Origin of the sequence: Streptosporangium sp. NPDC023615 (assembly GCF_040640155.1) — a bacterium.
Classification (GTDB): domain Bacteria; phylum Actinomycetota; class Actinomycetes; order Streptosporangiales; family Streptosporangiaceae; genus Streptosporangium.
Genome location: NZ_JBFABE010000019.1, coordinates 57,672 through 115,218, shown reverse-complemented (window position 1 = coordinate 115,218; position 57,547 = coordinate 57,672). Strand labels below are relative to the sequence as shown.

Annotated in this window: 47 protein-coding genes (2 of these 47 only partly in view); 24 read left to right on the top strand and 23 right to left on the bottom strand. The window is 71.7% G+C overall.

Features of this window, described 5'->3' with window-relative positions; all coding sequences use genetic code 11:
• A protein-coding gene (locus AB0G16_RS16655; protein WP_362805305.1) for a hydroxyacid dehydrogenase crosses the window boundary here: on the top strand, positions 1–66 show its 3' end. It extends 936 nt beyond the left edge of the window; only the last 66 of its 1,002 coding nucleotides appear in the window; its start codon lies off the left edge, out of view; it ends in the stop codon at positions 64–66.
• Positions 67–196: 130 nt separating this feature from the next.
• Here AB0G16_RS16655 and AB0G16_RS16650 read toward each other — a convergent pair whose 3' ends face one another.
• The gene (locus tag AB0G16_RS16650; RefSeq protein ID WP_362805303.1) at positions 197–1,456 is read right to left on the bottom strand and encodes an Nramp family divalent metal transporter; all 1,260 of its coding nucleotides are present in this window, start codon (positions 1,454–1,456) and stop codon (positions 197–199) included.
• A gap of 637 nt (positions 1,457–2,093) precedes the next feature.
• Between AB0G16_RS16650 and AB0G16_RS16645 the strand changes: the two genes are divergently transcribed.
• Positions 2,094–5,039: a glycosyl hydrolase gene (locus tag AB0G16_RS16645; RefSeq protein ID WP_362805301.1), complete on the top strand. Its 2,946-nt coding sequence runs from the start codon at positions 2,094–2,096 to the stop codon at positions 5,037–5,039.
• Between the two features lie 63 nt (positions 5,040–5,102).
• On the opposite strand, the gene AB0G16_RS16640 is transcribed toward AB0G16_RS16645, so the two are convergent.
• Positions 5,103–6,050, bottom strand: a complete 948-nt coding sequence (locus AB0G16_RS16640) for a hypothetical protein (protein WP_362805299.1) — start codon at positions 6,048–6,050, stop codon at positions 5,103–5,105.
• A 319-nt stretch (positions 6,051–6,369) separates the two neighbouring features.
• Here AB0G16_RS16640 and AB0G16_RS16635 point away from each other — a divergent pair, with 319 nt between their 5' ends.
• The 12 genes from AB0G16_RS16635 to AB0G16_RS16580 all read left to right on the top strand — a co-directional run bounded on the left by AB0G16_RS16635 (position 6,370) and on the right by AB0G16_RS16580 (position 25,456).
• Complete coding sequence (locus tag AB0G16_RS16635; RefSeq protein WP_362805297.1) at positions 6,370–7,437, top strand: hypothetical protein; 1,068 nt, start codon at positions 6,370–6,372, stop codon at positions 7,435–7,437.
• Between the two features lie 299 nt (positions 7,438–7,736).
• Complete coding sequence (locus AB0G16_RS16630) at positions 7,737–8,804, top strand: hypothetical protein (protein WP_362805295.1); 1,068 nt, start codon at positions 7,737–7,739, stop codon at positions 8,802–8,804.
• 120 nt (positions 8,805–8,924) lie between these two features.
• Complete coding sequence (locus AB0G16_RS16625; RefSeq protein ID WP_362805293.1) at positions 8,925–9,881, top strand: TIGR03885 family FMN-dependent LLM class oxidoreductase; 957 nt, start codon at positions 8,925–8,927, stop codon at positions 9,879–9,881.
• Positions 9,882–10,237: 356 nt separating this feature from the next.
• Entirely contained in the window at positions 10,238–10,708 is a 471-nt protein-coding gene (locus tag AB0G16_RS16620) for an ATP-binding protein (protein ID WP_362805291.1), read from the top strand.
• A 343-nt stretch (positions 10,709–11,051) separates the two neighbouring features.
• Positions 11,052–12,326: an MFS transporter gene (locus AB0G16_RS16615; protein ID WP_362805289.1), complete on the top strand. Its 1,275-nt coding sequence runs from the start codon at positions 11,052–11,054 to the stop codon at positions 12,324–12,326.
• Between the two features lie 1,491 nt (positions 12,327–13,817).
• Positions 13,818–14,726, top strand: coding sequence for a DUF1702 family protein (locus AB0G16_RS16610; protein ID WP_362805287.1), 909 nt, complete (start codon positions 13,818–13,820; stop codon positions 14,724–14,726).
• Between the two features lie 20 nt (positions 14,727–14,746).
• Positions 14,747–16,621, top strand: a complete 1,875-nt coding sequence (locus AB0G16_RS16605; RefSeq protein WP_362805285.1) for a VCBS repeat-containing protein — start codon at positions 14,747–14,749, stop codon at positions 16,619–16,621.
• A complete protein-coding gene (locus tag AB0G16_RS16600; protein WP_362805283.1) occupies positions 16,618–17,559 on the top strand; it encodes an enediyne biosynthesis protein UnbU in 942 nt (313 codons plus the stop codon). The genes AB0G16_RS16605 and AB0G16_RS16600 overlap by 4 nt, the downstream gene beginning before the upstream one ends.
• 74 nt (positions 17,560–17,633) lie before the next feature.
• Positions 17,634–23,729 carry an SDR family NAD(P)-dependent oxidoreductase gene (locus AB0G16_RS16595; protein WP_362805281.1) on the top strand — a complete coding sequence of 2,032 codons (6,096 nt, stop codon included), beginning with the start codon at positions 17,634–17,636 and terminating at the stop codon, positions 23,727–23,729.
• Entirely contained in the window at positions 23,729–24,139 is a 411-nt protein-coding gene (locus AB0G16_RS16590; RefSeq protein ID WP_362805279.1) for an acyl-CoA thioesterase, read from the top strand. The genes AB0G16_RS16595 and AB0G16_RS16590 overlap by 1 nt, the downstream gene beginning before the upstream one ends.
• A 116-nt stretch (positions 24,140–24,255) precedes the next feature.
• A complete protein-coding gene (locus AB0G16_RS16585; RefSeq protein ID WP_362805277.1) occupies positions 24,256–24,801 on the top strand; it encodes a hypothetical protein in 546 nt (181 codons plus the stop codon).
• Between the two features lie 184 nt (positions 24,802–24,985).
• Entirely contained in the window at positions 24,986–25,456 is a 471-nt protein-coding gene (locus AB0G16_RS16580; protein WP_362805275.1) for a hypothetical protein, read from the top strand.
• Positions 25,457–25,789: 333 nt separating this feature from the next.
• On the opposite strand, the gene AB0G16_RS16575 is transcribed toward AB0G16_RS16580, so the two are convergent.
• On the bottom strand, positions 25,790–26,476 hold the full coding sequence (locus AB0G16_RS16575; protein ID WP_362805272.1) for a winged helix-turn-helix transcriptional regulator: 687 nt from the start codon (positions 26,474–26,476) through the stop codon (positions 25,790–25,792).
• Between the two features lie 71 nt (positions 26,477–26,547).
• A complete protein-coding gene (locus AB0G16_RS16570) occupies positions 26,548–26,814 on the bottom strand; it encodes a hypothetical protein (RefSeq protein ID WP_362805270.1) in 267 nt (88 codons plus the stop codon).
• A gap of 432 nt (positions 26,815–27,246) precedes the next feature.
• On the opposite strand from AB0G16_RS16570, the gene AB0G16_RS16565 reads away from it, so the two are divergent.
• Entirely contained in the window at positions 27,247–28,413 is a 1,167-nt protein-coding gene (locus tag AB0G16_RS16565; protein WP_362805268.1) for a M20 family metallopeptidase, read from the top strand.
• 41 nt (positions 28,414–28,454) lie between these two features.
• Here the strand turns inward: AB0G16_RS16565 and AB0G16_RS16560 are convergent, their stop codons facing one another.
• Positions 28,455–29,420, bottom strand: coding sequence for a D-isomer specific 2-hydroxyacid dehydrogenase family protein (locus AB0G16_RS16560; protein WP_362805266.1), 966 nt, complete (start codon positions 29,418–29,420; stop codon positions 28,455–28,457).
• Between the two features lie 294 nt (positions 29,421–29,714).
• On the opposite strand from AB0G16_RS16560, the gene AB0G16_RS16555 reads away from it, so the two are divergent.
• Positions 29,715–31,271 carry a serine/threonine-protein kinase gene (locus AB0G16_RS16555; RefSeq protein WP_362805264.1) on the top strand — a complete coding sequence of 519 codons (1,557 nt, stop codon included), beginning with the start codon at positions 29,715–29,717 and terminating at the stop codon, positions 31,269–31,271.
• A 488-nt stretch (positions 31,272–31,759) separates the two neighbouring features.
• Here the strand turns inward: AB0G16_RS16555 and AB0G16_RS16550 are convergent, their stop codons facing one another.
• The 7 genes from AB0G16_RS16550 to AB0G16_RS16520 all read right to left on the bottom strand — a co-directional run bounded on the left by AB0G16_RS16550 (position 31,760) and on the right by AB0G16_RS16520 (position 38,696).
• Positions 31,760–32,308 (bottom strand): hypothetical protein, encoded by a 549-nt coding sequence (locus AB0G16_RS16550; RefSeq protein WP_362805262.1) that lies wholly within the window; start codon positions 32,306–32,308, stop codon positions 31,760–31,762.
• Complete coding sequence (locus AB0G16_RS16545) at positions 32,305–32,781, bottom strand: hypothetical protein (RefSeq protein WP_362805260.1); 477 nt, start codon at positions 32,779–32,781, stop codon at positions 32,305–32,307. The genes AB0G16_RS16550 and AB0G16_RS16545 overlap by 4 nt, the downstream gene beginning before the upstream one ends.
• Positions 32,782–32,821: 40 nt before the next feature.
• Positions 32,822–33,604, bottom strand: coding sequence for a hypothetical protein (locus AB0G16_RS16540; protein WP_362805258.1), 783 nt, complete (start codon positions 33,602–33,604; stop codon positions 32,822–32,824).
• Positions 33,605–33,629: 25 nt separating this feature from the next.
• Positions 33,630–34,139 carry a hypothetical protein gene (locus AB0G16_RS16535; protein WP_362805256.1) on the bottom strand — a complete coding sequence of 170 codons (510 nt, stop codon included), beginning with the start codon at positions 34,137–34,139 and terminating at the stop codon, positions 33,630–33,632.
• A 48-nt stretch (positions 34,140–34,187) separates the two neighbouring features.
• Positions 34,188–35,729: a hypothetical protein gene (locus tag AB0G16_RS16530; RefSeq protein ID WP_362805254.1), complete on the bottom strand. Its 1,542-nt coding sequence runs from the start codon at positions 35,727–35,729 to the stop codon at positions 34,188–34,190.
• Complete coding sequence (locus AB0G16_RS16525; RefSeq protein WP_362805252.1) at positions 35,726–37,228, bottom strand: pyridoxal-dependent decarboxylase; 1,503 nt, start codon at positions 37,226–37,228, stop codon at positions 35,726–35,728. Before AB0G16_RS16525 ends, AB0G16_RS16530 begins: the two co-directional genes overlap by 4 nt.
• A 1,123-nt stretch (positions 37,229–38,351) precedes the next feature.
• A complete protein-coding gene (locus tag AB0G16_RS16520; protein WP_362805250.1) occupies positions 38,352–38,696 on the bottom strand; it encodes a hypothetical protein in 345 nt (114 codons plus the stop codon).
• Between the two features lie 358 nt (positions 38,697–39,054).
• On the opposite strand from AB0G16_RS16520, the gene AB0G16_RS16515 reads away from it, so the two are divergent.
• Positions 39,055–39,405, top strand: coding sequence for a serine hydrolase domain-containing protein (locus AB0G16_RS16515; protein ID WP_362805248.1), 351 nt, complete (start codon positions 39,055–39,057; stop codon positions 39,403–39,405).
• Here AB0G16_RS16515 and AB0G16_RS16510 read toward each other — a convergent pair.
• Both AB0G16_RS16510 and AB0G16_RS16505 read right to left on the bottom strand, forming a co-directional pair.
• Positions 39,375–40,034: a response regulator transcription factor gene (locus AB0G16_RS16510; protein WP_362805246.1), complete on the bottom strand. Its 660-nt coding sequence runs from the start codon at positions 40,032–40,034 to the stop codon at positions 39,375–39,377. The two genes, AB0G16_RS16515 and AB0G16_RS16510, sit on opposite strands and share 31 nt — an antisense overlap.
• A complete protein-coding gene (locus AB0G16_RS16505) occupies positions 40,022–41,413 on the bottom strand; it encodes a sensor domain-containing protein (protein WP_362805244.1) in 1,392 nt (463 codons plus the stop codon). Before AB0G16_RS16505 ends, AB0G16_RS16510 begins: the two co-directional genes overlap by 13 nt.
• 176 nt (positions 41,414–41,589) lie before the next feature.
• Here AB0G16_RS16505 and AB0G16_RS16500 point away from each other — a divergent pair, with 176 nt between their 5' ends.
• Both AB0G16_RS16500 and AB0G16_RS16495 read left to right on the top strand, forming a co-directional pair.
• Positions 41,590–41,829 (top strand): hypothetical protein, encoded by a 240-nt coding sequence (locus AB0G16_RS16500; RefSeq protein ID WP_362805242.1) that lies wholly within the window; start codon positions 41,590–41,592, stop codon positions 41,827–41,829.
• An 80-nt stretch (positions 41,830–41,909) separates the two neighbouring features.
• Entirely contained in the window at positions 41,910–42,812 is a 903-nt protein-coding gene (locus AB0G16_RS16495; RefSeq protein WP_362805240.1) for a hypothetical protein, read from the top strand.
• 53 nt (positions 42,813–42,865) lie between these two features.
• Here AB0G16_RS16495 and AB0G16_RS16490 read toward each other — a convergent pair whose 3' ends face one another.
• The 5 genes from AB0G16_RS16490 to AB0G16_RS16470 all read right to left on the bottom strand — a co-directional run bounded on the left by AB0G16_RS16490 (position 42,866) and on the right by AB0G16_RS16470 (position 48,111).
• Entirely contained in the window at positions 42,866–45,151 is a 2,286-nt protein-coding gene (locus AB0G16_RS16490; protein WP_362805238.1) for an N-6 DNA methylase, read from the bottom strand.
• 358 nt (positions 45,152–45,509) lie between these two features.
• Positions 45,510–46,817 (bottom strand): MFS transporter, encoded by a 1,308-nt coding sequence (locus tag AB0G16_RS16485; RefSeq protein WP_362805236.1) that lies wholly within the window; start codon positions 46,815–46,817, stop codon positions 45,510–45,512.
• Between the two features lie 286 nt (positions 46,818–47,103).
• A complete protein-coding gene (locus AB0G16_RS16480) occupies positions 47,104–47,346 on the bottom strand; it encodes a hypothetical protein (protein WP_362805234.1) in 243 nt (80 codons plus the stop codon).
• Between the two features lie 55 nt (positions 47,347–47,401).
• On the bottom strand, positions 47,402–47,812 hold the full coding sequence (locus tag AB0G16_RS16475; protein WP_362805232.1) for an ATP-binding protein: 411 nt from the start codon (positions 47,810–47,812) through the stop codon (positions 47,402–47,404).
• On the bottom strand, positions 47,809–48,111 hold the full coding sequence (locus tag AB0G16_RS16470) for a hypothetical protein (protein ID WP_362805230.1): 303 nt from the start codon (positions 48,109–48,111) through the stop codon (positions 47,809–47,811). The genes AB0G16_RS16475 and AB0G16_RS16470 overlap by 4 nt, the downstream gene beginning before the upstream one ends.
• A 205-nt stretch (positions 48,112–48,316) precedes the next feature.
• Between AB0G16_RS16470 and AB0G16_RS16465 the strand changes: the two genes are divergently transcribed.
• Both AB0G16_RS16465 and AB0G16_RS16460 read left to right on the top strand, forming a co-directional pair.
• Entirely contained in the window at positions 48,317–49,171 is an 855-nt protein-coding gene (locus AB0G16_RS16465; RefSeq protein WP_362805228.1) for a helix-turn-helix transcriptional regulator, read from the top strand.
• Positions 49,172–49,192: 21 nt separating this feature from the next.
• Entirely contained in the window at positions 49,193–49,504 is a 312-nt protein-coding gene (locus AB0G16_RS16460; RefSeq protein WP_362805226.1) for a DUF397 domain-containing protein, read from the top strand.
• 49 nt (positions 49,505–49,553) lie between these two features.
• Here AB0G16_RS16460 and AB0G16_RS16455 read toward each other — a convergent pair whose 3' ends face one another.
• Positions 49,554–49,799 (bottom strand): hypothetical protein, encoded by a 246-nt coding sequence (locus AB0G16_RS16455; RefSeq protein ID WP_362805224.1) that lies wholly within the window; start codon positions 49,797–49,799, stop codon positions 49,554–49,556.
• Between the two features lie 129 nt (positions 49,800–49,928).
• Between AB0G16_RS16455 and AB0G16_RS16450 the strand changes: the two genes are divergently transcribed.
• On the top strand, positions 49,929–50,372 hold the full coding sequence (locus tag AB0G16_RS16450) for a hypothetical protein (RefSeq protein ID WP_362805222.1): 444 nt from the start codon (positions 49,929–49,931) through the stop codon (positions 50,370–50,372).
• Between the two features lies 1 nt (position 50,373).
• On the opposite strand, the gene AB0G16_RS16445 is transcribed toward AB0G16_RS16450, so the two are convergent.
• The 3 genes from AB0G16_RS16445 to AB0G16_RS16435 form a co-directional block, all read right to left on the bottom strand.
• Positions 50,374–52,404 (bottom strand): hypothetical protein, encoded by a 2,031-nt coding sequence (locus AB0G16_RS16445; RefSeq protein WP_362805220.1) that lies wholly within the window; start codon positions 52,402–52,404, stop codon positions 50,374–50,376.
• Between the two features lie 114 nt (positions 52,405–52,518).
• Positions 52,519–52,920 carry an RDD family protein gene (locus AB0G16_RS16440; RefSeq protein ID WP_362805218.1) on the bottom strand — a complete coding sequence of 134 codons (402 nt, stop codon included), beginning with the start codon at positions 52,918–52,920 and terminating at the stop codon, positions 52,519–52,521.
• Between the two features lie 17 nt (positions 52,921–52,937).
• Complete coding sequence (locus AB0G16_RS16435; RefSeq protein WP_362805216.1) at positions 52,938–53,327, bottom strand: hypothetical protein; 390 nt, start codon at positions 53,325–53,327, stop codon at positions 52,938–52,940.
• 531 nt (positions 53,328–53,858) lie between these two features.
• Between AB0G16_RS16435 and AB0G16_RS16430 the strand changes: the two genes are divergently transcribed.
• The gene (locus tag AB0G16_RS16430) at positions 53,859–54,875 is read left to right on the top strand and encodes a serine/threonine-protein kinase (protein ID WP_362805323.1); all 1,017 of its coding nucleotides are present in this window, start codon (positions 53,859–53,861) and stop codon (positions 54,873–54,875) included.
• A gap of 10 nt (positions 54,876–54,885) precedes the next feature.
• Positions 54,886–57,547 carry the 5' portion of a helicase-related protein gene (locus tag AB0G16_RS16425; RefSeq protein WP_362805214.1) on the top strand. The gene runs 140 nt beyond the window's last position, so 2,662 of the gene's 2,802 nt are visible here — the first part of the coding sequence; it begins with the start codon at positions 54,886–54,888; its stop codon lies off the right edge, out of view.

Here is a 57,547-nt window from a genome sequence, read left to right as displayed (position 1 = left end):
CGGCTGGCGCGCGGCGGCCCGCTGCGCGGCGCCGTCCGGCCGGCGGACCTGGACCGGATCGCCTGAACCGCCCCCCGGGGCACCCCCGTCCGGGGGCGCCGCGGCAGGACGGTCGCCGACCCCCGTCCGGGGGCGTCGCGGCGGACGCTCCCCGGCGGCCCCCGCCCCCGCCCCCGTCTCCTCCGCCGCCGTCGCGTCACAGGGACGGGACGACGAGGGCGATCAGCACGAGGTTGAGGACGACGATGACGGTGGTGGCGCAACCGGCGGCCACCGTGGTCGCCCGCCGGTTGACCCAGGCGCCCATCACGTCGGCGCGACGGGTGAGCAGCAGCAGCGGGACGAGCGCGAACGGGATGCCGAACGAGAGCACCACCTGGCTCAGCACCAGGGCGTGCGTGGGGTCGACGCCGAACGCCAGCACCGCCAGGGCCGGGACCACCGCGATCAGCCTGCGCAGCGAGAGCGGGATGCGGCGCCGCAGGAAGCCCTGCATGACGACCTGGCCCGCGTACACGCCGACGCTGGAGGAGGCCAGCCCCGAGGCCAGCAGGGCGACGGCGAAGAGCGTCGCGGTGAGCGCCCCCGACCCCTCGGAGAACTGCTCGTAGGCCCCGTGCAGGGTCGGTTCGGCGCCGGTGCCGCGCAGCATCGACGCCGCCGAGACCAGCATCGCCATGTTGACCAGGCCGGCCACCCCCATCGCCAGGACCACGTCGATCCGCTGGGCGCGGATCAGCACCTGGCGGTGCGACTCCCGGTCGCCGGTGAACCGCTCCTGGGTGAGGGCCGAGTGCAGGTAGACCGCGTGCGGCATCACCGTGGCGCCGATGATGCCGGCCGCCAGCAGCACGCTGGCCGACCCGTCGAAGCCGGGGACCAGCCCCCTGGCCATCTCCCCGTAGGGGATCTCGGCGTTCAGCAGGTGGTAGAGGAAGGCTCCCACCACGACGGCGAGGAGCGCGGTGACGACCGCCTCGAACCTGCGCTGCCGGGCCGTGCGGATGGCCAGGACGACGAAGGAGGCGACCGCGATCAGCACGCCGCCCTGGAGCATGGGAATGCCGAAGAGCAGGTTGAGGGCGACCGCGCCACCGATGAACTCGGCGAGGTCCGTCATGATCACGACGATCTCGGCCTGGAACCACAACCCCCACACCACCGGTCTCGGGTAGTGGTCGCGGCAGAGTTCCGGCAGGTTGCGCCCGGTGGCGATGCCGAGCTTGGCCGACAGGTACTGCAGCAGCATCGCGACGACGTTCGCGCTCAGCACCACCCAGAGCAGCAGGAAGCCGAAGCGGGCGCCGCTCTCCACGTTGGTGGCGAAGTTCCCCGGATCGACGTACGCGACGGCCGCCACGAACGCGGGCCCCATCAGCCCCACCATCCGCTGCCGCATCCGCCCCAGCGGGCGGGCGGGGAGCCTGCCCGGCCGGGGGGCCTCACCAGAGATCACGGGCTCCGGGCTCGAAGCGTGTGGAACGGAATCCACGGCACCCACCTTCGGAGTTCGACGGACGAGGACGACACGGGCTCGGTCGTGGATCGGGGCCGCATCCCTCTCCCGCGTGGGATCCGGCCCCGGAACCGGCGCCACCGGGGTGGCCCATCTCTTGTTGTACTGCGCCGGGGCGCCCCCGTAACTGTATGGGCACGTTATGTAACGCTAACTTTTTGATTATCATCTGTGACGTTCCGTCACCGGACGGGCTCAACGGTCCGGAGCGGGAGGGGGTGGGCGCCGGCCGGGGCGAGGGTCGCGCGAGCGGGGCCGCGGGCGGGCGTCAGGGAGAGCCGGCCGACGCCTGGGGCCGACCGGCTTTGAGAGCGCTCTCAGATCAGGATAGATCGATCTCCGCCTCCTTGGCCAGGAGGCGGATCGGAGACGTGTGTGCCGGGAGCGGTATGCGTTGCGATAGAACGCCCGATTTTCTGTGCCCTTCCGCTTCCCGCCTGCACCTCGGCACTTTACCTATTCGTTACCAACGCGAAACATTGACTGCCGTGTCGCGGCCCGTTACTTTTCGGTCAGAGAGCGCTCTCTCAGATCGGTCCGCTCTCGGTCCACCCCCTCTCCCCGGAGGCACCCCCCAATGGATCTCACGATCCGGACCACCGGTCCGGACAGCGCGCACCCCCGCGGAGGACGGCCCGGCCTCCTCCGTACCGGCCTCGGAAGCGGCTCCGGCCGGAGGCGGCTCGCCGCCGGCGTCGTCGTCGCGATGGTCGCCGGGATGCTCGGCCTCGGCGCCGCCCGCTCCGCCGAGGCCGCCACGGTCGGCGCCGGCAGCTACGCCGACACCCTCCCGGCCGGTCGCTCACTGCCGGCCGGCTGCGGCTCCCTGTCCACCAACCCCCGCCAGTGGGTGACGTCCAACGCCCCCGGCGGAGCCGTGCCCACCAACGACTGGTGGTCGTCGCTCCTGTTCAAGAAGACCGACTGCGCGTACGGCGAGCCGCTGCACGCCCACCCGCTCTCCTACGACACCTTCGGCAACGGCCTGGGCCTGTCCTACACCACCACCCCGGCGATCAGCGGCACCGCGACCGGGGTGGGGGAGTACCACTACCCCTACACGGAGAACATCCGCGTCGGCGTGTCCGGCCTGAACTCGCCGGACGTCAAGGTCGACGGCTGGAGCGACTGGACGGTCACCCCGTACTGGAGCGGCAACGGCCGGACCATGAAGGCCACCATCGGCCACGGCCTGCCGTTCTCGTACTACCAGGTCACCGGCGGCGACGCGCAGATCACCACCGCGGGCGCCCCGTCGGTCTGGTCCAACAACGGCGCGACCATCGGGTTCACCGCGGGCGGCCGCGACTACGTCGCCTACGCCCCGACCGGCGCCACCTGGTCGGTGAGCGGCACGACGATCAGCTCCTCGCTGGCGGGCAGGGGCTTCTTCTCCGTGGCGGTGCTCCCCGCGGGCGGCGACCGCGCCGCGCTGGCGAACACCTACGGCCAGTACGCGCACGCCCACGTCACCGGCACCCGTGTCTCGTACTCCTACAACCAGGGGACGAGCAGGCTGGAGACCACGTACGCCTTCACCACCACGGCCAGGCAGGGGAGCCAGAGCGGCACGGTCATCGCGCTCTACCCGCACCAGTGGAACCACCTGACCGGCTCGACGCCGCTGGCGCAGACCTACGTCTCCGCGCGCGGCCAGATGAAGATCGTCACCGGTACGCAGTTCAGGACGTCGATGAAGTACACCGGCGTGCTGCCCGAGGTCCCGGCGGTGGCCGACAGCTCCGGCGCCGATCTCACCACGATCACCAACCAGCTCAACGCCGAGCTCGGCAACCCCATGGACATCCGCGGTGACGACACCTACTGGACCGGCAAGGGCCTGGGCCGCGCCGCCCGCATCGCGGAGATCGCCGACCAGCTCAACCTGACGTCGGTGCGCGACGCGGCGCTGAACGCCATCCGCGGACGCCTCAACGACTGGTTCACCGCCTCGCCCGGCAAGACCACCCGGGTCTTCTACTACAACCCCTCCTGGGGGACGCTGCTCGGCTACCCGGCCTCCTACGGGTCCGACCTGGAGCTCAACGACCACCACTTCCACTACGGCTACTACATCGCCGCCGCCGCCACGCTCGCCAAGTTCGACCCGAACTGGGCCAAGCCCGGCCAGTACGGCGGCATGGTGGACCTGCTGATCCGCGACGCCAACAACTACGACCGCTCCGACACCCGCTTCCCGTACCTGCGTGACTTCGACATCTACGCCGGCCACGACTGGGCGTCCGGGCACGGCGGGTTCGGGTCGGGCAACAACCAGGAGTCCTCCTCGGAGGGCATGAACTTCGCCAACGCCCTCATCCAGTGGGGTCAGGCCACCGGCAACACCGCCGTCCGCGACGCGGGCGTCTTCATCTACACCACCCAGGCCGCGGCGATCCAGGAGTACTGGTTCGACTCCCGCGACCAGAACTTCCCCGCCGCCTTCGGCCACAGCACGGTCGGCATGGTCTGGGGCAGCGGCGGCGCGTACGCCACCTGGTTCAGCGCCGAGCCGGAGATGATCCAGGGCATCAACATGCTCCCGGTCACCGGCGGCCACTTCTACATGGGCGAGAACCCCGGGTACGTGACCACCAACTACAACGAGCTGGTCCGCAACAACGGCGGGCCGCCCACCGTGTGGCAGGACATCATCTGGGAGTTCCTCGCCCTGGGCAACGGGGACGCGGCGCTGGCGAACCTGCGGGCCAACGGCGGCTACACCCCCGAGGAGGGGGAGAGCAGGGCGCACACCTTCCACTGGATCCGCAACCTGGCGGCCCTGGGCACGGTGGACACCTCCCTCACCGCCGACCACCCGCTGGCCAAGGTGTTCGGCAAGAACGGCGCCCGCACCTACGTCGCCTCCAACATCACCGCGAGCCCCCTGCGGGTGACCTTCTCCAACGGCACCGTGCTCAACGTGCCGGCCGGGAAGACGGCCACCTCGGGCGCCCACACCTGGAGCGGCGGCAACGCGACCGGCGGCGGCACGAACCCCGACCCGACCCCCACGCCCACCCCGACCCCGACGCCGACGCCGGACCCGAACCCGTTCGCGGCGACGCGCTACCTGCAGTCCGGCGGGGCGCTGCCGGGCACGGCCGGCACGGCCGGCAGCGTCACGCTGGCCGCGGCGAACGGCAACCACGACGGTAACCCGACCAACGCGCAGGTCTTCACGGCCACCGGCCTCACCGCCGCGCACAACGGCGGCTCCACCGCGTTCGACCTCTTCGTCGACGCGGGCACCACGATCGCCAACGGCACCCAGGTGCGGGTCTCCTACGACCTGACCGGCAACGGGAGCTGGGACCGGGTGGAGACCTACGGCTACTTCGCGACCGACCCGGTGACGGGCTGGGAGCACTACACCGCCGCCGCAGGGCCGCGGTCGGCCTCCGGGACGCTCGGCAACCTGTCCAACGGACGGGTGAGGGTCGAGGTCTGGAACGCCATCGGCAACGGCACCACCAGCCTCGGCGTCGGCAACCGGTCCACGGTACGGCTGCCGTTCGGCTGATCCCCGGGTGACCGGTCCCCGGCCGGTCACCCCACCACCGGCCGGCCCGCTCGGCCGGCCCGCTCAGCCGACCTGTGACGGGACGGCCGGGAGCCCGCGCTCCCGGCCGTCCCCGTCGCCGTTCCCGGCCCCGGCCCCGTTCCCGGGGACGGGGCCGGCGGCGTCGTCATCGAAGGACGGCCACGGCAGGCCGACGGGGCTGGAGGGGGGCAGCACGCCCGACTCCACGACGACCCGGGTGAACGGGCGGAGCAGCCGGGCGAGGGCGGCGGTGCGCTCGTCCCCGAAGGCCCGCCAGGGGCGGGCCGCCGCCTCGTCGGTCAGCCGCTCGATCCGCTCGCGCTCGCGCGCGCCCTCGGGCGTCAGGACGCCGGCGGCGTCGGCCCACCCGCGCTCGCGCAGGGCGGCGGCGCCCGCCTCCCACTCCTCGTCACCGAAACGCCGCGCCACCCGGAGCTGGGCCAGGTCCGTCTCGCCCGCCGCCACCTTGAGCAGGTGGGCCTCGACCGGAGAGACGTCGTGAGCGACGAGCGCGGCCACGTGCCCGTCGCCGCGGTGCTCGCGCAGCGTGGTCGCCGCCTGCCAGAGCACCAGGTGCGGCTCGTCGGGCGCGGGCAGCGCCTGGTTCGCCGCGCCGAGCACCCGGCCCGCGGTGTCGGCCAGGGCGGCGGCCTCCCAGGCCAGCTCCGCCGCCGCCCGCATCTCGTCCGATCCGAGGGCCTCGGCGCCCAGCAGGCTCCGCAGCGCGTTGCCCGCGCCGTCGAGCCGGGCGCGCAGCACGTCCCCGGGGGTCGCGAACGACCAGGCGTCGGGGAGGGCGCGGGCGACGTGGGCCGGGGGGAACCCGTGGAAGGCGGCCGTGACGACCCCGGGCCCGACCGGTCCGAGCGGCGCCGCCCTGGTCGCGAAGTACCCCATCCAGAAGCCGCGCATGCCGACCGCGTCGGCCGCGGCGCGTGCCTCGGCGGCGAAGTACGTGACGACGTGCAGGGGTTCCAGCAGCCCCCACATGACACGTGGAACGTTCGGGTCCGGTTCCGGCACGGTTCTCACATCCCGTCTCGTGGATCCTGGGGAATCCGCCTGCGCATGTTCATACGGTACTCGGCGGGATGTCCGCATGATCTCCTCGTGCGACCCCCGCCCGGTCGCGGCGCCGACCCGACCGGCGGGTGAGAGTCAGGGGCGCCGGTGAGGTTGGGTCTTCTCAACAGGTGATCGCCGGGTTATCAAGAGCTCAGGCCGGGTGGTGAATCCCGGCATCCCGCCCCCGACGCCACGAGCGCGTCCACCCCCACCGATGGAGAACTGCATGCCACGGTTACGGAAAGTGACATCTCGAATCCTCTGTGTTCTCGCGCTGCTCTCGGTGGGTCTCACCGCCGCGGCCACGAGCGCGCAGGCGTCCGTCCCCAACCGGTGGGGGTTCGCGCTGGTCAACATCACCTCCGGTGTCCCCGACCCCGCGCACCAGGCCGGTAGCTGGTCGGCCGGGTTCAACGTCAGCGTCACCCCCGGAGGCGTCGGGCAGACGTACGTGAGGTTCCCGCAGCTCGCGGTCAACGGTGGAGTGGTGCACGTCACGGCGATATCGGATACCGCCTACTGGTGCCAGGCGCAGAAGTGGGCCCCCTCGGGCGCCGACATGGTGGTGGCGGTGCAGTGCTACCGCTACGGGGGCGCCCCGGTCTTCACCCCGTACAGCATCGTGTTCGAGCAGAGCACCGGCACGCTGCCCGCGCCGCAGGCGTTCGGCTACGTGCACTACAACGGCGCCGGGATAACGAGCCAGTTCAACTCGGCCGGGGCCGTGAACACCGTCGCCGGCGGCGCGGGCGTCTGGACCGTCCAGCTCCCCGGCCTGGGCTCGTCCGGGTACGCGGGCAACCTCCAGGTCACCTCGGCCAACCCCGCCCAGCCCGCCCGGTGCAAGGTGGGCGCCTGGGCGCCGTCCGCCGGCACGCAGGCCGTCCAGGTGCGCTGCCACAACGCCACGAACGCGCCGCTCAACAGCGGGTGGAGCCTCACCTACCAGCGTGAGCGCGCCATCACCGGCGGCGCGCTCCCGCCGGGCAGGTTCGGCTACACCTTCGACAACACCCCGGCCAACCCCGGCCCGTACGCCCCTGTGCCCCCGGCGGTGAACTACAACTCCGCGTCGGCCGTCAACACCGTCCAGGGCGCCGGCCTCGGCCTGCGCCTGGTGACCTTCCCGGTCGTCGGTGCCCTGCAGGACAACGTCCAGGCCACCGCGTACGGGCCCGGCCCGGAGTACTGCAACCTGCAGAGCGTGTGGAACACCTTCGGCGGCTCGGTCTACGTCCGCAACGTCGTCTGCTACAACGCCGCGACCCGCGTCGACCGGCCGTCCATGGTCAGCTACACCTCCCGCTACTGAGACAGGGCGCGGGCAGGGCGGGTGCCGCGCCGGCCGGGAACGGGCCGGCGCGGCACCCACGTCCGGGCGGGCCGTCGCGGTGATCCGTCTCCCCTCGTGGGCGCGCCGGGCCGGTCGCGGTACCGACCCGGCGGGCGGGGGGAGAGCCGGGGACCCTCGCGAGGTTGGGCCTTCTCAAGGGGGGATCGCCGGGTTATCAAGAGCGCAGGTCGGACGGTGACCTCCGGCGTCCCGCCCGCCGGCGCGACCATCGCGTCCACCCCCTTCGGACGGAGAACGGCATGCCCCGATTACGGAAAGTGATCCTCGGAATCCTCTGTGTCCTCGCCCTGCTCTCGACGGGCCTGCCCGCCACGTCCGCGAGCGCGCAGGCGTCCGTCCCCAACCGGTGGGGGTTCGCGCTGGTCAACGCGACCTCGGGCACCCCCCCGCCGGCCTACCAGGCCGGTAGCTGGCCGGCCGGATTCACCGTCGGCGTCACTCCCGGCGGCGTCGGGCAGACGTACGTGAGGTTCCCGAAGATCGGGATCGCGGGCGGCGTGGTGCACGTCACGTCGGTCGCGCCGACCGCCTCCTGGTGCCAGGCGCAGAGGTGGGCGCCCTCCGGGGGCGACATGGTGGTGGCGGTGCAGTGCTACCGCTACGGGGGCACCCCGGCCTTCACCCCGTACAGCATCGTCTTCGCGCAGAGCACCGGCACGCTGCCCGCGCCGCAGGCGTTCGGCTACGTGCACCACACCGGCTCCTTCGTCGCGAGCCAGTTCAACTCGGCCGGGGGCACGAACGTCGTCGGCGGCGGCGGGGTGGGCGTCTGGACCGTCAGGCTGCCCGGCCTGGGGTCGGCCGGCCTCGCGGGCAACCTCCAGGTCACCGCGGTCGACGACGCCCGGCCGGCCCGGTGCAAGGTGGGCGCGTGGACGCCGTCCGCCGGCGCGCAGCTGGTCCAGGTGCGCTGCCACAACGCCACGGACGTGCCGCTCGACACCGGGTGGACCCTCACCTACCAGCGGGAGCGCGCCATCACCGGCGGCGCGCTCCCGCCGTACAAGTTCGGCTACACCTTCGACAACCTCCCCTACAACTCCGGGCCGTACGTGCCGGTGCCCGCGGCGGTGAACCACAACGGCCAGGGGAGCGTGAACGGCATCCAGGGCGCGGGCGTCGGCATGCGCCTGGTGACCTTCGGGGCGCTGGGCTCCCCGCCGGACCACATCCAGGTCACCGCGTACGGGCCGGGCCCCGAGTACTGCAACCTGCAGGGCGTGTGGGTCTCCGGCGGCTCGACGCAGGTCCGCAACGTCGCCTGCTACAGCGCCACGACCCGTATGAACCGGCCGTCCTTCGTCAGCCACGCCTCGCTCCACTGAGACCGGGTGCCGGGACGCGGCGCCGCTCTCCCCGGCCGGCGCCGCACGGCAGGTCAGCGGTGTGACCTGTCCGACGGGGCGTTCCCGAATGGACCCCGCCCGGGCGGGTAGCCGAGGACGATGACGACTTTCGGTTTCCACTCCTCACACGAGCAGATCCACCCGGCCGAGCTGCTGAAGGCGGTCACTCGGGCCGAGCAGGCGGGGTTCGACGCGGCGATGTCGTCGGACCACTTCTCCCCGTGGAGCAAGCGGCAGGGGCAGTCGGGATTCGCCTGGTCCTGGCTGGGGGCGGCGCTCCAGGCCACGGACCTGCCGTTCGGCGTGGTCAACGCCCCCGGCCAGCGCTACCACCCCGCGATCATCGCCCAGGCGATCGGCACCCTCGGGGCGATGTACCCCGGCCGCTTCTGGGCCGCGCTGGGCTCCGGCGAGGCGAGCAACGAGCACATCACCGGCGACCGCTGGCCGCGCAAGGAGCTGCGCATGCAGCGGCTGCGCGAGTGCGTGGACGTCATCCGCGCGATGCTGGAGGGGGAGGAGGTCAGCCACCAGGGCCTGGTGACCGTGGACCGCGCCCGGCTCTGGACCCGCCCCGAGGTCACCCCGAAGCTGGTCGGCGCGGCGGTGAGCCCGGAGACCGCCCGCTGGTGCGCCGAGTGGGCCGACGGCCTGATCACGGTGAACGCGCCCGTCGAGCGGCTGCGCGAGGTCGTCGGCGCCTACCGGGACGCCGGGGGCAGGGGCAAGGCGGCCCTGCAGGTCCACGTGAGCTGGGCCGAGAGCGACGACGAGGCCCTGGCCATCGCCCACGACCAGTGGCGCAGCAACGTCTTCTCCCCGCCGGTGCCCTGGGACCTGGAGACCGCCGAGCTCTTCGACGTGGTCTCCGAGAACGTCTCGCCCGCCCAGGTCGCCGAGTCCGTGAACGTCTCCTCCGACCTGGGCTGGCACGCCGCCCGGATCAAGGAGTACATCGACCTGGGGTTCGAGGAGATCTACCTGCACCACGTCGGCCAGGAGCAGAGCGCCTACATCGACGCGTTCGGCGCGAAGGTCCTTCCCCAGCTCCGCTGAGGGGAGGCGCCCGAGGGGGCCGGGGGGGCGTCCGCGGAGGACGTGCCCGTGGAGGGCTCGCCTCGTACGAGGGGGCGGGCTCGCCCCCTGGGGCGCCCGAGGCCTCGCGGGAAGCCGGTGACCCCCGGGGGCGATGTGCCCGAAGGAGCGGGCGACCCGCGCCCGGGAGGGCCGATGACCTTCGGGAACGCCGTGTGCCAGGGGGGTCCGGTGCCCTCCGGCAAGGCGATGGGATGGAGGGATTTTTCGTCATTTTTGCGACATCTGGAGGAAACAATTAAGGGGGATCAATTCCCAACGGGTGGGTGGATGTTCTACATTTGGTTGTGGGAGCGCTCCCACTTTAAGGAGGCGCAGTGTCTCTCCACCACGACTCATCCGCGGCGTCCCTCGGAACCGCCCACGAGTACACGGCCGAGTGCCTACTGCCCGCCACCCCCCTGAGCGTGCGCGACGCCCGCCGCATGGTCCGCCGCGAGCTCTCCCTCTGGGGCGCGGACGAGCTTCTCGACGACTGCCTGCTGGTCATCAGCGAGCTGGTCACCAACGCCGTCGAGCACGGCGGCGCCGCGTGCGCGCTGCGCATCCGCGGCGCCGGGGACTTCGTCCACGGCGAGCTCTTCGACCCGGGCGGGGGGACCCCCCGGGTGTGCGCCCGCGACATGGACGCCACCGGCGGCCGGGGTCTGCAGATCGTCGAGTCCCTCGCCGACGACTGGGGCGTGACCCACCTCCCCGCCGGAGGGAAGATCGTCTGGTTCGTCATCAGCCTTCCCGCCCCCACCCCGCCCCGCCCCGCCATCGCCCCCGTCTTCCAGCTCAGGTAGATCCCCGGGCCGGGGGCGAGCCGGCGACCGCCGTCCCCGACGTCCTCACCGCCCGCCGCGTCCGGACCGCCACCGCAGTCCCGACCGCCACGGGAGTCCCGGCCGCCCGCCGGGGTCCCGACCGCCACCGGGGTCTCGACCGCCCGCCGGGTCCTGAACGCCCGCCGGGGTCCTGAACGCCCGCCGCACCCGGGACCCCCGACGGGTCCGGGCCACCCGCCGGACCCGGAACACCCCGCGCCGGAGCCCCCGCTCCCCGAAGCAAGAGCCGGTGGAAGGCGTCCGCGGCCGCACCCGTAGTGTGCGGGACGGCCGCCTCCCATCGAAAGACACGGCACCCTTCATGATCACGTACGACCACACCCGCCGTGCCTGCTACACCGGGTACGTCACGCAGGCGATCGTCAACAACCTGGCCCCGCTGCTGTTCATCGTGTTCCAGACCCGCTACCAGCTCCCCCTGGAGATGCTCGGCCGGCTGGTGCTGCTCAACTTCGCCACCCAGCTCGTCACCGACATCGTGGCGGTGAGGTTCGTGGACCGTACCGGCTACCGCGTCCCGCTGGTGCTGGCCCACGTGCTCGCGGTGCTGGGGCTGGTGCTGCTCGCGCTGGCCCCGGCGCTGGCGCCCTCCCCCTACGCCGGGCTGTGCGTGGCGATCGTCGTGTACGCGGTCGGCGGCGGCCTGCTGGAGGTGCTGGTCAGTCCCGTGGTGGACGCGCTGCCCAGCCCGCAGGAGGGCAAGGCCGCGGCGATGAGCCTGCTGCACTCCTTCTACTGCTGGGGGCAGGTCGCGGTGGTGGCGGGCAGCACACTGCTGCTGGCCTGGATCGGCCAGGACGCCTGGCAGGTGCTGCCCGTCATCTGGGCGCTGGTCCCGCTAGTCAACATGGTGGCCTTCCTGAGGGTGCCGCTGCCGGCCACCGTGCCCGACGAGCACCGCACCTCGCTGCGCGCGCTCTTCTCCGCCCCCGCCTTCGCCGCGGCGATGGTGCTGATGCTCTGCGCCGGGGCGGCCGAGCTGACCATGTCGCAGTGGTCCTCGCTCTTCGCCGAGCAGGGGCTGGGCGTCTCCAAGGTCTGGGGCGACCTGGCGGGACCGTGCCTGTTCGCCGTCCTGATGGGCGTCGGCCGGATCGTCTACGGGCTGTGGGGGGAGAGGATCCCGCTGGTGCCGGCGATGGCCTCGTGCGGCGCGCTGGCGACGGTCTGTTACCTCGTCGCCTGCCTGGCCTCCGACCCGCTGGTGAGCCTGATCGGCTGCGCGGTCTGCGGCCTGGCGGTGAGCCTGCTCTGGCCGGGGACCTTCAGCCTCGCCGCCGCCCGTTTCCCCCTCGGGGGCGCGGCCATGTTCGGGGTGCTGGCCGTCTTCGGCGACGCCGGGGGCGCGGCCGGTCCCTGGATCGCGGGGGCCGCCGCGGACGCCTCCGCCTCCGCCACCGGTCTCCTGGGGGGCCTGGCCGGTCTGCTCCCGGACGACGGGGGTTCGGGACTGCGCGCCGGGCTCCTCGTCGCGACCGCCTTCCCGATCGCCGTCGTCGTCGTCACCCTCGCGTACGGGGCCGCGACCCGGCGCGCGGTGGCGATGTCCGAGGCGGGGAGACCTCTCGATGGATAGTCCTATTCGCTCGGTGTTTCCATCGGTGCCGCACCTTATCCCTTTTTGACTATCTTGCGCGGAAGGGGTGGGTGTCCGGTAATCCCGCCGTCTCCGGAGCGGCGCGAGGCGGCCGCGGCGGTCGCGGAGCGTTTCCGTCCCGACCGCGTTAATGACTCTGTGTAAATGCCCTGGTTGATCCGCGGGGACGTCGGGCGGACGGCCCGGGGGCGTGGCGCGCGGCGGCGTGCGCGGACGGTTCCCTGCCCCCGCACGCGTCCGGTATGCGCGTGATCACGGTCGTGACGTCGTGCGCCCGGTGCCGGGGCCGCCGAGGACCGGAACGGTCCGGACCGGCGCCGACTCCGCCGGTCCGTGTCCGGAACCGGGTGAGGGCTCGCGCCGGAAACCCGGGCGCGGTCGTTCCGGGACCGGGCGGCGGAGGAGGGCGGAACCGGGGCCGCGCGGCCCGGGTCCCCTCCCGCGCGCCTCGGAAAGGCCGTGCCGTCAGGTCGCGCCGGGTCCGGCCGAAGCGCGTGCGGGACCTGGAGAAGGCCCGGAGAAGGCCCGGAGAAGGCCCGGAGGAATCGCCGCGGGAATCGCCGTCGAAACGCCCGGGGCGCGCCGGGTGTTCGCGGCGCGGGTCGGTGAATGACGCGTCCGGTCGACGCGCCGGAATCGCGGGCGGCGGGATCGGGTGATGCGCCATTCTCGAAGCGTGACCTCTTATGGTCCGACGAATACGCGTGGATACCCGGCGTTTGCTATATCAAAAATAAGTGGTGAGGGGCTCTGTGGGATATCCCGTATCCTCGCCGTCCTCTTCGTCAGGAGTTGCTCTCGCGTCCCCTCGCGGGTGCGCCCGAGGATGGGAGCCCCGTCGCCCACGTCCGTCCGCGCACCGTCACCTTTTCGTCCCCGTGTCGTCCCCACGCCGCCCCCGGGCCGCCCTCCCGCGGCCCCCGTGCGGCCGGGCGCCCCCGTCCCCTCCCGGTCGCGGGTGCCCGGGGGGCCGCCCGGTCCCGCCGGTCCGCCGGGGGCGGCCGAACCGGGCCCCCACGTGCCTCGCGGCGCCCGCGAGGAGCACGTTTCCCCTGCTCGACGGCTGTCCCGGCCGTCTCGGCCCCGGGTGGCCCCCATCCGTTCCGCCTCCGCCGTGCCACTCCGTCCGGATGGGGCGGGCCCCTCCGCGGGAGCGGCCGCGGGACGTCGGCGGGGGCACGGGCGGGAGGCGGCGGGCGGACGGTGAGGGCCCCGGCGACGGCCACCGGACGATCCCCCGCCCCCGGCGGGGTCGCTATGGATTTCACATCGACGCCCCCGTGAGAACACCTGGCCGACCGGTGTGCAAATTTCCTGTTAACTGCGGTTTCGCCGTGCCCGACGCCTTATCGCCTCCTTTGATCGAAAGTCAAGGTCTTGCCGATCGCTATTGATGCTGATAGTCAGTCTGGAGAGACATCAAGCTGAATCGGCTCTCCGAAAATCGGTTCTCCGAGAAGGGCTGTGCAGATGCGCGCACTCCTGCCGTACGGGATGGCGAACTTCGAGCGACGTGGTTTCCGGACCGATCGCCCGGAGGCGCGGGCGGTTCTGGAGGAGCGGGCCAGAAGCTTCCTCGACGGCTTCAACCTCGCCCTCTCCCGCTGGGGGGACGTCCACGAGGCGCTCACCACGGTTCCCGAGGAGAACCGGGGCTTCGCCTACGAGGGCGCGGGCATGTACGCGGCCTACCGCGACCTGCCCGCCCGCGGGCGGGACACGGCGCTGCGCCGGCTGCTCGACGGGCCGGGACGGGCCTACGTCCACCTGATCCACGTCGGCGCGGGCTGGGGGCTGAGCCCGGCACGGCTGCCCGCCCCGTTCCGGCTCCCCGGGACGCCGCTGCTGCGGTGGCTGGCCCTGGACGGCGCCGGCTTCGGCGAGGTGTTCTTCGGGGGGCTGCGCGCCCTGGAGCGCCGCAGCCGCCGCGCCCCCACCGCCCCGGGGTCCGCCCGCCTGGCCGGGTGCGGCCGCGCGCTCTGGTTCGCCCAGTCCGCCGACGTCGCCGGCGTGGCCGGCGTCATCGGCCGCCAGCCGGACGCCGCCCGCGCCGACCTGTGGAGCGGGATCGGCCTGGCCTCCGCCTACGCGGGCGCCACCACCGAGAGCGACCTGGAGGCCCTGGTGGCGGCGGCGGGCCCGGCCGCGCCCGCCTACGCCCAGGGCGTCGTCTTCGGCACCACGGCCCGGTTCCGGTCCGGCGTCGTCCCCGACCACACCGTCCTGGCCTGCCGCGTCGTGCTCGGGGCCGACCCCGAGACCGCCGCCTCCTGGGCGGACACCACCGCCGCGGACCTCGAACACTCACCGGACGTCGCCGCCTACCAGGAATGGCGGACCCGGCTGCGCGGCATCACGGCCGCCAGGCACGCCGCCTGATGCCCCGATCGGAGAACGGAATGGTCCAGACCGTCCTGCGCAAGAGCGTCCCGGCCGCGGTCGCGGTCCTGCTCTGCGGCACGCTGGGTTTCCTCACCCTGCGCCCCGGCATCGCCGCCGGTGAGGCCGAACGGCTCGCCGCGCGCTACTCCTTCCAGAGCGTGGAGCTCAACTCCTCCCCCGCCGGGGCCCGCCTCGAGCGCGTCGTCGCGCCCGGCCTGCGGAACATCCGGAGCTGGATCTCGGCCGTCGGCGCGGCCGTCGCCCTGACCGACCTGCGCGGTCTCGGCCACGCCGGCGACGTCTGCCTGGTCGACCCCCGCGACGACGGCGTCACGCTCCGGCCCGCGCCCGAGTCCGGAGGCGCCTCCTACGCGCCGGTCGAGCTGCGCCCCTCGGGCGGCGTGCGCTACGACGCGACGATGGCGCCGATGGGATGCGTCCCCGCCGACCTCGACGAGGACGGCGACACCGACATCCTCGTCTACTACTGGGGCCGCTCGCCGGTGGTGTTCCTCAACACCCGGCCCGGCGTCCCGACCGCCGCGGGGTTCACCGCGACCGAGCTCGTCCAGCCCATGCAGGTGTGGAACAGCACCGCGCTCAACGTCGCCGACGTCGACGGCGACGGCCACCTCGACGTCCTGGTCGGCAACTACTTCCCCGACGGGTCCAAGGTGCTCGACCCGTCGGCCGCCGACGACAGCCGCATGCAGATGCAGCACTCGATGAGCATGGCGCGCAACGCCGGCGTCAACCGGATCCTGCTCGGCCGCCCCTCGGGCGCCCGCGACACCCTGCCGGCGTTCACCGACGCCAGCGACGCCTTCGGCGACGACGTGGCGCGCTCGTGGACCCTCGCGTTCGGCATGCAGGACCTCACCGGCGACCTGCTGCCCGAGATCTACGTGGCCAACGACTTCGGGCCGGACTTCCTGCTCGCCAACGAGTCCACCCCCGGCAAGGTCAGGCTGCGGGCGGTGCCCGGCACACGGAACCTGACCATGCCCAAGTCCAAGGTGCTCGGCCACGACTCGTTCAAGGGCATGGGGGTCGCGTTCACCTACCCGGGCGGCACCGGGCTGCCGATGATGATGGTCAGCAACATCACCGACGAGTTCGCGCTGCAGGAGAGCAACTTCGCCTTCGTGCCGACCGGCCCGCCCGGAGAGCTCGCCTTCCGCGACGACAGCGAGGACCTGGGCCTGGCCCGCAGCGGCTGGGCCTGGGACGTCAAGGCCGGTGACTTCGACAACGACGGCGTCGACGAGATGCTGCAGGCCACCGGCTTCCTCAAGGGCGAGCACGACCGCTGGCCCCAGCTCCAGGAACTCGCCATGGGCAACGACGACCTGCTCGACCTGGCCGGGGCGTGGCCGAACTTCAGGCCCGGCGACGACCTCTCCGGCCACCAGCACAACCCCTTCTGGGTCCGTACGGCCGAGGGCCGCTACGCCGACCTGGCCCCGGCGGTCGGCATCGACCAGCCCGACGTCACCCGGGGCCTGGCCCTCGGCGACGTGAACGGCGACGGGCGGCTGGACGCGGTGGTCGCCAACCAGTGGGAGAACTCGCGGGTGCTGCTGAACCGGTCCGCCGGGCCGCCCGGCATCGACCTGGAGCTCGCCCTGCCGGCCGCGGGCGGCGGCACCAGGGCCGCCGTGGGCGCGCAGGTCGAGCTGACCGGCGCCGTACGGCAGAAGACCCAGCTGTACCCGGCCAACGGGCACGCCGGCGCCTCGGCGTCGCGGGTCCACCTGGCGGCACCCGGCGGCACCGTCACCGGCACGGTGACCTGGCGGGACGCGGCGGGCCGCCACCAGGCGCCGGTCTCGCTGACGGCCGGCCGGCACACCCTCCTGCTCAGCCCCGACGGAACGGCGGTAACGCGATGACGACCACGCTTCCCCAGCCGGGGGTCGAGACCCCGCCCCCGCTCCCGGCCGCGCCCGAGCAGGCCGCCCCCAGGGTCGACGTCCGCCTCAAGGCGCTGCGGCGGTTCGCCCTGTCGATCACCGTGCTCACCGTCGTGGGCCACGCCTTCCTCGGCTTCGAGCAGGCGCCGATCACCCCGATCGTGGCCGTGCTGACCGCGTACGTGACCGAGCTGCTGATGGAGACGGTCACCGCCTGGTCACGCGGGCGCCGCCCCGGCTACGCCGGGGGCTGGAGCGCGCTGGTCACCTTCCTGCTGCCCGCGCACATCGTCGGCCTGGCCTGCGCCATGCTCCTGTACGGCAACGAGTCGGTCTGGCCGTACGCCTTCGCCGTGGCGGTCGGCATCAGCCTCAAGCACCTGATCAGGGTCAGGGTGAACGGTTCGCTGCGGCACTTCCTCAACCCGTCGAACACCGGCATCGTCGTCACCCTGCTGCTGTTCCCCTGGGTGGGCATCGCCCCGCCGTACCAGTTCACCGCGAGCGTCGGCGGCGCGCTGGACTGGCTCGTCCCGCTCGGCATCCTGATGCTCGGCACCATGCTGAACGCCAAGCTCACCGGGAAGATGCCGCTCATCGCCGGATGGGTGGGCGGCTTCATCGCCCAGGCGTTCCTGCGCTGGCTGATCCTCGGCCACTCCCTGCCCGGCGCTCTGCTCCCGCTGACCGGGGCGGTCTTCGTGCTCTACACGAACTACATGATCACCGACCCCGGGACGACACCGGTCAAGCCGCGCAACCAGATGATCTTCGGCGCGACCGTCGCGGCGGTCTACGGCGTGCTCGTCAGCGTGAACATCGCGTTCGGCCTGTTCTTCGCCCTGGTGATCACCTGCGTGCTGCGCGGGCTGGTGCTCGTCCTCGCGCGCCGCCGTACCCCGGAGGTGGCGCGGTGAGCCCGGCGTCATCGCCGGACACACCGGACACACCGGACGCGCCGGGCACGCGGGGTACGCGGGGTACGTCGCGCATGAACACGGGCACGCCGAACACGGGCACGGGCACGCCGGGCACGGGCAGGCCCGATCCGCGGGCGCCGCGGATCGCCGTCGTCGGGATGGCCTGCCGCTACCCCGACGCCGTGAACCCGGGCGAGCTCTGGCAGAACGTCCTGGGCGGGCGGCGGGCCTTCCGCCGCTTCCCCGAGACGCGCCTGCGGGTGGCCGACTACGGCGGCGAGGGACCGGACTCCACCTACGCCGGTCAGGCCGGTGTGCTGCGCGACTGGGAGTTCGACCGCGGCCGCTTCCACATCTCCGGCGGCCTCTACCGGGCGGCCGACCACACCCACTGGCTCGCGCTGGAGACCGCGGCCGACGCCCTCGCCGACGCGGGCTTCCCCGGCGGCGACGGCCTGGACCGCGACTCCGTGGGCGTCGTCCTGGGCAACTCGCTGACCGGCGAGTTCAGCCGGGCCGCCTCGCTGCGGCTGCGCTGGCCCTTCCTGCGCAGGGCGGCCGTGGCCGCGCTGGCCGGAAGCGGCCTGGAGGGCGACGCCGTGGCCGGCGTCCTCGGGCGGCTGGAGGACCTGGTCAAGGAGCCGTTCCCCGAACCGGGGGACGAGACGCTCGCCGGGGCGTTGAGCAACACCATCGCCGGGCGGATCTGCAACCACTTCGACTTCCACGGCACCGGCTACACCGTGGACGGCGCGTGCTCCTCCAGCCTGCTCGCGGTGATGACCGCCTGCCGGGCGCTGGCCGACGGCGACCTCTCCATGGCGCTGGCCGGGGGAGTGGACCTCAGCCTGGACCCGTTCGAGCTGGTGGGCTTCGCCCGCGTGGGCGCGCTGGCCCGCGGCGAGATGCGCGTCTACGACGCCGACCCGACCGGCTTCCTGCCGGGGGAGGGCTGCGGCGTCGTCGCGCTCATGCGCGCCGAGGAGGCCGAGCGGCGGGGGCTGCGCGTCTACGCGTACGTGACCGGCTGGGGCAGTTCCTCCGACGGCGCGGGCGGCCTCACCCGTCCCACCGCGACGGGGCAGGCCCTGGCCATGCGCCGCGCCTACCGTCTCGCCGGTCTGGACCCGGCCGGGATCGGCCTCGTCGAGGGCCACGGCACCGGCACCGCCGTCGGCGACCGCGTCGAGATCGAGGCCCTGACCGAGGTCATCGGGATCGGCGCCGCGCCCGCGGCCCTCGGCAGCGTCAAGGCCAACATCGGGCACACCAAGGCGGCGGCGGGCGTCGCCGGGCTGATCAAGGCGGCCCTGGCCGTGCACCACCGGGTGCTGCCGCCCTCGACCGGCACCCGCGAGCCGCACCCCCTGCTCGGGCGGGACGGGGTGCCGCTGCGGCTGCTCGCCGAGCCCGAGCCGTGGGACCGGCCGGTGCCCAGGGCGGCGGTCTCCTCCCTCGGCTTCGGCGGGATCAACGCGCACGTGGTCCTGGAAGGGCCTCGCCGCACCCCGGCCAGGTCGCTGTCGGCGTCCACCCGCCGCTGGTCCGCGCCGGTCCCCGAACACCACGTCGTCGTCGTCGGCGCCACCGGCCCCGCCGCGCTGGCCGAGCGGCTGCGGCGGGTGGCGGGCCTGGCGCCCGTGCTCAGCCAGGCGGAACTGTACGACCTGGCCTGCACCTCGCAGGCGGACTCCGGCGCCGCCGCCGCCCGCGCCGCCCTGGTGGCCGCGACCCCCGACGAGCTCGGCCGGGCCGCCGAGGCCGCACTGACCGGGATCGACGCGTGGGACGGCGGGCTCCTCGTCGACGCGGGACGCGGCTACGCGCTCGCGTCCGGGCCGCCCGCCCGGGTGGGCCTGATGTTCCCCGGGCAGGCCGCGCCGGTCCGCGCCGGCCTCCCGGCCTGGGCCGCCGGGCTCGACGTCCCGGACTCGCCGGTCGCGCTCCGCGACGGCGACGCCGATACCGCGGTGGCGCAACCGGCGATCATGCGCCAGTCGCTCGCCGCCCTGGCCTGGCTCGACGCGATCGGCTGCGAGCCGGTGGCCGCGATCGGGCACAGCCTCGGCGAGATCGCCGCGCTCGGCTGGGCCGAGGCCCTCACCCCGGGGGACGCCCTGCGCCTGGCCGCCGCCCGCGGGGAGATCATGGCCCGGTACGGCACGCCGGGCACCACGATGGCGAGCCTGGCCGCGCCGCCGGAAACAGTCGCGGACCTGCTCGCCGGGACCGGGGCGGTCGTCGCCGCGTTCAACGGCCCCGCCCAGACCGTCGTCGCCGGGCCGGTCGCGGACGTGCGGGCCGTGGTGGAACGCGCCCGCGCCACCGGGGCCGACGGTGTCGTCCTGGCGGTCTCGCACGGCTTCCACAGCCCGGCGATGCGCCCGGCCGAGGCACCGCTGCGCGATCTGCTCGGCACGATCGCCACGGACGCGCCGCGCCGCCGGGTCATCTCCACCGTCACCGGCCTGCCGTACGGCGACGGCACCCCCGGCACCCCCGGTGTCCCCGGCTCCGTCGTGTCCCCGGAGGCCTCCGAGGTCTCCGGGACCTCCGGGGCCTCCGTCGTTCCCGGCCCCGGCAGCTCCTCCGACGCCTCCGGCGAGGCTTCGGGCGGCGGCGCGGTGGAGGCGCTGGTCGCCCAGCTCACCCGGCCGGTCAGGTTCGCCGAGGCGCTCGCGCGCCTGGCCGGCGAGTGCGACCTGCTGGTGGAGGCGGGACCGGGGACCATCCTGTCCGGCCTGGCCGCCCACCTGCCGGTCGTCTCGCTCAGCATGGACTGCGGCGGGAACCCCCGGCGCCAGGCCATGGTCACCGCCGCCCTGGCGGTGTCGGGCAACGCCGACCTGACGGCCTGGGCCGCCGGACGCGCCTACCGCCGCCTTCCCCTCGACAGCTCGCCGACGTTCCTGGCCAACCCGTGCGAGACCGTCGCCGGGAACGGGCCGGTCGCCGAGATCCCGGCCCGGCGCCCCGCCGCCCCGGTGGCCGGGCACGCCCCGGCGGACCGCACGACCGCCGTCCCCTCGGCGGACCGGACGAGCCACGCGGGCCGTAACGGCCACGCGAACGGCACCGCCGGCTCCAACGGCACCGCCGGCTTCACCGGATTCAACGGCATCGGCGGCTCCAACGGCTCGAACGGCCTCGGTGGTCTCACCGGCTCCGGCGCGACGGCCGCGACCGGGGTGGCCGGGGTGGGCGCGACCGGGGCGGGCGGCGCGCCCGACCCCCTGGAGTGCCTGCGCGCGGAGCTCGCGGCCGGGCTGGAACTGCCGCTGGAGACCGTCCGGCCGTCCAGCTCGTTCCTGGGCGACCTGCACCTCAACTCGCTCCAGGTGGTACGGATCGTGAGCCGGACCGCGCAGGTCCTCGGCCGGCAACTGCCCGCCGTACCGCTCTCGCTCGCCGAGGCGTCGGTGGCCGAGGCCGCCGAGGTGCTCGCCGGCCTGCCGTCGGTGACGGAGGAGAGCACCGAGGAGGTCGAGGGCGTCGGCGGCTGGGTACGCGCCTTCCGGCACGAGTGGGTCCCCGCCGGCCCGGCCGGGGCGGCGCCGGTCGCCGAGACCGGGACAGCGGTGTTCTCGCTCTCCGCCGACGACGGCCCCGAGGACGTGGCGGCCCTGCTCACCGAGATCGCCGGCCGCGCCCCCGAGCGGCTGGTCCTGCGCCACGACGGCCACCCGGCGGCCGAGGCCGTCGGCCGCAGCCTCGCGGTCGAGCTCCCGCGCACGTCCGTGACGGTCCTGCTCGCCCCCGGCCCCCACCCCGGCGACGACGGCGACGACGGCGACGACGGCGCGGTGAACGTCGCCGAGCACGGGTACGCCGAGCTCCGGCGGCTGCCGGACGGTTCGGTCGAGCGCCGTCGCACGGTCCCGTACCCGCTCGGCGCGGTCACCGGGACGGCTCCCATCGGCGAAGGCGAGGTCTGCCTGGTCACCGGCGGCGCCACCGGCATCACCGCCTACAGCGCCGCGGCCCTGGCCGAGCGGACCGGATGCGTGCTCGTCCTGCTCGGCCGTACCCCCGCGGAGGACCCCGCGGTCGCCGCGGCCCTGGCGGACCTGCAGGCCCGCGCCCGCGCCGTCTACCTCCGCTGCGACGTCACCGACCCGGCCCAGGTACGCGCGGCGCTCGCCGTCGCCGCCGGGCACGGGCCGGTGCGCGGCCTGATCCACGGCGCGGGCGTCAACCTCCCCCAGCGGCTGGCCGCCGTGACCGGGGAGACGCTCCGCGCGCACCTGCGTCCCAAGGTGGACGGGCTGCGCGTGCTCCTCGACGAGGCGGGCGACGACCTGAGCGTGGCCGTGGCCTTCGGCTCGATCATCGGCAGGCGCGGTCTGGCCGGGCAGTCGGAGTACTGCCTGGCCAACGACTGGATGAGGCACCTGGTCGAGGACTGGGCGACCGCCCACCCCTCCTGCCGCACCCACCTGCTGGAGTGGTCGGTCTGGTCGGGGGTGGGGATGGGCGTCCGGCTGGACACGATCGACGCCCTCCGGCGCCAGGGCATCACCGCCATCACCCCGAAGGAGGGCGCGGACCTGATGCTCGGCGTGCTCGGCGACGCCGAGGCCCCCGTCACGCTCCTGCTCACCGCCCGCTTCCCGGCCGGTCCCACCCTCGCCGTCGAGGGACCGCCCGCCCCGCTGCTGCGCTTCACCGAGCGCGAGCTCACCCGCACCCCCCGGGTGGAGGCCGTCTACGAGGCCGACCTGGAGGCCCGCACCGACCCCTACCTCGACGACCACCGCATCTCCGGCACCCGGGTGCTGCCCGCCGTGGTCGGCATGGAGGCGATGGCGCAGGTCGCCACCGCCGTGGGGCACGGCGCGACGCCGTCCGGGGGGTGGTCCTTCGAGGACGTCCGCCTGCGCGCGCCCGTCATCGTCGACGGCGACGCCCCGCATCCGGTGCGGGTGGCCGCGCTCGCCGGGCCGGACGGCACCGCCGTCGTGCTGCGCGACTCGGCCGACGCCTTCACCACCGACCGGTTCACCGCCCGCCTGGTGCCCGCGCCGCCCGTGCCCCCGGCTGCGGCCGCTCCGCGGGGCGGCGGTCCCGGGCGGGCATCCTCCGGACGGAACGGGTCCGCGCCGGGAGACCCCGGGCCGGTGCCCGCCGCGCACGGCTTCTACGACAACGGCCTGTTCTTCCACGACGGCAGGTTCCGGCGGGTCGCCTCGTACGGGCTGCTGACCGCGTTCCGGGTGGAGGCGGTGATCGAGGCCGGGGCGGGGATCCCGGAAGGGCGCTGGTTCTCCTCCTTCCACTCGCCCGAGCTGCTGCTCGGCGACCCAGGGACGCACGACGCCACCATTCACGCGCTGCTGGCCTGTGTCCCGCACCGGGAGGCGCTCCCCGTCGGGATCGACAGGTTCACGGTCTGGCGGCGGCCGTCGGGCCGCTGCCTGGTCCGCGCCCTCGAACGCGAGCACCACGCGGGCGAGTACGTCTACGACGTCGATCTCGTCTCGGCCGGTTCAGCCGGTCCGGCGGGTCCGGCGGGTCCGGGTCTCCTGGACGTCCCCGGTGACGGTGAGGTGCTGGCCCGGTGGGAAGGGTTGCGGCTGCGCGCCACCGGCCCCCGGGCATGGCCCGCGGGGATGCCGATGTCGCTGGCCGGGCCGTGGATGTCACGGCTGCTCGGCGAGAACGGCCTGGCCCAGCGCGTCGAGCTGGCCACCGTCCCGGGGCGCCGGGAGGACGACGCCGCCGCCGGGCTCGCCGCCCTGCTCACCGGCGGTCCCGTACGGCACGACGCGCGCGGCGCGCTGCGGGTCCCCGAGGGGGGAGTGAGCGCCTCCTACACCGGCGGTCACGTCCTCGTGGGGGTGGCCGGGCACCCGCTCGGCGTCGACTGGCAGGACGTCTCCGGCATCGCCGACGGCGAGTGGCCGGACCTCGTCGGCGAGCGCGGCACCGCCGTCACCGATGCCCTCGCCGCCAAGACCGGCGAGGATCCGGGCCTGTGCGCCGCGCGGGTCTGGACCGCCAGGGAGGCGCTGGCGAAGGCCGGGGCCGCCGTCGACGAGCCGCTCCGCGTCCACGAGGTGGGCCACCACGGCCTGGTCACACTCACCGCCGGCGGCTGGTGCGTGGCGACCGCCTCCGTACCCGGGACCGCGGTCATGGTGGCGACCGCGCTCCCCGAGGAGGTCTGATGCGCGCCTACCGTCACGTCCACACCGTCACGTTCGACGAGACCAACCTGGTGGGGAACGTCTACTTCGCCCACTACCTGCACTGGCAGGGACACTGCCGGGAGCACTTCCTCGCCGAGCACGCCCCGGGCGTGCTGAAGTCCCTGGCCGACGGGACGCTCGCGCTGGTGACCCTCGGCTGCGACATGACCTACTACGAGGAGTGCTTCGCGCTCGACGAGGTCGAGGTGCTCATGACGCTCTCCGCGGTCAGCGGCAACCGGATCTCGATGGACTTCGACTTCCGCCGGGGCGGCGTCCAGGTGGCGCGCGGTTCCCAGGCGATCGCCTGCATGCGCAGGACTCCCACCGGCGTCGCCCCCGTCCCCCTGCCCGCCGAACTGGCCACGGCCCTCAACGCCTTCGCCTGATCGCCCCCCGTCCCAGCCCCCCGTCCCAGCCCTTCGTCCGAGCCCTTCGTCCGAGTCCGTGACCTGGTCCCGCCGCGGTCGTACTCGACCACCCCCCTGATCATGAGAGGTCCGACATGACATCGCTCAACACCACCTGGCACCGCCCGGCCCTCTACGCCTTCCTGGCGATCGTGCTCGCCCACTGGGCCGAGCACATCGCCCAGGCCGTCCAGATCTGGGTGCTGGGCTGGCCGCTCCCGCAGGCCCGCGGCGTGCTCGGCCTGTGGTTCCCCTGGCTGGTCACCTCCGAGGTGATGCACTACGGCTACGCGGTGATCATGCTCATCGGGTTCGTCCTGCTGCGCAGGGGCTTCACCGGCCGGTCCCGGACCTGGTGGAACATCGCCCTGGGCATCCAGGTCTGGCACCACTTCGAGCACCTGCTGCTGCTCCTGCAGGCGGTGACCGGCAACCACCTTCTCGGAAGGCCCGCGGTCACCAGCATCGCCCAGCTCGTCTTCCCCCGGGTGGAACTGCACCTGCTCTACAACACCATCGTCTTCGTCCCGATGGTCGTGGCCATGGTGCTGCACATGAGGCCGAACCGGGCAGAGCACGACGCCATGATCTGCTCCTGCGCGGTGAAGATGCCGGTGCGGCGCGAGACGGTCGCGGCTTGAGCGTCTCCCCGCCGTGCCGCGGCGGAGCCGGAACGGGCACGTCCCCGGGCGGGCCGAAGGACAGGGGTGTGTCCCCGAGCGGGGGAACCGGCGCGCGCGGGCTCCCGGACGGGATGGCGGGCACGCGCGCGTTCCGGAGCGGGAGGTCCGGCGCGCGCGGGCTTCCGGACGGAGAGGGGCCGGCATGAGCACGGCGACGACCCCGGTGGAGACCCTGCCGGTCAGGAGACCCTCGGCGTTCTTCGCGGTGCTCGCCACCGTCGTGGGACTCGGGCTGCTCGCGCTGACCGTGCCGAGCCTGGGACCCACGATCCGGGCGGCCAACGCCGACGGGGCCAGGGGCACCTTCACCGCCGCCGACCTCAGGTGCGTCAACCACGGAGCACATGAGTCGTGCTCCTGGTACGGGGGGTTCGTCCCCGCCCAGGGCGCGGCCACGGCCCAGGAGGTCTACCTCTACGGCAGCGACCGTGACATGCTCCGTCCCGGTCAGCGGACCGAGGCGGTGGACGTCGGCCGGGGCAACCGGGTCTACGGGCCGGGCGGGTCACGCGAGTGGATCTTCGTCGGCCTGCTGACGCTCATCGGTCTCGGCCTGCTCGGCCTGGGCGGACGGGCCGCCGTCCGGCTCCGCGCACGACGACCTCGGGGATGAGGCGTTCCCGGCCGCCGGACTCGACCGCCGCACCCCGGGCCGCCATGTCCCGGCCGTCACCCCCGGACCGTCATGCCCGGTTCGTCGCGCCCCGGCCGTCACTCCCGGACCGTCATGCCCGGCTCGTCGCGCCCCCGGCCGCTCCCCGCTCCCGTCCGCGTTCGCGTCGCCTTGCGCGCCGCCGCTCGCGCGACGGGGGAGGAGCGCCCGGGGGCGCGAAGAACGGTGGCCGCTGCGGGCGGCCGCCCCTCTTCCTTCTCCTTCGGGGAACGCCGGTGGGGGCGCGTCCGCCGGGAGGTGCCGGTCAGAAGGACACCGGTCGGAGGGCATCGGTCAGGAGACGCCGGTGGCGTCACGGGCCGGCTGGGCCGACAGCCCCATCAACTGCGTGCACCGCAGCACCGCGGCCGGGTCGCCGTCGAGCGACAGGCTGCCGGTGACGACGGCGTCGAACGGGCTGATCAGCTGGGCGCCGATCCGGACGAACGTCTCGGCGCTCGTCCGCACCACGATGGCCGGGTCGTCCGCGGCGCCCCGGTGGGCCACCGCCTTGCCGTCGGTCACGGTGATGTGGAACACGTCGTCGTCGATCCGGAACTCGTACGACTCCCGCACGTCGGGCACGGGCCGTCCCTGGATCATGGCCTGCAGGGCGAAGAACCCCCAGGCGCTGCTGGTCATCCCCGATCTGGCGTCCTCGTCGGTGAGGAAGCGCATGCCCCACCGGGAGAAGTGCAGCAGCGGCTCGCGGAGCTGTTCCCCGACGGGAGTGAGCCGGTACCGCTTCCCGCGCGCGTCCCCCGGGACGGGTTCGGCGTCCAGGATCCCCCTCGCGCTGAGCGCCTTGAGCCGGTCGGTGAGCAGGTTCGGCCCGATCCCCGGCAGGTGCGACTGGATCTCGTGAAACCGCGCCGGAGCGATGATCAGTTCCCTCACGATCAGCAGCGTCCAGCGCTCCCCGATGATGTCTAGCGCCGCGGCCAGCCCACAGAACTGGCCGTAGTTCCGCTTGTCGGACATAAGCACGTGCTTAAGGCCTTCCTGTGATTTTTACAGTAGTAGCGCGTCCCTTCTGCCGGGACGCGCCCCGGTCAGGTCGGAATCGCCTTGAACACGCCGCCGGCGCGACGGCCGGACCCGTCCGGAACGTCGATCTCCCCCCGGGGACCGCCGGACGGGCCGCCGATGCCGGAGGCGTTCCGCGCGGCCGGCGGCGAGGGGAGCACGACCACCGCGCGGGCCGACGGGACCGCCGTGATCCCGTTCTCGCCGGTGCCGGGGAGGACGATCGTGCCGGGGGCCGGATTCCGGGCGGGGGCCCCGCGACCGGAGGCCGGGCCGTTGCTCGCGGCCGTCATGACGGCATCACCTCGTCAGAGCCTGGGGCTGCGGCCGTTTTCGCCGAGTCACTATGCACATACAAATTATATTCCCTGCAGGACGGCCGCGAGCTGATCTTTTTTGTGAAATAGCTATATAAAAAAATAGTATGATGTGCGTCGTGGGACGTCCGCGAAGAGGAGGGCGCGCGGCCGCGGCACAGAGGCGCCGGTGGCCCGGAATCTCCGGATGCCGGTGGTTCGGAAGGGTCACATGGGTATGACCAGCCGTGTGTTCAGCTCCGCGCCCTTCTCCGCGCCTCGTCCAACGCCCTTCCCCGGGACCCGTCCGACGCCCGGCCTCGAGCTCCGTGCGACGCCCGGTCCCGGGTCCCGCGCCATGCCCGGCCCTGGACTTCGTCCGGTGCCCGGCTCCGGGCCTCGTCCCGTGCGCCTCCCCGGGGAGGGACGGTGAACGAGCTTCACGCGCGGCTTCGTGCCGCCCTGCACGCCGAGCTGCCCGCCGCCTTCGAGCTGCGACGGGAACTGCACGCCGAGCCGTACGTGTCCGGCAAGGAGGAACCGACGCTCAAGCGGATGCTCGACGCCCTGCCCGAGGGCGGCGCGATGGAGCGGGTGGCGACGACAGGCGCGCTGCTGCGCGTCGGCGGTGAGGGCCTGGCCGTCGGCGTACGGGGAGAGCTGGACGCCCTGCCCATCCTGGAGGAGACCGACGTCCCCTGGGCCTCGCGAAACGGCGCCATGCACGCCTGCGGCCACGACGTCCACCTCGCCGCCCTGGCGGCGCTGACCCGGGCGGTCGACCGGGTACGGGCTCCGGCGCCGATGGTGGCCGTGCTGCAGCCGCGTGAGGAGAGTCACCCCTCGGGCGCGCGGGACATCGTCGAGTCCGGCGCGCTGCGCAGGAACCGGGTCGGCGCGATGATCGCGGCCCACGTCCAGCCGGTGCTCGACGCCGGGGAGACGGCCTGCACCCCCGGCGCGGTCAACGCCTCCGCCGACGAGTTCACCGTCGTGGTCAGGGGCCAGGGCGGTCACGCCGCCTACCCCCACCTGTCCCGCGACCCGGTCCTGGCGCTCGCCCAGATCATCGTGGCCGCGCAGCAACTGGTCAGCCGGGACGCCGACCCGATGACACCGACCGTGGTCACCTTCGGGACCGTCTCGGCCGGGAGCGCGCCCAACGCCATCCCGGGGGAGGCCACCGCACGCGGCACCCTGCGCACCATGTCCGAACCCTGGCGCCACCAGTTGCACCACCGGTTCCGCGAGATCGCCGAAGGGGTCGCCCGCGTGCACGGCTGCCAGGCGGAGGTGCGGGTCATGCACGGGGAGCCGGTGCTCGTCAACGACGCCCGCCTCGCCGAGGAGACCGGCTGCATGCTCGTCGAGGCCGCCCACCACATGCCCGCCACGCTGCGTTCCTGCGGTGCCGACGACTTCGCCCACTTCGCGTCGGTGGTGCCGTCGCTGATGCTGTTCGTGGGCACCGACACCGTGTCGGGACTGCACAGCCCCTACTTCCTGCCCGGGGACGAGACCGTGACGGCGGTCGCCGAGAGCCTGCTGGCCGGTTATCTCGCGGCCGCGCGGGTGATCGGCGCGGGAACGGCCTGACGCCCCCCGGGCGTCGGCTCACCGGCCGTCCCGGGACGGGGTCAGTACCCCGCGGCGGAGTCGATCACCCCTTCCGGCGGCAGCCCGGCCCGCAGGTTCCGGACGTTGCGCTCGACCCGCTCGCAGAACATCCGCGCCACGTACTCGGCGGAGTCGGCGCAGTGCGAGGTGACGAGCACCCGGGGGTCGTCCCAGAGCGGGTGACCCTCGGGGAGCGGCTCGGGGTCGGTCACGTCCAGGCCGGCGGCGGAGATCGTCCCGGCGCCGAGCGCGTCGACGAGCGCGCCGGTCCGGATGTGACCGCCCCGGGCGACGTTGACGACGACGGCGTGCTCGGGCAGCAGCTCCAGCTCCGCCGAGTCGATGACGTGCCTGGTCTCCGGCGTCAGCGCCAGGGCCAGCACCAGCACGTCGGTCCCGGGCAGCACGGCGTGCAGTGCGGAGGGCGGCAGCGTCTCGTCGGCGCCCTCGACGCCGTCCGGGCGGCGCCGGATCACCCTGATCCGGCAGCGGAACGGCTCCAGCAGCCGGATGAGCTCCACGGCTATGCCGCCGCCGCCGAGGATCGTCACGCTCCGGCCGTGCAGCGACCTGGGGTCGACCGGATCCCAGCGGGGCGTCCTGGCCTGCCGGGAGACGCTGCGCAGGCAGGCGAGGATCAGCATCAGCGCGTGCTCGCCGACCTGCCCGGCGAACGACCCCTTGGCGCAGCTGAAGACCACCGGGAAGCCGAACACGCCGGACTCGATGAACCGCTCCACCCCGGCCCAGGGGAACTGCACCCACCCGATCCCGGGATTCTCCTCCAGGGTCGTCCGCAACAACTCCGGCTCGCCGGGGATGAGCCAGACCAGCCCGTCGGCCTCGGCCGGAGGGGCGACGACGCCGCCCCCGGCGGACACGGCCCGCTCGACCATGGACCTCAGGTCGACCAGACCGGGGGAATTGGGGCGGTCGTGCGCCGCCCACTCCTCCGGAGAAGGCAGGATCGCAATTCGGGCTTCCATAAACCGTATTCTGTCGCGCCTTGTCCATCGTGCGCCACGGGCCGCGCACAGCGTCCAGGAACGGGCCCGCATCGTATCGTCCTGTCCGGCCGCGTCCGAATTCGATTCATCGACCGGAAGGGAACACGGGCAGCGCCCGGCCCGCAGGCACACGGGGCATTCGGCGTGAGCGTTCACCGGGAAACGCATGAATGACACCGCCCCCGCCCGCGCGAACATTCGCGCAAGACGACGGGAGTCGGAGGGCGCTACATTTTCCTGGGGACCCGGGCATTTCTGGAGGGGCAGATCGTTTTGAGCAGAGGGACGATCATAGGCGGACGCTACGAGCTGGACCCCCTGTCCCGCCGTGCCGGGGGAATGGGCGAGGTCTGGTTCGGCTACGACAAACGTCTCGCCCGGCAGATCGCCATCAAATTCATCAAAGTCGACAGGTTTTCCGACGGCCGCCCCGACGAGGAACTCGCCCGGCGCTTCATCCGCGAGTCACGGATCACCGCCCGGCTGGAACATCCCGGGGTCCCCGTCGTCTACGACTGCGGGACGCACGGCGACGACCTCTACATGGTCATGCAGCTCGTCAGGGGATGCCCGGTCTCGGTGCTGATCGGCGAGACCGAGACGCCGATCGCCTGGGCCGTGGCCATCGCCGCCCAGGTCTGCTCGGTCCTGGGCGTCGCCCACGCGGGCGGGCTGGTCCATCGCGACCTCAAACCGAGCAACCTGATGCTCTGCCCCGACGGCACGGTCAAGGTACTGGACTTCGGTATCGCCGCCGCGCTCGCCTCCGCCGACACCACGAGCCTCACCCGGACGGGCGAGGTGCTGGGCACGCCCGCCTACATGGCGCCCGAGCAGGCCATGAACGGGACGGCGGACCCGCGCAGCGACCTGTACTCCCTCGGCGTGATCCTGGACGAGATGCTCACCGGGAAGAACCAGTTCGCCGCCCCCACGGCGCTGGCGACGATGCGCAACCACACCGACGCGTCCCCCCGCCCGCTGCGCGCCAGGCGGTACGACGTTCCCGAGGGGCTGGAACGGCTCGTCCTGTGGATGCTCGCCAAGTCGCCGGAGCAACGGCCCCCCGACGCCGGCGTCGTCTGCGAGCGGCTGCTGAACTTCTGCCACGAGCTGCCGCCCTTCCCCGGCTACGTGAACCTCGACGCCCCCCACCCGATGCAGATGTACGCCACCGTCGTCGGGCGCATCATCTCCTCGATGGAACGCAACCGCCGGTCGGCCCATCACCGGCGGCCGATGCGCATCAGGAGCACCGCGGGACTGGCCCAGATCGAGCGCGCCGACCTGGAACGTGCCCGGCGGGACGCCGAGATCCTCAAGCGCCAGAGGCGTTTCAGTCAGGCGGCGGACCTGCTGGCGGAGGTGACGGGACCGGCCGCGAGCTCGTTCGGGGCGACCGCCTCCCACGTGGTCGAACTGCGGATCGAGCTCGCCGAGCTTCTCTTCCTGGCCGGCGACTACCGCCGGGCGGCGCCGGAGTTCCACCGGCTGGCCGTCGACGTCGCCGCGGTCGAGGGACCGGACAACAACCTCGCCCTGCGCTGCCGGTTGATGGAGGCGGGCTGTCACGCGGCCATCGGCGACAGGGATCTCGCCCTGGCCCAGCTCCAGCGGCTCCTGGCCGACGAGCGGCGGTTCGGCGCGAGCGAGGAGCGGCTCTTCGAACTGCGCCGCAAGATCGGCATGATGGAACTCGACGCGGGCAACCGGGTGCGGGCCAAGAGGGTGCTGGGGGAGCTGCTGCCCGACCTCGAACGCAAGTACGGCCCGCAGCACGGCGACGTCGGCAAGGTCCGGGCGATCCTGCAGACACTCGCCGACCACTGAGCCCACCCGAGCCCACCTGAGCTCACCCGAGCCCACTGGCGTCGCTGACGCGGGGAGAGCGGCGCGGCACGTACGGGTGAGCCGCCCACCCGATGCGAGTCCCCGCATCGCCGCCGCTGCCGCCGGGGTCAAGGGAGGGCGAGTAGCGGCCCTGCTCGACGGCGATGACGGTCTGGCGGGTGACGCCGATGCGGTCGGCCGGCTCCGCGACGCTTCACCTCTCCGGAGCGACTCCGGTCGTGCGCGCGGCCGGCCCGCGGGGTTGCGCCCCGGGGGTCCTGCCGGGACGCGGGAAGGGCGGCCCATCGCCGTGACCGGCGATGGGCCGCCCTCCTTCCGTGGCTGCGCCCCCGGGTGCCGCGCCCGTCGCCCCGGAGGCCGCGCTCACGACCCCCGGGTGCCGCGCCCGTCGTCCCCGGGAGCCGCGCCCGCGACCCCGGGTGTCACGCCCGTCGCCCCCGGGATCGCGCCCGCGACCCCGGGGTGCGTCAGACGGGCAGCACCCGCAGGGCGGGATAGCGGGCCGAGTTCAGGTACAGCTTGTCGGTGCCGTGTTCCTTCTCCAGTTCCAGGACGAAGCGGTAGCGGTAGAGCCCCGCCCGCGCCTCGCTCATCACCGCCCCGGCCCAGTAGTAGTAGACGGCGGTGTACTGGTCGCGCATCCGGTCGGGAGCGCCGTAGACCTTGAGCTCGGTCATGATCCGCCGCTCGGCGACGTCGTCCTCGTCGCCCTTCTCGATGTCGAGGAAGACGATGTTGTTGATCTTCGGCATCGGGGGCCAGGTGCCGTCCGTACGGCGGTGCATGTCGATCGGGCGGATGATCCAGTTGATCACCTGGCCCTGCTTGCAGATGGTCTCCAGATGGTCGCTGCCCTGTCCGATCCCGCCGACGCTGTTGTCCATCATGTAGAGGCAACCCTCCAGGGACTTCGTCGCGGCGGCCCTCTCCATGTCGACGAGCGTCACCACGTTCAGCTGGACGGAGTTGAGCTGGCCGCGTTCGGTGAAGTCCGTGGCCGCGTACGCCTGGGTCATCGGCCTTCCTTTCCCTCGTTGGCGGGGCCGGCCAGGGCCGGCCGGGCGGTGGGGGTGAACGGCGTGGCGACGGTGCCGAGCAGGAACGAGAGCCGGTACGGGACCGGCTCGGTGAGGTCCTGCTTGACCTCGGCGGTCCAGAACACGATGTCGGTCCCCGGATACACCTTCCGGGCGGGCTCGGCGATCCGCGGGTCGATCTCGACGTCGGCGAGGGACACGTAGGTCTCGCACTCCAGCGGGATCACGTTCCACAGCAGGGTGTCGCCCTTGCGTACCCGGCTGTGCAACTCGGGGGTGCCGAAACCGGTGGACCCGGCGGGCTTGTTGGTGTCGTAGAGGTAGAGGTTGTCGTCCAGGTTCTCCGACGCCAGCGCGGCCACCGGGTCGACCACCGCGGTGATCGTCACGGGCCGGGCGGTCTGGGCGGCCTGGGCGGGCCGGCGTTCGGGCTGTCTGTTCCTCGGGGGCATGCGGTTCCTCCGCTCGAAGATGCTCCGGCTCGGATCGGGGTCAGCCGGTGACCGGGACGGGCGGCAGGGGCAGGACGCCCACTCCGGCACCGGTGAACCCGTTACGCTTCGGATCGTTGATGATCTTGAGATTGGACTCGCAGGTCAGGTCCACCGACTCCCAGACCAGCTCGTCGTTCCGCTCGACCAGTTCGTGAAGCTGGATGTGCATCGTGTACCGGTAGACCCCGGGCCGGCTCGTGTCCACGGTCGCGGCCCAGTACCAGCCGTCGTAGATCATGTCGGGTGACCCGTACTGGGCCGGATACATGATCTTCTCGGTGACGGCCGGGCCGGTGATGTCGGTGATCACCGGAGCCGGGTAGTTGTACGCGTCGGAGCTGGTCGTGGTCCTGCCGGTGACGTCCAGCAGCTTGGCCTCGGTGAGGCCGCGCCCGCTCGCCGGCTTGCGGGCGCGCTTGCCGACCCGCCGCTGCAGCCGCTTGACGTCGTCCTCCTCCACGCCGCCCGCGGCGTCGAGCCCGGCCAGCTCGTCCAGCGTGCGCCGGTCGTCGGCGCGCCCCTGCTCGGCCAGGTAGTTGCGCGGCACCGTCGGGGGGATCGACCCCAGCGCCGCGGGCAGCCAGTTCAGCACCTGCTCGGTCGCCTGCGACCCGTCGAGGTAGTGGGTGCCGGGCACGATCGTCACCAGCTGCTCGCTGCCCACCCCGGTGGAGCCGAACAGCTTCATGTTGTCGAACCAGTACGTGTTGCCGTCGAGCGAGCGCGTCCGGAGCGCGTTCTCGACGTCGAAGAGCACGATGATCCCGTGTTGCTGGGCCATGGAACCGCCTTTCGGGGAACGGGGCTCACACGCACATCAGCGCGGGCGAGTCGATGTGCAGCACGCTGTTGGGTCCTTCGTGGAGCCTGAGGGCGAGCCGGTACCTGTACGGGACGCCGGGCGTCATGCCGTGGGGCACGATGCCCTCCCACACCAGCAGGTCGTAGTTCTCGCGCCCGTTGGAACCGACGGCGTCGACCCCCGTCCCGGACGCGGCGGCGGGTGCCGGGTGGGAGGCCGCGGCGGAGTGGCCCGCCGGGCGGGGCATCGCGGCCGCCCCGGCCGGGGCCGGGGCGGCCCCGCCGGACAGGAACTCGATGGACTGGATCTCGACCGGGGTCTGCACGTCTATGTGGATGGGCGTCCACTGGACGACCTGCCCCGGGGACACCGCCGTGACGAGGTCGGGGGTGCCCTGGTGCTTGCTTCCCGCCGAGCTGTCGTCCACCAGCGAGATGTTGCCGTTGTGCAGCGTCCGGTCGGACAACGCCCCGACGGCGTCGACCATCACGACGATGCTGATCCTCTGTTTCAACGTTCCTCCCTTGTCGGATGTCGTTCGGGCGCGCGGGTCGCCCCGTGCTCAGCCCCGGTCCCTGACCAGCGGCGTCTTGCCGACGGTGGTCCGCTCGATCCGCGGCGAGGAGCGGGGGACGAACTCCAGCCGGAACCCGTATCCGGTCTGCTCGATGGCCGCCGCGTTGGCCTCCCGGTCGTTGAAGAGCGACAGCGAGCTCGGCAGCGCCTGGACGAACAACTGCCTCGTCCCGCTCGGGCCGAGGGCGTGCTCGACGGCCGCGGCCGCCCCCTCGGGGTCGTCCACCGCCGCCAGCAGGGTGAGGGTCCGGTCCTCACGGTGGTTGTGGAACTGGACCTCGTGCGCGATCAGGTCCAGGTCGACGCCGCCTGTCGAGCGAAGCCGCCCGCGCAGGGCCGCGTACGCCAGCGTCGCCGAGTACTGGCTGTCGTTGAGGTGCAGCACGTCGGCGGTGCGCCCGGCGAACTCGAACCGCTCGGTACGCGGCCCGGCCCCCTCCAGGGCGGGGCGGCGGATCATCCGGTCGCCCAGCTTGAGCCGGAGCAGCGGCGTCTCGTCGGCGTGCAGCCGGGTGACGACCAGCTCGCCCTCCTCGCCCTCGGCGACGGCACGGCCCTGCTCGTCGACGATCTCCACCAGGTGCAGCCCCGGCACGGCCGACAGCGCCGGCGAGGTGTGGTCGAGCTGCAGCCCGACGCACTCGGCCTGGGTCGCGGCGAAGTAGCTGAGGATCGACACGTTGGGGAAGAACGCCTGCAGCTCGTCGCGCTTGCGCTGCGGCAGGGAGCCGCTGCCGTACATGGCGACCCGGAAGCTCGCCCTGGCGTGCGGGGACAGGGCCGCGCCCAGCTCGGGCAGGAGCGCGACGCCGGCGGTGATGCCCATCAGCGCCTTGTGACCGGGGTAGGAGAACATGTGCTCCAGCACCGGCGCGCTCACCGGCCCCGCGCCGATGTAGTTGACCCCCGGGACGTGCGACAGGACGCCGCCGACCATGGTCCCGCTGCTCCACATCTGGTAGTCGGCCAGGGTGGTGAACAGCCAGCGCGGAGCGGGGCCGCGCAGGTAGCGGCCGAGCTGGTAGGCGCCCATGAACGCCCCGGAGATGCGGTAGGTGTCGCGCAGCTCCCGCAGGGAGTACACGATCTCCAGGGGCCTGCCGTCGCCGGTGCCGCCGCTGGCCACCACCTCGAACCCGCCGCGCTCCAGCGGCACGACCATGCCGGCCCGCGCGCCCATGAACATGTCCCGCTGCACGGTCTTGTCCGACAGGGGGATCCGCTCCCACTCGGACATGTCGGCGGGGACGTCGCGGATCCCGAAGTGGTGCAGCCGCTCGCGCCACAGCGGGTTGAGCAGGGCGATGCCGACGAGCTGCCGCAGCCGCCGGAACACCAGCGCGTTCTGCAGGTCGAGCGGGGACTCGCAGTACGGGATCCCGGTGAGCCGCCCGCACTCCTCCAGCCTCTCCGCGAACGACGGCAGCCGGAGGACGTCGTCCACCGAGCGGGGCCGCAGCTCCTCCTCGGGGATCAGCCGTTCCGCCAGCGCCGCCGAGGCGGCGACGTCCAAACCCGTCATGGTCATGAATGACTCCCGTTCGGCTGGTCGTGGCGGGTCGTGGCGCTCGCCCGCAGCACCCGTTGCCCGATGTCCCTGATCTCGGTGATGAGCATGGCCAGGTGGTCGGCGTCGATCAGGTGGTTCATCACCACCACGCGCAGCGCCGCCACCCCCTCGATGTCGACCTTGGAGATGAAGAAGCGCCCGCCGCCCCGGATCCGGTTGCGGATCTCCAGTTGCAGCCGGTGCGCGGACGCCGGCTCCAGGCCGTCCGGCAGGTACCGGAAGCACACGATGTTGGACTCCGGTTCGTGCGCCACGGCGAAGTCGGGCTCGGCGGCGAGCATCCGGTACGCCTGCCGGGCCGTCGCGCACAAGCGGTCGATCTTCTGCGCGAACAGCGCCGGGCCGTAGACCGACCAGACCGTCCAGAGCGGCATGATCATCGGGCGCTTGGTGCACTCGAGGTTCTTGCCCGCGCTGTCGTAGGCGCTGTAGAGGTCCGGTTCCTCGTCGAAGACGTAGCTGGCGCGCTGCCGGAACGCGTCGCGCGCCGCCGAGCCGTCGCGGTAGAAGAGCAGCGTGCACGGCGCCGGCATGAACAGCATCTTGTGCGCGTCCCAGGTCAGCGAGTCGGCCCGCTCGATGCCGCGCAGTCTGTCGCGGTGGCGGTCCGACAGCAGCAGGCTCGCCCCGTGTGCCCCGTCCACGTGCAGCCAGAGCCCGTACCGTGCCGCCACGGCCGCGAGCTCCTCCAGCGGGTCGAAGGCGCCCATCGACGTGGTCCCGGCCGACGCCACCAGGCAGAACGGCCGCAGGCCGCGCCGGAGCGCCTCGGCCAGCGCCGGGCCGGCCAGGTCGGGGCGGATCCGCCCGGCACGGTCGACCGGGAGCCGGATGATCTGCCGTTCCCCGATGCCGAGCACCCCGGCCGCGCGGGTCACGCTGTAGTGGGCCTCCTCGCTGACCGCGACGGCCGGAAGGCCCGACATGCCGCCGGTGCCGCGCGTCCAGATCTGCGGGAAGGCGCGGTTGCGGGCGGCCAGCAGCGCGGTCAGGTTGGCCAGGGAACCGCCCGAGGTCGTCACCATGGCGAACCGGTCGCGGTCCCAGCCGATGAAGCGGTTGAGCTCGTCGGCCATGAGCCGCTCGGCGACGCTGGGGAGCTGCCCGGCCTCGTAGAAGGAGGAGGGCTGGTTGACCACCGAGCCGACCAGGTCGATGAGGCCGGCCAGCGGCACCACGCCGGAGAACTGCCGCCCCATGTAGCCGGGTGAGTAGACCGGGATGCCGGTCCCGGTGTAGAGGTCGACGATCCGGTTCACCCGGTCGGCGTCGAAGTCGGCGACGCGCCGCCGCTCCGGGGTCATCAACTCCCGGGCGGCCTTCAGCAGCACCGCCGGGTCGAGGAGGTCGAGCCCCCGGACCGACCGGTCGCCCAGGTACGTCGTCAGGCGGCCGACGATCTCCACGGCGCCGTCGTGGAAACGTTCGGGGTCGAAGGCCGCGGTGAGGTCCGGCACGGGTGACCGGGGGCCTTCGCCGGTCGCCGGTTCGGGAAAGGAACTCTGGACATCGGAAAGTGAACTCGTCACGGAGCAGACTCCAAACGATCCGGCGTCGGGAACGCCCATATGGCCACGCCTGGACAGGAGTTCGGGCATGGTGAATCGAACTCCCGGGCGATCACATCAAGGCTCGGGGGATGAATGCGGTAACGCGGTAACGCGGTAACGCGGTAACGCGGTGATCCGGTGGTGCGGTGATTCGGTCGTGCGGTGATCCGGTGATGTCGAATGCGAAGGAGACCCTCCGTCTCCGGGGGGACACGAGAGGTGTTTCCAGCCGTGGCTGGAGCGTTCCGCTCTTCTGGAACGTTCCAAAAAACAAACGGGATATCGACGGGTGTGGTCGAAGAGCGCCGGAGGGAGTTGCCGGCACCTGCTCACATCCTGCTCGCGCGGCTCGGATCGGCCCGGTGGGAAATTCTTCCGGAGATCGGGGTCCGGGGAGACCCGTCATGATCCGATCGCGATTAATCAGGTCTGATTTCGTCCGCCGTATACGTTGGCGTGCGTGTCACGTGAGTGAGCTAACCATTGATGACGGGAGAGGCGCAAGGGTTCCCGCCCAGGTGAAGTGGCAGATTCCGGCCACGGACACCCGTGCTCCGTGGTCGGGGCAGGGACGTCCGGCGAATTTCGGACGTCCCGGGGTTCACGCGTTTTCTCACCTGTGAGACGGTCGCGGAATTCATGGCCGTCTTTCCGGGCGGAGCCGGACGGAGATCGTGCCGGGAGAGTTGCCGTATGAGGATCTATTACGAAATGTGACGAAATCTGTAAACGACCGCAGCGTGTCAGCGGAGGGTAGGGAACAGCGCTCACAGGCGGATGCTGGTGATTTCTTGCACGCCGCACGCCGCACGCCGCACGCCGCACGCCGCACGCCGCACGCCGCACGCCGGCGGTAATGCGGGGCGGTCGGCCGTCATGGAAGCGCGCGGCTCCACCGGCGGCCCCGCCGGTGAGGCGGAGCCGCAGGCTCCTCGGAGTCCGTTAGGTCACGCGCCCGGACCCGCCCGTCGAGTCCCGGGGGCGTGACCGGAAGGCGTCCGCCCGATCGGGACCCGTGAGATCGGAACGTCTACCGGAACCCGCCGGCCGTGACGCGCCCGGCCGAGCCGGACGCCTCCCGCTCCGCCTTCCTGGCCGCGTCCCGGCGCCGGCGCACGATGAGGATCCCCAGCGAGGCGAGCAACAGGCCCAGGAAGGCCGCGTAGACGAGGGCGCCCGACCAGTCGACGGAGAAGCCCCGCGACCCGGGGTCGAAGGTGTCGATCCAGGAGAGGAAGAGACGCGCCAGGATGCCCCCGACGGCACCGGCCACGAGACCGATGAGGCCCACTTTCCACAGAGGCGTTCCGTTCTCCCTCACGTCGACGAGCCCGAGAAGACCCTCCCGCCAGAAACCGCTTCGACCGTCCCGCATGTCGATGCCCCCTTTTCGCTCCCTGAACAATTCAGGCCCCGTTTGGTCGTGCTATTCGAGCAATGCCTCTACCTCGATGGAAATGTGGTAAACACTTCGGTCGCTGTCATTCTGTCGTGCCTGGTGAGCGGGCCTTCTCCCCTGGCGCCGACTTCACCTGAGGGGACGCTGCCCGTGGTGCGGGGAAGGGCGGGCCCCATGGCGAAGGGGCGGCCGGGCGCGCGCTCACGGCCGACGGAGGGGAGGAGCGCGCCCTTTCCGGTGGCCGGGTCCGGCCGTCCGGCGGGCTGTTCCGGTGGGCCGGGTCTCCTCGTCCGAGAGGTCGTTCCGGTCGGTCGTCGTGTCTCGTGCGGTGCCGGTGCGATGCCGGAGCCGGCGGGAGAGGTACCTGCCCAAGCTCGTGCGCGGCAAGGGCATCGACGGCCGGAAGATCACCACTCGCCAGATGCTGCGGCACACCTCCGGCCCGCCGAACCACACGTGGTTCATCAAGGACTACTTCGCGATTCGGCACGCCTTCTCCAAGGCGCGGGAGCTGGTGGACCTGGCCCTGTCGAAGAAGGCGTCCTTCGCGCCCGGCAAGGGCTGGGAGTGCAGCAACACCAACTTCATCCTGGCCGGCACGATCGCGGAGAAGGTCACCGGGCGCTGTGCGCGGGCGGGTAGCCGGACGGCCGTTCAGGTCCGCCGGTGGACGTCCTGCAGGTAGTGCAGGACGGCGGTGACGCGCCGGTCGGCCCGGTCGGTGGGCGGCAGGTCGAGCTTGGCGAAGATGCTGCGGATGTGCTTGTGGACGGCGCCGTCGGTGACGAAGAGCCGCTCGGCGATCGCGGCGTTGCCCAGCCCCTCGGCCATAAGGGCCAGAACGTCCCGCTCGCGGGGGCTGAGACGTTCCAGCCGCGTGTCGGGGCGGGAGCGCGTCAGGAGCTGCGCGACCACGTCCGGATCGATGGCCGTCCCCCCGGCCGCCACCCGGTGCAGCGCGGTCAGGAACTCCTCGACCCGCCCGACCCTCTCCTTGAGGAGATACCCCAGGCCGGAGCCGCCCTGGGCGAGCAGCTCGGTGGCGAACGCCTGCTCGACGTACGCCGACAGCACCAGTACGGCGAGGTCCGGCCGGCGGCGCCTGGCCTCGACGGCCGCGACGATCCCCTCGTCGGTGTGGGTAGGCGGCATCCGTACGTCGACGATGGCGACATCCGGCGCGTGCTCGTCCACGGCGGCCAGGAAGCCGTCGGGGTCCGCGGCGGTGGCCACGACGTCGAGCGCCTCGGCGCGCAGCAGCAGCGCGAGCCCCTCGCGCAGGAGCGGGTCGTCCTCGGCGATCACGATCCGCACGGCAGGCTCACGGTGAGGGTGGTGGGTCCCCCGGCGGGGCTGGTCAGCATGAACGTCCCATCGTGTGCTTCGGTACGGCGGCGGATGCCGACGAGGCCCGACCCGACGCGCTCGTCCGCCCCGCCGTCGCCGTCGTCGGTGATCTGGAGGTGGAGCCGGTCGCCGTCGCGGCGGGCCGTGACGGTGGCGTGCCGGGCCCGGCTGTGCCTGGCGATGTTGGTCAACGCCTCGGCCGCCACGAAGTAGGCCGTGGCCTCGACGGACGCGGCACATCGCAGGGGAATGTCGGCGTCGATCCTGCAGGGGACCGGACAGGCCGCGGCCAGGCCGGTGAGGGCATCGGCGAGACTGCGGTCGGTCAGCACGGGCGGCAGGATGCCGCGGATCACCCCGCGCAGCTCGGCGAGCGCCTGCTCGGCGGCGTCCTGCGCGCGCTCCAGGATCTCCCCGGCGGTGGCCGGGTCGCGTGCCAGCGCGCGGCGGGCCGCGCCGACCAGGACGCTGACGGCGACGACGCGGTTCTGCGTCCCGTCGTGCAGCGACCGCTCGATGCGCCGCAGCTCGGCGGCGTGCGCGTCGAGCGCGGCGGCCCGCGTCGCGGTGAGCCGCGCGACCCGCAGCAGGAGGTCACTGCCCGGCTCGGGCCCCAGGAGGCGCCGGCCGGGCCAGGCCTGCAGCCGCGCGATGCCCGGGGTGAGGATCATGGCGACGACGGCCCATCCCAGCCCCAGCAGGCCGACCCCGAGGGCGCCGGGCAGGTCCCGGACGGTCCACAGGCCCATGGCGGAGGTGGCGGCCTCCTCCGGCGGCAGCAACCGCCACCACAGCGGGAAGGTCAGGTTGGTGACCGCGCTGAGCGGCAGCGTGAGGCCGACCAGCGTGAGGAGCAGCCCGAGGGTGCCGTGCACGGCCACCCAGCCCACCTCCCGGCGCGTGGCCGGGTCGGCGAGGGCGGCACGCAGGCCGGACGGCACCGGCCCCGGTTCGATGATCTCCGGGCCCCAGCGGGAGAGCCGCGCGCGTTCCCGGTTCGAGACGGCGCGCAACCCGCGCAGTGCGGCGGGCACCAGCGGCAGGCCCACACCGACGAGGCAGGCCAGCGCGGTGGCGGCCGTCACGAGGAACGCGAGCAACGCCAGGAGCGTGGTGCCGAGCCCGCCGGCGAGGTGCTCGAACGCGTCCAGGGTGAGGCGGGCGCGGGCGACCACGTCCCACCGGCGAACCGGCCCGCGACCGGTCGCGCGCCCGGCCGCCTGGCCGGTCGCGTGATCGGCCGCGCGCTCGGTCGCGTGGTCGACCGTGTGATCGGTCACGGGATCGTTCGCGTGTCCGGTCACGGGATCGGTCGCGTGCCCGGCCGTGGGATCGGGGATCGGCATCCGCACCTCCTCAGCCAGACGATAGGGCACGACCAGGCTCTTCACGGGGGGTGGGCCGAGAAGTACAGCCTGCTGTACCCCGGTCGTCCCCCTGGTGGGATCGCCGCCGGCGGTGACCGTCCGTAGCGTCGAGGTACGGCAGCCGACCTGCCGATCCCACGAGCGAGGAGCACACCATGAACGATCTTCGTCACACCGCCGAGGCCTCCGGGACGCGACGTCCGGCACACCCCTCCGGCGCCCGGGGCGGGATGGTCCGTCCCGTGCTCTGGCTCCTGCTGACGGTCAGCGTGGTCCTCAACGTGGTGTTCTCCTCCACCGGGACCGACGTGCTCGCCGGTGTCGGGTTCGGGCTGGCCGCCCTCGCGTGCGTCACCGGCCTGATCGTCCACCACTACCGGTACCTGCGCCGGTGAGCGTCGTCTGTCGGTCCGCCGCACTACGATCAGACGCCTCAATGGCTTGATCGTTCTTCTCATCCCCCAGGGAAGCACCCGTGCGTCGACATCGTTTCGGACTCCTCGCCGCCCTCGTCGCGGCCGGATACCTGACCGCGGTCGTCGCGGCCGTCGTCACCGCGCTGGTGACCGGCGACGGCCGGTGGCGGACCGGCACCGTGTGGTGCGGGGTCGCGTCCCTGGTGTCCCCACTGGTCGTCGTGGCGGCGACGCTCAGCATCTCCTACGACGGCGACTTCCCTCTCACGGCGCTCCAGTCCCTGGCCGCGGTCCTCACGCCGGTGTGGCTGGCCCGGTCCGCGCACGATCTCGGCGGCTCGCCCGTGCAGATCGCGCGACGGCCGCGCGGGCCGGTCCCGGACCGGGCGCCGTCCGGACGGTGGCCGCTGCCCGTCATCGCGGTCGTGCTGCCGCTCCTGCCGGTGGCGGTCAACCTCGCCGGCGGCACGCCGTTCTGGATCGGGCAGAGGGGGGTGGTCGAGGCCGCCGTCCGCGAGTACCTGGGAGCCCTGACCCCGGTGTGGATACTGTCCGACTTCCTTGTCGGGGTCGGCGTCCTGGCCCTCCTCGTCCTGGCCGCGGTGAGACACAGGACGCGCCGCGCCACCCTGACGGCGGTGTGCGTGCTGCTCCTCGCCGCCGCCGTGGGCGTCGTGAGCGCGACCGCACAGGAGGACTACTACGCCTTCGAATCACCGGAGTTCACGTACGCGGACGGGTGGTCGTACCTGTACGGCGCACTCTCCTTCTTCCCGGAGGGCTATTCGGACGGCTTCTCGGACGGCGGCGGTGCCGTCGTCGGGATCTCGCCGCTGTGGCACGCCGCCGCCTTCGCCGCGTCCGCGATCGTCCTGATGTTCCTGTACGGCCGGAAGCCGACTCCGACCTCGCCGTACGAGACCGCGACGGGGCGGCCCGGTGGCGTGCCGGATCTTCAATGATCATTATGTCCAAGGGGGACGAAGCGCGTTCCGTCGCCTTTCGTAGCGCTCGCTCACAGCCGGTCGAGGGGCATCGCCCCGGTGGACAGGCCGTCGGTCATTCCGTCGACCAGCTCCACGCCGATCGTCCTCGCCTCCCGAAGCGACCGCTCGAAGGTCGCGATCCGCCGGAAGGCCTCGCCGTGGCGGCGCTGCTCATCGAGGGGGAGCCGCAGCACCTGCAGCCTGCGGACGTCGATGCGGGAGGAGGTCGAGGCGTGGGTCCCCGCCTGCCTCGCGTTGGCCGGGGCCCGCAGGCAGCCGGCCAGGAACCACGCGTCGAGCAGGGTGGGATCCACCCGCAGGGCGAACAACTGCGGGCCCAGCACGGTGGGGGCGCCGGCGTCGACCCAGGCGCCGAAGGCCCGGTGGGCACCGACCACGACCACCTCGCCGGGAAGGGTCACCGTGAGGGTGCCCGCCGCCTCTCCCGCCGATGCCTCGTCCGCGGGGAGCCAGCCCGACGGCCTGCCTCCGGCCGGCACGTCGCCGACGGTCAGCACGGGCACGGCGTCGTCGGGAGCGTCACCGGTGCGCACCGTGCCGTCCACCGGTTGCTGCCCGGCCCGCATCGTCACCGTGCCGGCCCGGAGCAGGTCGCCCAGGGTCACCGTGCCCTGGCCCGCCGGCCCCTCCTCGCCCGGTTCGAGCGCGGACAGGGTCGCGGTCAGATCCCGCAGCTCGTCGAGCAGGGTGCCGAACCGGTCCCACGAGCGCCGCAACCCCCGATTCGCGGAGGTCCCCCTCTTCGGGACGTGACGCGCGGGGGTGAGGTCCACCTCGTCGTCCAGCAGGTCGATCACCGGGAGCACGGCATGGTCGGTCGGCGTGTCCCCGCCCCCGCCGCCCCCGCCGCCCCCGCCGCCCCCGCCGCCCGCGTTCGGCGCGCCGACGGCCGACATCACGCGCCGGTGCAGGAGGGGCCAGTCGATCGTCGTCCTGCCCGTCCTGTGCGCTCCCCCCGCCGGCTCGTGCTGGACGTCGGCCGCGTCGACCAGGAGAACCCCGGCCCCCACGTCCGTTCCGCCCGCGTCCGGCGCCCGCAGAACCCACAGGTGCAGCGCGACGCTGTGCGGGGGAGCGGATCCCGGCGGTAGGGCGACCACCGCGCGCAGCACGCCGCTACGGAGCAGCCCGGCCCGGATCCGGCGCCCCGCCCTGCGGGAGGCGACTCCGGGGGGCATCAGCAGCACGGCCGTCCCACCGGGAACAAGGCGGCTCAGCGCGTGCTGCGTCCAGGCGAGCTCCGGTTCGGTGCGGGGAGGCAGCCCGTACGTCCAGCGGGCGTCGGTGGCGAGCTCCTCGTATCCCCAGTCGCGTTCGTTGAACGGCGGGTTGCACAGCACCACGTCGGCGCGGACATCGGGATGGGGGTCGGCGCGCAGCGTGTTCCCGGCCCGGACGCTCACCTCCCACGCGGTTCCGGGACCCGGCCGGTACCGGGCGAGCAGGAGGCGTACGGCGGCCAGCGCGGCCTGGGTCGGGTCGGCGTCCTGGCCGAGCAGCCTCAGCGGCGAACCCGGGGCGGGCGCCCAGGAGGTGCTCCTCGCGGTCCTCTCCGCGGTGCGCTCCGCCGCGTTCCCCGCGGTGCTTGCTTTCCCCGCGTTGCCTGCGTCCTCCGCGGTGCTCGCGTTCTCCGCGGTGTTCGCCCATTGCCGGGCGGCGGCGAGCAGCAGGCCGCCCGTGCCGCACGCGGGGTCCAGCACCGTGCCGACGTCATGGCTTCCGCCCTCGCGCGACAGCGCGGCGATCTCGGTCATCAGGGCCGCCAGCGGGGCCGGAGTGACGCCGATCTGCCGGACATGCGTGTCGAGCCAGCGTCCGAGCAGGAAGTCGAAGGTGTCCCGCGCCCCGTGTTTCCTCGCCAGGCCGACCGCGCGTTCCACCAGGGAGCGCTGGGCGTCGGAGAGGTCGGCATCGTCCGGAAGTCCCTCGGCCTCCTCGGCGCTCGGCGGATCCGCCGGATGCTCCACGTCCGGCGGATGCCCCGTCTCCCCGCGGAGGAGGCGGGCACCGGTCACGGCGATGGCCGTCCCCATCGCGTCGCGGTCCCCGAGCGCCTCGAACTCCGGCCACAGCCGTTCCCGGCTGCCGACCTCGTCGAGTTTCCCCTTCCGCCGCAGCCACTCCTCCACCTGCGACAGGGCGAACTGCGGGCTGGTGTCCGTACCGCCGACGGGCGCGGGAAAGCTGTCGTGGCGACGGCGCCAGTTGCTGACGGCCGCGCGCCCGACACCGGCGATCCTGGCTATCTCCGCCAGGGTGACGGACACGGTCGGGTCGGCAGGAGGAGGCATCATGTCTCCCGGGCAGGGGTCAGGACGGTGACGAACCCGCCGCGGGAAACCGCGGCCACGACGTACGCCCGGCCGGGCGGGTGTCGCGGCTTCCCGTGGGAGGCCTCTGGCAGCCTATCCGTTGACTCAGTTCACCGGTGAGGCGACCCGGCCGTGGAAGTCATGGAACGTAGACCATTTCTTTGGAAGCTTGAACTGAGCGCACACCGTTTTCTTGGGTGTACGTGAATCGAGGAAGGCGTCCTTGGGGCGATCAAGACCGATCGCCGGTCGTGCGTTCTCCCTGCGGCGACCGCGCTCAAGATCAACCCTTGGCCGGCCTCCCCTGTCTCGACCGGACCCGCGTGTGCGCCGGGTCTCGCTACCGCTTCACGGGCGGCTCATGGCCGGTTCCCCCGGCTCTCCGGCTGGACGCCGGCGTCGTCGCGGGCCGCCGCGACCGGACCGGCACCGTGGCCGCCGCCAGCAGGGGCGGGACCGCCGCGATGACGAAGCACAGAGCCAGAGGCAAGCCACCCACCAGCAGCCCGATGGTCGCCGTCCCGCTGGAGGCACCGGTGTTGAAGGCGGTGTTGACCCACGCGCCGGCCCGGGTTCGGTTGTGCGGCGCGGCGGACTCATCGGCGAGCAGGTAGGCGGTTGTCAGCGCGGGGGCGACGAACAGGCCCGCGACACCCACCATCGCGACCAGGACGTACAGGTTGGGTGACAGTCCGGTCGCGGCGAGTGTGAGGCCCAGTGCGGTGGCCAGCACCGGCAGCCGCACGTGCCCGGAGATGCGCCAGGAGACGGCGCCGTAGGCCAGACCGCCGACCGCGCTACCGGCCGCCAGCGCGGCCTCGACCCAGGCCACCGCGGCGGCCTGGTGATGCCGCTCGGCGAAGACCACCACGAGCAGGTTCAGCGCTCCCAGGCACAGGCCCACCGCGGCCGACACCGCGACCGGACGGCCCAGCCCGGCCGTGTCGCGCATCCGCCGCCATCGGGACGCGGACGCGGACGCGGCCGAGGCCGGGCCGGTGCGGGGCCCGCCGTACGGTGTGCCGGTATGGGAGGCCCACGCGGTACGAACCGCCGGGGACGATACGAACGCGAAGGTTCCGGTCAGCACCAGTACGGCGCTGAGAGCCACGCCGGCGGCGGGGGTGGCGAACACGGTCAGCAGGCCGGCCAGCAGGGGCCCGGTGACGAAGAGAAGCTCCTCGGCGACGGAGTCCAGGCTGTAGGCGCGCTGCAGGAGTCGCCGATCGGGCAGCAGGTCGCTCCACAGGGCGCGCATCACCGGGCCGAGCGGAGGTGTGCAGGCGCCGGCCGCGACGGCCAGAGCCGCCAGCAGTGTCCCGGAGGTTCCCGGCCGCCAGGTGGCAGCGGCCAAGCAGGTCAGCAGCAGTGCATAGAGGACGACCATCGGAGGCAGCGCCCGGCGCGACCCGTAGCGGTCGATCAGCCCGGCCCGCAGCGGCGACAGCAGGGAACTGGTGAGCCCGAACAGGGCCATGACCCCGCCGGCCACGGCGTAGGAGCCGGTGGCGGCGGTCAGCGCCAGCATCAGGGACAGGAAGACCGTCCCGTAGGACAACCGGCCCAGCAGCGCGGCGCCGAAGGCGCGGCAGGCCTGAGGAGTGCGAAGGACAGCGAGATACGACGGAGGCCGCGAAGGCGAAGACATGGAGGTGTTCCTTGGAAGGACAGCGCGCATCCGGGGCGCTGTGAACGTGCGGGGACGCCGAAGTGCCGCATCCGACGGATGCGGTCAGTTCGAGGTCCTAGGCACGGGGGAGGAACACGCCCGCCACTCTAACAACGGGTTCAGCCGAGATGTGGAGAAAAATCGGCCATGGTTCGATCTTGAGTGCGGTTCCGCAGGGAGAACTCACGACCGGCGATCGGCTGGACGGCGTCTTCCCTCTCCTCACCGGGGGCGGCGGCATCGGTTTCAGCGAGGTGAACCCGGCTCATCGCACCAGTCCGTGGAGCAGGGCGATCCACAGGGCGTCGGCCTCTGCGGCGGGGCGGCGGTCGCTCTCGTGGACCGACGGGGTGTTCCGTGCGCGGGTGGTGCGGCGGATGAACCTCGGCCCACCCGCCTGGCACAGTTCGTAGAGGACCGGTTCGCAGTCGCAGGTCCATCGCACGATCCGGACCTGCTCGTCTTCACGTACGGGATGCCAGGTCAGTGGCTCGGGGTGGGATCGCACGGGAAGGACGTGCGGGGCGAGGCAGCGGGGTGGGCACTCCCGGCGGATCACGGGGTCAGCCTCCGCCCAGCTGGAACCAGACGACGCGTCCGGCGAGGATCTCGTACCAGCCCCAGGCCGACGACAGCTCCCGCACCAGCCAGAGGCCACGTCCTCCGCCGCTGTCGGCGGTGACGTCCGCGCAGACCAGGGGATGGTGTCCGGCCGCCGAGCCGGCGTCGATCACGTCGATGTGGAGCGTTCCATCGTGGTGGGCGACGGCGACGGTGATCCGCCCGCTGGGGCAGCGGCCGGAGTCGGAGTGGCGTACGGAGTTGGTGACGAGTTCGGTGAGCAGGAGCAGGGCGTCGTCGGTGAGTGGGTGGTCGAGCCCTGTGAGGAGGTCGCGGACGTAGCGTCGGGCCCGGGGGACGGCGGCGATCTGCGCGGGCACCTCGATCTGGCCCAGCAGTCCGAGCGCCTTCACCGCGCCACCTCGACCAGCCGCTCGGCCGCCTCCCGCATCCTGCTGCGTCCCCGCTGCTCCTGCCCTTGCGGGGTGCGGTCGCGTGGGTCCGGCCGGTCTCGCCGCTTCTTCCAGGTGAACACCGACGTGCGGCCCCGTTGTGTCGTGGTGACCCTCGGCCGACCCAGCGGCACGAAGATCTCCATGCTCGGTTGCCGGTCCGACGAGAGCCTGACCACGGAGTCGAACCCGAGATCGTTCAACTCCCAGGCCAGCTCCAGCAACTCACCACCCCACCCTTGAAGATCATTGACCCTCATCTACCTGCCGCCCTTCGTGACTCCCGTAGTTCTCCGGTTGCGTCGCATACATCCGATGCGCACTGAGAGTCATCGGATATGTACGTAGAGCATGCATCGACGTGACCGAACGCGCCAGCAGAAATGCAAACTTGCCACTAGAAAAGCTCCGACACTCTGGGTAGGAGAGCCGCTACTGTGGGCTCCGGTCCAAGGGAGGCTGAAGATGCGACAAACGGGGAGCCCTACGGTGCGCAGGCGTCGCCTGGCCTCAGAGCTTCGTCACCTGCGTGAACGTGCTCAGTTGACGCTGGAGGAAGTCAGTCGACAACTTGGGTGGTCCACCTCGAAGGTCTCGCGGATCGAGAACTCTCGTGTGGGTGTCGTCCCCAAGGACGTGGGTCTTCTCCTCGACCTTTACGAGATCGGCAACTCCAGGCGGGAGGAACTGCTCAAACTCGCACGTGACGCCCGAAAGAGGGGCTGGTGGCACGCCTATGATGATCTTTCCAGCGAGTACAGCGCCTATATCGGCCTTGAGGCCGAAGCCGCCTCGATGCGTAGCTTCGCATCTGCTGCCGTTCCAGGTCTTCTCCAGACGGAGGACTACATACGCGCTGTTGTTCGTGCCGGACTGGTTCTCGCGCCTCCCGGTGAAGTCGAACATCGCATCGAAGTCCGTATGGCTCGGCAGGCGCTGCTCTCGCAGGCTGAGCCTCTATGTCTTTGGGCTGTTCTGGACGAAGCCGTCATCCGCCGCATCATCGGTGGTCCAGTCGTGATGCGCTCCCAGCTCAAACGACTCCTTGAAGTCATCGACCTGCCCAACGTCACCATTCAGATCTTGCCCTTCGCTGCTGGAGCCCATTCGGCCATGAGCGGCGCGTTTCAAATCCTCCAGTTTCCTGAGCCCGCCGACCCGGATGTGGTGTTTTTAGAGAATCTGACCGACAGCCTCTATGTGGAACGGGATGCAGACGTATACCGTTATACAGTGGCATTTGATCATCTTCGGGCCAAGGCGCTGGACCCGGACGACTCTCGGCGTCTCATCGCCGAGACAGCTGATCAGCTCGGTTGACCCTTGCGAAAGGGGTGTGGAATGTCAGAGGTGGGCATACCTCGCGTCGTATGGCAAAAGAGCTCCTTTTGCGGTGCTGGCCAGGACTGTATTGAGGTAGGGGTCTGGCGTAAGAGCACCCTCAGCGGCAATGGCTCCAACTGTGTCGAAGTTGCCCTTGCCGCCCCCTATCAAGCCGCACCTCACCTGGATGCGGATCTGCTCGTCCTGATTCGTGACTCCCAAGATCCCGATGGTCCGATGCTTGCTTTCGCCTCCGCCGAGTGGAGTGCCTTCCTCGACAGCATCAAGGGTGACGGCTTCGCCGCCTTGGGTGCGCGTCACGAGACGTGACGTGAGTCGGTTGCGTCGGCTCCTGGCCCGAGGCTCCGGGCCTGACGTATCACTGCCGCGCGGCAGCAGGCGGAACCTTCGCCGGGGCCGACCGAATTTCCTCTTCGAGTGCCTCGACGAGCGCCCTGGCGGCTTGGCGTAGACGGGTGCGGCGAGCGGTGAGGTCTTCGGTGAAGGTTCGGGCCTTGGGCCCCACCCACACCGACCGGCCGGCGAACTTGCCGTGCGCCGGGTCAAGCGCGGCCTCCAGGATCGCGACCCTCGCCCTGACCTCCGTCAATGTCTGTTCCAGCATCTGACGCCGTGGATTGGGCACCAGATCTTCTGGACGAGGATTCATATATCCCTCTCGGAGGCCGATACATCGGGCGGACTATTGGACATTATTGGATCTACGACACCACGGCCAGTCTCGGAGGAATGCATGACACGTTTGGCATGGCGCGGAGTCCTGATCGGAGCGGTGACTGTGCTGGCGGCGTCCGGATGCGGAGGCAGTGGTCCCACTTCGGCTGAAGCGGGGGAGATCCTAAAAACACATATCACCAAGCTGATGGAGGGCCGCCACGCTTTGGATGTCCGAATCACCGATTCTGGTGGGCGTGATATTCCCTGCGGCGAAGGCAAGGCCAAGCGCACTTTTGCAGCCACCGGTAAGGACGGAGACGAGACGCGGAGAGCGGACAGTCTTAATACCCTCCTTGTGGGCTCACTCTCCGGAGTGGCTGACTATCGCATTGTTGAAGATCGCGGTGACGCTCCTCTCAAGCTTGTCAACGACAAGTACAAGACGAAGATGACCTTGGAGTCGCCCGGTAACGGGCAGTATGCAGTCAGTGGTGAAACCGAGTGCTTGCCGATCTCGTGAGCTAACTGTCGAAGACCGAGCTGCGATCTCGGCCTCGCTTGTTGCCGCCCTCGAACCAGTTCGCAGTGTCGTTGGACAGTTTTCCTAGGGATAGCTTTTCCCCGCCGCCCATCCCGTTGAGCGTCGTCCACCTCTCGAACGCCTCAAGCCCCTCGTTACCCTGCTTGATCAACTCGGCGAACGGTCTGAGGTTGCCCTTGCCGTCGGCGATGGCCACCCCCGGTGGGCAGGTGGCCTGGAACTCGGCGGGGGTCACCTTCGGCTCGAAGCCGTTGGCCATGAGGATGTGCGCGTAGGTGTGCTGCCGACCGAGGGCCGTGGCTCTTTCGCTCTTGTTCACCCCGTCGATGCGGGTCACGTCCTCGTCGATGAAGGCGCTGTGGCCGGAGAGGCTCGTGCTCACCGCGAACCAGAAATAGCTCAGGCCTCGGGTGGGGGCGAGGTAGAGGCCCGCCACTCCGGCAGCGGTGTCGCGGAAGAAGTTCAACGTGTCCTTCTCCTGTTTTTGGATCATGTCCAGGTCGCCCTGGACCTTCTCGACGGCCGCCAACTCGAAGCCTCGTACGTTGCCCAGGGCGGTGAAGACCCGGTCCAGGTGGTCGACGTCCCCGGTCTGCCGGGTCTTCGCCGAGGCGTCGGCGATGAGCTTCTGGGAGAGAGCGCCCATCGCCCGGTCGAACGGGGCAAGGTTCGCCGAGGAGTCGGCGAAGGTCTTGAGGAAGCGGTAGATGTCCTCCGGGCTCAGGGTGAACGCCGATGTCATGCCGAAGGCCGAGGTGAAGGGCTTGAGTGCGCTCTCCTCGGTCATGTTGGCGTCGCCGATGTTCGCGCCCTCGGTGATCTCGGCGGCGTACGCCCCGGCCAGCGTCGACATGAAGACCCTGGCTTTCGGCGCGACCTCCATCGGGGAGTCCGCGTTGCCTCCAGGGTCCTTGAGGTTTCCCATGATGGTCATGGCGTTGAAGGCGAACTTCGCGGCCTCGGGGCTGTGCGGGCCCTTCTCGTAGGATCCGCCCCCGGCTGCGAGCATCCGGCCGAACTCGGTGCCGATTTCGAAGTCCATGCTCTTCGGCCCCAGCCAGGAGGGTTTCGGGAGTTCCACCCCCAAGGGCGATACGTAGGTTTTGAAGGTTCCCAGACGGTTGAGCTCGGTGAACACGTCCCTGAGATCCTCGCGGGACATGGCGTTGAACAGGCTCCTGGCCGCGTCGGGGTTGTTCGCCAGGGCCGGCAGCAGCGGGACGAGCTCGGTCTCCCAGCGCCGGGGGCGGGTGCCGTCACCGCCGCCGACCGGCTTGCCCACCCTGCTCCGTGCTATCTCTGTGAGCCACGCGGCAGGGAACATTCCGTACCGCAGCAGGGACGCCAGCTCGTGGTCCGAAGCCTTCTTGAAGGTGCCGGCCTGCCATTCGGAACCGAGTACGGCCGGTTGCGCGCCGACCGCGGTGGCCAAGGCGTCGCCCATGACCTTCCGGTGCTGGTCGGCCATCTTCTTGTCGTACCGTCCCAGGCGACTGATCATGCCGAGCATGCCCTCGGGGCCGATGGCCCGGAAGAAGCCCGCGGTGAGATAGGCGTCCTTCTGTCCTTCGGCGAGCTTGCTGAGAATCCGGTCGTAGGCGGCGTTGGACCGGCCGGGGGAGAGTTCGTGCAAGCGCTTGAACTCCGCGGCGAGGTCGGTGCCCTTCTTGACGCTGCCGCCCACCGGGGACTTCCCGGTCTTCTCGTCGTAGGGCAGCACCCCCCATGGGGACACGTCCTGGCGCGAGTCGCCGGCCCACATCGAGCCCTGTTTCAGGCTGAGGGGTGACGCTCCCAGCATGGGCAGGTCCTCGTTGATCGTCTCCAGGCGCCGGCGCAGCTTGGGCAGCTCGTCGCGGACCCAGCCGCCGACCTCCCTGATCGGATGCAGGCCCGCGGCCGGGACGTCGGCCGCCGCGAGCAGCCGCCCGATCCGCTCGGACTGCTCGTCGATCACGTCACGGCCGCGCTCCAGCTCGGAGATGAAACCGTCCATCAGGGTGGGGTCCATCCCGCTGAAGTCCGGAGGTAAGGGTCCTGCTCCCGGCTGCATAGGCTTCACCATTCCCTTGAACGGCTCATGTCATTGCAACATAAATGTTTTCTCGCCTGGTCGAGTAGAGGTTCAGGATCGGACGAGGCGGAGGCCGGAAAATTCCTCCTGGTTGACATCGCTATCGGAGGCGATCGATATCGGCACGACAATGATGGCCCAGACGAATCCCGTGAGCCAGCGACGTACGACGCGGAGGGGGCCGGGTCTGGTGCCGTCGGCCACGCGGACAAGGCGTAGACCGGTCAGCAACTTTCCCACACTGGCCAGACTGATCGTGGTGAGAACGACGTGGTTGAGAAACGACACTCCGAAGAGCGCTCCGATGGCCGTGACCCAGAAACGCGGCTCGGTGACGACGATGCCGCCACCCGGTTCCGCGCCTCCGATCGCTCCGGCCGCCAGGCCGCAGTTCAGCGCGAGAAAGGCGTCCACGACCGATGACGTGAGGCGTCGCACCTCGTCGTTCGTCACCCGAGGTGGTCTGCGGTTCATCGGAGCAGCTCGCGGGTGTGGTCGTCGAATTTCAACGGCTTCCACTCCAGGCCGGCGGGCCAGGTCTCGTCCAGCCTGGCGAAGCCGATGAGGGCCTGGACGATCCGCTCTGTGTCCGGAGTGAAGGCGCAGTAATGACGCCGGTGTGAGCCCGCGCGGTGTTCGATCTGGTAGGTCCCCTCGGGGACGCCGTACACTCCGCCGCAGGCGACCTGGACGTACCAATCCAGGTCCGGATGGTCATGGTCCTCGTCGTCCGCGCCGAAGTAAAGCCTCTTGTTGAGAGACAGGTTCCAGTGCTCGTGGGAGAGGGCCGCGACGGCTTCGCGGACGTCCGCCTCGCCGGGGCCGGCGATCCAGGAGCCGTTGGGGAAGACCAGGTACATGAGATGCTCCTCGGGACGTCGCCGGAGTGGCTTCGGCGGGGGATGTCGCATGGAGGCGCCGGGCGGATGGCCCCGCTCTTCCCTGCCTGACAGGCCATAATATTATCGTGAACTATGTGCACAGTAGAACACGTAGCCCTAACGGCCCTTGGTGTGTATCATTGCCGACTGCGGGAATCGTTCGTGTTCGTCCGGGTCGCACCTCTGGTCGCCGTAAGGTCTCCGGCGCAGATCGCCGGTGATGTCTTCCTGACGGGCATGGTGATGTCCATGTAACGAAAGGGTCGGTTCGTGTTTTGAGGCTGACCTTTATCGAGTCAGACGATTGAGGGGGGACGATTTACGGTACGCCGCTAAATCGTGAATAAGGTTCACTTGAAAGCGCCGCATACGATCGCTACTCTGACCGGACGGTTGGAGGGAACGAACGTTCTTCGGCGGGTCCATAATCGTGAAGCGCCCCGGCTTCGCATGCGTACGTGAAACACATCCCAGCCGGACGGCTGCTCCGTAACCCTGAGGCAGGTGCGAATGGACCCCCTGGACCGTTCCGATCCCCAACACATCGGTGACATCAAGTTGCACGGGCGGCTCGGTGTCGGAGGCATGGGCCGGGTCTTCTACGGTCTGACGCCGGACTACGAGCAGGTCGCCGTCAAGGTCATCCGAGAGGAGCTGACCGGCCGGGCCGAGGTGCGGGCCCGCTTCGCCAGGGAGATCGACGCGCTCCGCACCGTTCAGGGAGCATACGTCGCGGGGCTCGTCGACGCCTCCGAGGAGGAGGACGAGCAGCCGTGGCTCGCGGTCGAGTACGTCCGAGGGCTGAGCCTGAAGGAGTGCGTCGAGTCGCACGGCACGCTCACCGCCGATGACGCGGCCGTTCTCGGCGTCCTCCTCGCGGGGGCGCTCGAGGACGTCCATCGGGCCGGCCTGCTGCACCGGGACCTCAAGCCCGGCAATGTGCTGATGGGCCGGGAGGGACCCAAGCTCATCGATCTCGGACTGGTGGCCTTCGCGGACGGCCCGTCGGACCTGACGACGTCGCAGTCGACGCTGGGCACGCCCGCCTGCATGTCACCCGAGCAGGCCAACACCCCCAAGAACGTCACGTCGGCGACGGACGTCTACGCGCTGGGCGCGACCCTGCTGTTCGCGCTGACCGGGCACTATCCCTACGACGCGCCGAACATCGCGGCGTTGTTCATGCGGATCGTCAACCCCGAGATCGCCCCGAACCTCGACGGGCTTCCCACCGCGTTCGAACCTGTCGTCGCCGCGATGCTCGCGCACGACCCCGCGGCCCGCCCCGGGATCGCGCAGGTGACGGCCTGGCTCTCCGATCTGGCGACCGCCGACGGGACCCCCCTCCCGGTGGCCGCCCGCAGGCTGGCGGTGGCGACCTACGTGGAGCGGCTGTCCGACCCCCCGGAGGTCGAACCGCCGCTTCCCCGGCGGCGCGATCTCAGCCAGGTGATCGTCCCCGGCTCCGTCGTCGCCCTGCTCGCCGCACGTCTGCGCGACGCCTACGCTTCGAACGCCCGCTTCTAAGAGGAGAGTTGTGACCGAGACGCAGTATCCGCCGGGTGCCCGGATCGAGGTCCGCGACGCCGAGTGGATCGTCCGCACCTGCGAGACCAGGGGGGCGGGGCAGCGGATCACCGCGATCGGTGCGTCGGAGTTCGTCCGCGACGAGGACGCGGTGTTCTTCACCGAGTTCGACACCGTCGAGCTGATGCGCCCCGAGGACACGATCCTGGAACAGGACGAGACACCCAGGTTCGCCAAGAGCCGCCTCTTCCTGGAGGCCGTCCTGCGCAGGACGCCGCTGCCCCAGACGGAGAAGGGCCTCGCGCTGTCCGACCGTTTCCTGCTCGACCCGCTGCCCTACCAGCGGCGCCCGGCCGAGCTGGCGTTGAAAGGGCTCCGGCCGCGCATCCTGCTCGCCGACGTGGTCGGCCTGGGCAAGACGCTGGAGATCGGGCTCATCCTCGCCGAGCTGATCCGCCGTGGCCGGGGCGAACGGATTCTCGTGGTCACCCCGCAGCAGGTGCTGGAGCAGTTCCAGCACGAGCTGTGGACCCGGTTCTCCATCCCGCTGATCCGTCTCGACTCGGTCGGCATCGAGCGCATCCAGCGGCACATCCCGGCCGGTCGCAACCCGTTCACCTACTACAAGCGGATCATCGTCTCGATCGACACCCTCAAGAACCAGGGCAGGTACGGCCAGCACCTGGAGAAGATGCACTGGGACGCGGTCGTCATCGACGAGTCGCACAACCTGATCGGCGAGAACAGCTTCCGCAACCGGCTGGCCAAGCTGCTGGCCCGCAACACCGACGCGCTACTGCTGGCCAGCGCCACCCCGCACAACGGAGACCCGAAGTCCTTCGCCGAGCTGATCCGGATGCTCGACCCGGCCGCGATCGCCGACGACACCCGCTACTCGGCGCGCGACATCGACCACCTCTACCTACGCCGTACGAAGATCAATCCTGAGGTACGCGACCAGATGGGCGGCAAGTGGCCCGACCGGGGTCCCTCCGTCCCGGTCCACTGCCCGGCGACCGACGCCGAGGAGAAAATCTTCGAGGAACTCACCCAGGTCTGGCTGGCCGGAGACCGGCGAGCCGGTGGGCCGGTGGTCGACGCCAAAAGCCGGCTCTTCCCCTACACCCTGCTCAAGTCCTTCCTCTCCTCGCACGTCGCCCTGGCCGGCACGGTGGGCAACCGGCTGAAGAACGCCAAGGAGCCCCGTGAGATCGAGGCACTGAAGACCCTGCGCGATCTCACGGCGCGGATGACCGACGACGACTCGGCCAAGCTCGCCACCCTCGTCACCCGGTTGCAGAAGATCGGCGTCGGCCCGCGCAGCGAGACCCGGGTCGTGGTCTTCTCCGAGAGCGTGCCCACCCTGGAGTGGCTGCGAAAGACCGTCCCGGCGCGGCTGGGGTTGAAGGACGACGCGATCGACGTCATGCACGGCGGCTTCTCCGACACCCAGCAGCAGGAGATCGTCGAGCGGTTCTCGCTCTCCGACAGCAAGGTGCGCATCCTGTTCACCGGCGACGTCGCCTCCGAGGGCGTCAACCTGCACCGGCAGTGCCACCAGATGATCCACTACGACGTGCCGTGGAGCCTGATCCGGATCGAGCAGCGCAACGGCCGTATCGACCGCTACGGCCAGGAGAACCAGCCGCAGTTCACCGCGCTGATCCTGACCTCCGACGTCGAGGGGGCCAAGGACGACCGGACCGTGGCAGAGAAGCTGCTGGTCAAGGAGTCGGCTGCCCACCACAGTCTGGGCACCGCCGAGGCCGTCACCGGTGAGTACCGCGCCGAGCGCGAGGAGCGCCGGCTCATCCAGGACCTGCTCGACGGCAAGAGCGTGGAGGAGTCGCTGGAGTCGCACGAGGCCGACGACCTCCTCGCCGGCTTCTTCAACGAGGAGACGAGCCCGCAGGACCCGCTGCCGCCCGAACCAGCGAGGGCGAAGGTGCCGCGGCTCTTCGACAGCACCGAGGAGTTCGCCCACGAGGCCATCAGGACGCTCAGGCTTCTCGACGGCATGGAGGACGACGGCGAGATGCTCGCCTTCACGCCGCCCGCCGACCTGATCCACCGGCTCTCCGTGCTTCCCTCCTCCTACCTGCGCACCCATGACGTCAGGAAGCGGATGAAGGTCACCTTCAGCCGTACGCTCGCCCAGCGTAAGCTCGACGAGGCCCGCAAGACCAAGACCATGTGGCCGGAGATCGCCTATCTGTCCGACCTGCATCCGCTCGTTGACTGGCTGACCGACAAGGTCCTCGTCCGGCTCGGCCGCAAGAAGGCGCCGGTCATCACCGCCGAGGTGGACGAGAGCGTCTTCCTCATCCAGGGCATCTACTCCAACCGGCGCGGCCGGCCCACCGTCGTGGAGTGGATGGCGGTCGGCGGGCCGCCCGAGGCGCTCGCCGTACGGGATGAGGAGATGGTCGAGGTCCTCAAGGCGGCCAAGGTCGGCCCCGGGATGATCAATACGGGCCGACTGCTGGATCTGGAGCCCCTCCAGGAACTGGTGAAGCCCGCCGTCGAGGTCGCGCGCACCCACCTGGAGGAGCGCCGCGCCCGCTACGACGCGGAGGTGGTCGCCCCCCTGAACGCCTACCGCGCCCAGCTCTCCGGCTGGCAACAGCTCACCCTCGACGGCGTGCACGTCTCGCAGCGCGGCCGAAAGGAAG

What these genes read in the sequence shown, in the direction of transcription:
- AB0G16_RS16645 (WP_362805301.1), top strand. Translation starts at nt 2,094, where the DNA reads ATGGATCTCACGATCCGGACCACCGGTCCGGACAGCGCGCACCCCCGC.
- AB0G16_RS16640 (WP_362805299.1), bottom strand. Translation starts at nt 6,050, where the DNA reads ATGTGGGGGCTGCTGGAACCCCTGCACGTCGTCACGTACTTCGCCGCC.
- AB0G16_RS16625 (WP_362805293.1), top strand. Translation starts at nt 8,925, where the DNA reads ATGACGACTTTCGGTTTCCACTCCTCACACGAGCAGATCCACCCGGCC.
- AB0G16_RS16615 (WP_362805289.1), top strand. Translation starts at nt 11,052, where the DNA reads ATGATCACGTACGACCACACCCGCCGTGCCTGCTACACCGGGTACGTC.
- AB0G16_RS16610 (WP_362805287.1), top strand. Translation starts at nt 13,818, where the DNA reads ATGCGCGCACTCCTGCCGTACGGGATGGCGAACTTCGAGCGACGTGGT.
- AB0G16_RS16605 (WP_362805285.1), top strand. Translation starts at nt 14,747, where the DNA reads ATGGTCCAGACCGTCCTGCGCAAGAGCGTCCCGGCCGCGGTCGCGGTC.
- AB0G16_RS16600 (WP_362805283.1), top strand. Translation starts at nt 16,618, where the DNA reads ATGACGACCACGCTTCCCCAGCCGGGGGTCGAGACCCCGCCCCCGCTC.
- AB0G16_RS16595 (WP_362805281.1), top strand. Translation starts at nt 17,634, where the DNA reads ATGAACACGGGCACGCCGAACACGGGCACGGGCACGCCGGGCACGGGC.
- AB0G16_RS16590 (WP_362805279.1), top strand. Translation starts at nt 23,729, where the DNA reads ATGCGCGCCTACCGTCACGTCCACACCGTCACGTTCGACGAGACCAAC.
- AB0G16_RS16585 (WP_362805277.1), top strand. Translation starts at nt 24,256, where the DNA reads ATGACATCGCTCAACACCACCTGGCACCGCCCGGCCCTCTACGCCTTC.
- AB0G16_RS16580 (WP_362805275.1), top strand. Translation starts at nt 24,986, where the DNA reads ATGAGCACGGCGACGACCCCGGTGGAGACCCTGCCGGTCAGGAGACCC.
- AB0G16_RS16575 (WP_362805272.1), bottom strand. Translation starts at nt 26,476, where the DNA reads ATGTCCGACAAGCGGAACTACGGCCAGTTCTGTGGGCTGGCCGCGGCG.
- AB0G16_RS16570 (WP_362805270.1), bottom strand. Translation starts at nt 26,814, where the DNA reads ATGACGGCCGCGAGCAACGGCCCGGCCTCCGGTCGCGGGGCCCCCGCC.
- AB0G16_RS16560 (WP_362805266.1), bottom strand. Translation starts at nt 29,420, where the DNA reads ATGGAAGCCCGAATTGCGATCCTGCCTTCTCCGGAGGAGTGGGCGGCG.
- AB0G16_RS16550 (WP_362805262.1), bottom strand. Translation starts at nt 32,308, where the DNA reads ATGACCCAGGCGTACGCGGCCACGGACTTCACCGAACGCGGCCAGCTC.
- AB0G16_RS16545 (WP_362805260.1), bottom strand. Translation starts at nt 32,781, where the DNA reads ATGCCCCCGAGGAACAGACAGCCCGAACGCCGGCCCGCCCAGGCCGCC.
- AB0G16_RS16540 (WP_362805258.1), bottom strand. Translation starts at nt 33,604, where the DNA reads ATGGCCCAGCAACACGGGATCATCGTGCTCTTCGACGTCGAGAACGCG.
- AB0G16_RS16530 (WP_362805254.1), bottom strand. Translation starts at nt 35,729, where the DNA reads ATGACCATGACGGGTTTGGACGTCGCCGCCTCGGCGGCGCTGGCGGAA.
- AB0G16_RS16520 (WP_362805250.1), bottom strand. Translation starts at nt 38,696, where the DNA reads ATGCGGGACGGTCGAAGCGGTTTCTGGCGGGAGGGTCTTCTCGGGCTC.
- AB0G16_RS16505 (WP_362805244.1), bottom strand. Translation starts at nt 41,413, where the DNA reads ATGCCGATCCCCGATCCCACGGCCGGGCACGCGACCGATCCCGTGACC.
- AB0G16_RS16500 (WP_362805242.1), top strand. Translation starts at nt 41,590, where the DNA reads ATGAACGATCTTCGTCACACCGCCGAGGCCTCCGGGACGCGACGTCCG.
- AB0G16_RS16490 (WP_362805238.1), bottom strand. Translation starts at nt 45,151, where the DNA reads ATGATGCCTCCTCCTGCCGACCCGACCGTGTCCGTCACCCTGGCGGAG.
- AB0G16_RS16485 (WP_362805236.1), bottom strand. Translation starts at nt 46,817, where the DNA reads ATGTCTTCGCCTTCGCGGCCTCCGTCGTATCTCGCTGTCCTTCGCACT.
- AB0G16_RS16470 (WP_362805230.1), bottom strand. Translation starts at nt 48,111, where the DNA reads ATGAGGGTCAATGATCTTCAAGGGTGGGGTGGTGAGTTGCTGGAGCTG.
- AB0G16_RS16465 (WP_362805228.1), top strand. Translation starts at nt 48,317, where the DNA reads ATGCGACAAACGGGGAGCCCTACGGTGCGCAGGCGTCGCCTGGCCTCA.
- AB0G16_RS16460 (WP_362805226.1), top strand. Translation starts at nt 49,193, where the DNA reads ATGTCAGAGGTGGGCATACCTCGCGTCGTATGGCAAAAGAGCTCCTTT.
- AB0G16_RS16455 (WP_362805224.1), bottom strand. Translation starts at nt 49,799, where the DNA reads ATGCTGGAACAGACATTGACGGAGGTCAGGGCGAGGGTCGCGATCCTG.
- AB0G16_RS16450 (WP_362805222.1), top strand. Translation starts at nt 49,929, where the DNA reads ATGACACGTTTGGCATGGCGCGGAGTCCTGATCGGAGCGGTGACTGTG.
- AB0G16_RS16445 (WP_362805220.1), bottom strand. Translation starts at nt 52,404, where the DNA reads ATGGACCCCACCCTGATGGACGGTTTCATCTCCGAGCTGGAGCGCGGC.
- AB0G16_RS16435 (WP_362805216.1), bottom strand. Translation starts at nt 53,327, where the DNA reads ATGTACCTGGTCTTCCCCAACGGCTCCTGGATCGCCGGCCCCGGCGAG.
- AB0G16_RS16430 (WP_362805323.1), top strand. Translation starts at nt 53,859, where the DNA reads ATGGACCCCCTGGACCGTTCCGATCCCCAACACATCGGTGACATCAAG.